Source organism: Streptomyces sp. NPDC046379 (assembly GCF_055587785.1).
Map to the genome: position 1 here is coordinate 225,689 of NZ_JBVJFP010000008.1, position 57,671 is coordinate 283,359.

Sequence of the window (57,671 nt, forward strand, 5' to 3'; positions counted from 1 at the left end):
GTCTGCCCAAGGACCTGCGGGCGCTGGCCGCCGTCGCCGACGAGAGCGGCGGCCACGGCTGCGCCGGTCTGCTGCGCCAGGTCGACGACATCAACCTGCGGTGCCGCACCCGGGTCGCCGACCGTGTGAAGCGCGCGGTCGGCGGCACGCTGGTCGGGATCCGGGTGGCCGTCCTGGGCGCCGCGTTCAAGCCCGGCTCCGACGACGTGCGCGACTCGCCGTCGCTGGCCATCGCCCAGCGCCTGTCCGACGACGGCGCCGACGTCGTCGTCTGCGACCCCGTCGCCGCCGACAACGCGCGGCGCGCCCGGCCGGACCTCACCCGTCCGTCCGGCCTCGCCGAGGCGGTCAAGGGCGCGGACGCCGTGGTCCTCGCCACGCCGTGGCCGCAGTTCCGGTCCCTGGCGCCGCAGTCGTTGGAAGGGCTTGTGGCCCGGCGCATACTGATCGACGCCCGCAACACGCTGGACCCCGCCGTCTGGCGGTCCGCGGGCTGGACGTTCCACGCGATGGGGAGGGCATGAAACCGGTCGCCCACGACTCGCCGGCCCGCGACGCGGCCCCGCACGAGCCACGCGTGCGCCGCGCGCGAGCGGGGCTCATCGCCGTCTTCTTCGTCAACGGGCTGGTCTACGCGAGCTGGATGCCGCAGATCCCCACGCTGCGCGCGGATCTGGGCCTGTCCGACGCGATGCTGGGCCTGGCCCTGCTCGGGCCGCCGGTGGGCTTCCTGGCCGGCACCAATCTCACCGGCCGCCTCGTCTCCCGGTTCGGCAGCTCGGCCGTCACCCGAGGCTGGGCTGCGCTGTACTGCCTGTGCCTGCTGCCGCCGGCCTTCGCGGCCGGCGCGGGAACGCTGTTCGCGCTGCTGATCCCGCTGGGTCTCTCCCAGGGCAGCCTCGTCGTCGCGTCCAACGCCCACGGGGCCGTGCTGCAACGCCGTTACGGGCGCCCCATCATGGCCATGTTCCACGCCTTCTACAGCATGGGCGGCATGGCGGGCGCCGGCCTGGGCGGGCTGGCGGCACACCGGGACGTGGACCCGCGGTGGCACTTCGCGGCCGTGAGCCTGGCGGGGACCCTGTGCGCGCTCGTCGCCACCCGCTTCCTGCTGCCCCGGCCGGCCGACGGCCACGGCGACCACGACGGCGCGCGGCACGGCGCGGCGGCGCCCCGCCGCCGGACCGGTGGACCCGTCCTGCTGCTGAGCGTGCTCGGCTTCTTCGTCCTCATGGCCGAGGGCGAGACCGCCAACTGGAGCGCCATCTACCTCAAGGACGTGACCGGCGCCGGGGACGGCCTGGCCGCGGCCGGGTACGTGGCCTTCGCGGCCATGATGACCGCCGGGCGACTGACCGGAGACCGCCTCGTGGCCCGCTTCGGGCCCGTGCGCGTGGTGCGGGTCTCCGCCGGTCTGGGCGCGGCCGGCATGGCCCTCGCCCTGCTCGCGGGCACCACGGCGGCGGGCATCGCGGGCTTCGCCGTGCTCGGCCTGGGGTTGTCCGGCCTGATCCCGATCCTCTTCAGCGCGGCCGCCAACGTGCCGGGCACCGACCCCGACCGGGCGCTCGCCCAGGTCGTCGCCCTCAGCTTCCTCGGCTTCCTGGCGGGACCGCCGCTGATGGGCGTCATCGCCGAAGTCTCCAGCCCCACCGTCGGCTTCGCTCTGCTGGCCGCGCTCATCGCGGCCGTCTCGCTCGCGGCCCGCGCGGCGGCGCCCGCCGCCCGGGGCGCGAAGGAGGACCGCGCATGACGGAGAACCGCGGGACGGCGCAGGAGACGCAGCGGCCCGAACCCCACCGGGTGCGGACGGTGTACGAGAGCCGATGGCTGCGCGTGCGCGAGGAGCACTACACCGTCGACGGCGAGCCGAAGACCTACGGCGTGGTGGACCGGGACCACAGCGTGGTGATCGTCCCGGTGTCCCCGGCCCGGCGCACCCTGCTGCTGCAGCAGTACCGGTTCCCGACCCGCGAGCTGTCCTGGGAACTGCCGATGGGCGGCATCGACGCCGGCGAGACCCCCGACCGGGCCGCCGGGCGGGAACTGCTGGAGGAGACCGGCATGACCGCCTCGCGCCTCGAACCGTGCGGCGCGTACCGGGCGGTGCCGGGCCTCAGCCCGCAGCGGGTGCACGTGTTCCTCGCGCACGTGAGCGACGAACAGCTCACGGCGGCCGAGGACCATCGTCCCGCCGACGACATCCGCGCCCGCCGCGTGGCCGACCTGGACCGCCTTCTCCTGCTGCGCGGCCCGTTCCCCGTCACCGACGGCTTCACGCTCGCGTCCCTGTCCCTGCTCCGCGCGCATCTGAGCCGGTGACCGGGGCACCCACGCCTGCGTGCCGGTCGTCGCTCCGTCGGCAGCAGACCGCGTCCTCATCAGGGGGGACATCCCGGAGCCACCGCAATATTCCGGTCATAGTGCCGAAGTCGCTTCCGGCCCTCGTTCGTACCGTGCTCAACTGGACGCGAGCCCAAGGCCGTCCGACCGTGCCGACCCCGGGCTCGCGCGACGCATCGCGCCTCTTCCGGCATCCGGAGGGAGTTCCCCTGTGCGTGTGACGAGGATCGCAGTCGCTGTGATCTTCATCGTCAACGGATTCGTCTACGGCTCCTGGGTGGGCCGCCTGCCCGCCCTCGCGGACCAGGTCGGCGCCGGAACCGGCCTCCTCGGGCTCGCACTGGTCGGCGTCACGATCGGCCTGACCACGGGAGCGCAGCTCTCCGGCCGCTTCTGCGCCCGATGGGGAGCACGCCGCGTCACGCTGCTCTCCGCCGCGCTGGTCTGCTGTCTGCTGCCCCTGCTGTCCCTGACACGAAACGCGGCCGAACTGGCGGCGAGCCTGTTCCTCATCGGATTCGTGGTCGGGCACCTCGACGTCTCCCAGAACGTCCTGGCCGTGCACGTCGTGGAGATGCTGCGGCGCCCGGTCATGCCGTCCTTCCACGCGGCGTTCAGCATCGGCGGCCTGCTGGGCTCGGGCAGCGCCGCCGTGGCGGCCGGACTGGACCGGGGGCCGGGCCCGCACTTCGTCCTGGTGTCCCTCCTCGGGCTCGGGGCGATCGCCGCGGTGGCCCGCCCCCTGCCCGACTCCCCGAAGGCGGCCGACCCGCAGGCGCCCGACGCGCCCGCCCCCAAGCGGTCCCCGGCCCGCGACCGCGCCCTGTGGCTGCTGGCGGCGATCGCCTTCTGCTCGGCGGTCGGAGAGGGCGCCGCGGCGAACTGGACGGCGATCTTCCTGGTCACCGAGCACCGGCTGGCCGAGTCCACGGCCGCGATCGGCTACTCCGCGTTCTCCATCGCCATGGCGGTGGCCCGCCTGGCCGGCGACCGGATCGAACGCCGGGCCGGCGCGCACACCCTGCTGGCCGCGAGCGGCCTGCTGGCGGGCTCCGGGTACCTGATCGCCGCCGCGGCCCCCCGGGCCGGTCTCAGTTTCGCGGGCTTCGTCCTCGCCGGTCTCGGCCTCGCCCTGGTCTTCCCGATCGCCCTCGGACAGGCCGGGGCGCTGGGCCGCGCCGCGCACGGCTCCGGCGGTGAGCGGGAGATCGCCTTCGTCTCGGGAATCGCGTACGTCGGCTTCGTCGTGGGACCGCCGGCCGTGGGCGCACTGGCCGAACGGACCTCGCTCGCCGTCGCGCTGGCGGTGGTGGCCGCGGCGGTCATGCAGATGGCGCCGACCGCGCGGCTGTTCCACAGACTCACGCGGCAGCGGTCCGCCCACGCCGAAACGCCGACCGACACCGCCGCCCGCTGACGCTTCACGGCTCCGGCCCGATCACGGGCGGCACACGCACGCCCATCGACGAAGACATGGAGACGTACCCCTATGTGCCCCTTGTCGACAAGCCCGCGCCCGTCCGGGAGGGAGCCGTCCCCCACCGGCCGCCTCTCGGTGGGCGTCGTGCACCTCGCCTTCGAGGGAATACAGGTCTTCTACGGCGGAATCGGCACGGTGATCCGCGGCCAGATCTCCACCCTCCCGGCCGTGGCATCCGCCCTCGCCGACCACGGCGTCGACCTCGTGCCGCACTTCGTGGAACTGGCGTACGGGCCCGATCATCCCCGCTTCGACCCGGTGGCGGCGGCCGAGTGGTCCGGCCGCATCACGGCGGCCGGCGGAACCTTCCACCGCGTGCCCAACTACACCACCGGCCGCGAGGCGCGCGGCTCCTGGGGCGTGCCTCCCCTCGGCGACTACCACAACTGGCAGGTGTCCTCGGCCGCCGCCGCGGGAGTGCTCCTCGACCTGGCGGCGCGCCACGACGTCACCGTGGCCTTCTGCCACGAAACCCCCTTCGTCCTCACCCCCGTCTACTCCCTCCTGCAGGCCGAGGCCGCCGGTGTGGACCTGACCGCGGTGTACGTGGCGCATTCCAGCGCGCTGCTGCACGAACTGCCGCTGCCCAACCCGGAGCGCCTGATGGCCGAGTCGCTCGCCGTCCACTGGCCGAAGGTGTGCGGCAGAGCACGCGTCGGGGTGATCAGCGACTACATGGGCGCCCATCTCAGGGCCGAGTACGGCGCCCGCGACGACACCCTGACCCCGGTCGGCAACGGCGTCGACCCGGCCGACCCCTGGTACGGACGCCGCCCCGAGGGTCGGCTGCGCGAGGTCCTCGCGCGGCACGGCGTCCCCCTCGACCGCGATCTCGTCGTCACCTTCGGCCGGGCGGTTCCGTACAAGCGGCACGATCTGCTGCTGCGGGCGGCGGCGCTGCTCGACGGGCGGGTGCACGCGGTGGCCATGAGCCACCCGGACAACTCCGCGCTGACCGCCCTCGCGGAACGCACCGGCGTGCCCTGCACCCTCCCCGTCTCCCACGACCGGGAACTGATGGCCTCCCTGCTGCAGTGGCCGCGCACGCGGGCCTGTGTGCTCTCGGCCGAGAACGAACCGTGCGGCATCATCCCGATGGAGGCCCGGCTGCTGGCCCGGGACGCCGGAGCACTGCTCGTCGTCTCGGACTCCGGAGGCTTCGTCGAACAGGTCTGCGACGGCGTCGACGCGTTCGTGCACCGCTCCGGCGACGCGGAGCATCTCGCGGACGTTCTGCGGGCGGTCCTCGCCCTGCCCGCGAAGGACGCGGCCGGGATCCGCCGCCGGGGCACGGAGCGCGTGCTGGAGAACCACCTGTGGCCCGCGCAGATCGTTCGCTCGCTGGCAGCGGTCGTGCCCCGGATCGCGACGGTGGCCGACACCCTGGTGGACGGGCTCACCGCACGGGCGCGGACCCGGCTGTCGGCGCGGTCCACGACCGTCTAGCCCCGTCACCGCGAGCCGACCTCGGCTGCGCCGCCTCGCGGACCTACCGTGCGACGGCGAGGACGAGCGACGCGACGGCCAGCCCCAGGTAGGCGCCGGGGAACGCGATGTTGTGGTGGACGCGAGCCCGGGCGTGCACGGCGACCGCGCCGACGAAGAACAGGACGAGACCGGCCGCGGCGGCGACGCCGACGACCGTGGCGCCCATCAGCCCCAGCGCGAGCCCGACGGCTCCCGCGGCCTTGAGGGCGGCGAGCCACGGCAGCCAGGACTGCGGCAGCCCCACCTCCGCGGAGTTGGCGAGGACGAACTCGGCCCGCGCGAGATCCGCGAGGGCGATCCCGGCATTGGCCAGCATCGTGACGGCGGTGACGGCGACGTAGACGGCGTACACGGAAGGGGACTCGCTTTCGGTGGAGTGCTCGGTGCCGGGCGATCGGCGAGGAGGGTGAGCGAGGGCGGGGCCCGCCTCCCGCTCACCGTGGCAAGCCTTCCGGGCCCCTCTGGCGGCGTCCAATACCTGCGGCCATAACCTGACGGCATGGACGTGGACACGCGCCTCCTGCGCTACTTCGTCGCCGTGGCCGAGGAAGGAACCCTCACCCGTGCCGCGGAGCGGCTGTACGTGTCCCAGCCGGCGCTGACCAAACAGATCAAGCAGTTGGAAACCCGGTTGGGACTACGCCTGTTCACGCGCTCGCGCACCGGCATGGCGCTCACCGAGGCGGGCCGGGCCCTGCGGGAGCGGACCCCCGCCCTGCTGGCCGACTGGGACCTGGCACTGCGCGAGACCCGGCGCGCGGACGGGCGCGCGGCCCGTGTGCTGCGGGTCGGCTTCCTGGCCAGCGCCGCCAACGAGGCGACGGTGCGCATCGTCGAGGACTTCACCCGGCGCCGGCCCGACTGGCGGGTGGAGATGCGGCAAGGACCCTGGTCGGATCCGAGTGCCGGGCTCGCCGAGGGGGTCGTCGACGTGGCCCTGCTACGGCTGCCCTTCCCCGGCCAGGACACGCTGCGCACGGTGACGCTGTTCACCGAGCCCCGCTGGGTCGCCCTCCCCGCCGGACACCGCCTGGCCGTGGCAGAGGTGATCCCCTTCCGGGACCTGTGGGACGAGCCGTTCGTGGCCGCCCCGCCGGAGTCGGGCCGGTGGCGCGACCACTGGCTGGCCGCCGACGAACGCGAGGGCCGCCCGGTGCGCGTCGGCGCCGTCGCCGACCGGCCGGACGACTGGCTCAGCGCCGTCGCCAACGGCTACGGCGTGGCCCTGGCCCCCGCGTCCGCCGCCCGCTTCTACGCCCGCCCCGGCATCGTCTACCGCCCCGTCAGCGGCGTCAGCCCCAGCCGGGCCGGCGTCGCATGGGCCCCCTCCGACGACGCCAGTCCCGTGGTCCAGGACTTCGTCCGCTGCTGCGTGGACAACGCACCGCAGGTGGAGCAAGAGGCCACGTGATCCGCCGGGCGGATGCCGCTGTCCCTCCGTGCGTGGCTCTGCGTCGAGCTTCACGGCATCGCACATCGGGCGTCGCACATCGGGGCCTCGCACCCACACCATTTCGAGCAGGACCGAAAAGGTTGTCCGGTCGGGACCACGACAGCGAGCATCAGGGGTGAACGGCGGGCCCGGGACGGACCACACCGCGCAGACCACGCGGACCGCGGGCCGCGCACATCCAGCACACCGACACCGGGGAGAGACCCATGCCCGTGCCCGTGCGCAGCAGGCTCGCCCACGTCATGGGGTGGCTGATCCTGCTGGCCACCCTCCTCGGCGCAGCCGCGGCCGACGTGCACGCCGACGACTCGCGGTCCGCGACCGTGCAGGCGCCGCCCGGAGTGACGGCGGGAGTCGCCGTCTACGACCGCCGGACGAACACCTTCACCGAACAGCACGACACGCACCTGCAGTTCAGGTCCGCCTCCGTGGTCAAACTGCTCATCGCGCTCGACCACCTGTGGAACAGGGGCCCGCAGTACACCCTCACGGCAACCGACCGGGCACGGTTCGACGCGATGCTGCGCAGCAGTGACGACGCCGCGGCCGGCCACTACTGGTCGGCGAACGGCGGCTCGGCGATCGTCCACCGGATGATCGCGCGTCTGGGACTCGTGGACACCGCGGGACCGCCCGCCGGTTACCCCGACGTCTGGGGCTACACCGCGCTGTCGGCGGCCGACACCGTGCGGATCTACCGCTGGATCCTCGACAGCGCTCCGGCCCCCGTCCGTGACCTCGTCATGGGGAACCTGCGGCGGTCCACACGGTGCGGCACGGACGGCTTCGACCAACGTTTCGGGATTCCGGCGACGTTCGAGGCGCCGTGGGCCGTGAAGCAGGGCTGGGCCGGTTTCGGGACCGCCGGAGACTGCACCGACACGTCCGCGACCGTGGCGGGGACGACGAAGAACGCGGCCCGGTCGGCCGACGTGGACCTCACGCAGAGGGCGCTGCACACCACCGGCACCGTCGGCGCCGACGACCGCTCGATCGTCGCCGTCTACACCCTGCAACCGCAGACCACGACGTTCGGCGCCGCGTACACGAACGTGAACCGGCTGGTGCGTTCCCTCGATGTCACCGCAGGCGTCGAGCGGACGGGGACCTGGTTCGGCACCTGGGGTTCGGAGGTCCGTGTCCGCGCCGACGCGACGACCGGCTCCACCACGCTCACCCGGCTCCCCGCGGGGGTGGAGGTGCTGGTCGGCTGCCAGAAGCAGGGCCAGCGGGTCGAGGTGCCGCCCTACTCCAACGACTGGTGGGCCTATGTGCCCCTGTACGGCGGCTACGTCACCAACATCTACATGAGCTCACCGGACAACGAGCTCCCCGGCGTTCCCGTCTGCTGACGCCAGGGCCGGGGGCGTCGAGGTCAGGAGTCGGCAACGGTCATGTGACTCGTCGAACCGCCCTCCTCGGTGGGACCGCCCGTGGCGATCGATGTGCCGAACTCCACGGATCGGGTCAGCCACGATGAGTTCACCGTCCTCGAACGGTCTACCCGCTGACACGACCGTTCTCGACAGGAGTGCCATGTCCACCATCCAGCCCGTGATCCTGACCGCCGACCAGGACGTCCTGGTCGGCTTCTACACGGAACTGTTCGGCGCCGAGGAGATCTTCCGGGTACCGGCGCAGGGCCCGGCCTTCTACCTCGGCCTGCGCATCGGCGACACCGACCTCGGGCTGGTGGCCAAGGAGGACGCGGCGGCCGGGGCGGCGCCGCGGATCCTGCTCAGCATCGGCGTCGACGACGTCGACGCGACGCTCGGCCGGGTGGAGGCCCTGGGCGGCTCGGTCAGCGGCGGCCCCAACGACATGCCGTGGGGACAGCGAGTCGCCCACATCAAGGACCCCGACGGCAACCCGGTCAACCTCACCCAGCCCATTCCGGCCCGGTGAGGCTGCTGCGGGGGCGTGTGCCGATCGCGGGCTGCCTGCGGTAGGGAAGGGGATGCCGTCGAGCGGGACGGCGTCCCCGCCACGCGAGGAAGAGGCGTGCCGGGACGTCGGCCCGACCGGACGGAGTGGCTTCCTGCCCGTCGAACACCCGGATCAGGCGAACGCCGGCATGATCCGCTCGCTGATCAGCCGCAACTGGGTGTCGACGTCGGCGGCTTCCGCGAGGTCGCGGCCGGTGAACGCCTTGACCAGGGCGCGATCGGTGACCGCGCAGATCATGTGGTTCACGCCGCTGGGCGCGATGTCCTGCTGGATCTTCTCCAGGCACTCCTCGGGCGTGCCCGAGACCGACAGCCGCTCGGCGACCTCCGGGGAGGTCAGTTCGATGCCCCGGGCCAGATCTCCCGCGCCGATCGCGTCGATGACCGGCTTCAGCTCGGCCGGGTCCACGCCGTTGCGGCGCAGCTGCTCCTCCGGCATGGACGACGCGTAGATGCCGACCATGCTGCGCGCCGCCTCCTTGGCCACCGCGGAGTCCGGGCCGGTCGCGAAGACCACCCACGCGCCGATGTCCAGCGTCCGCCAGTCCTTGCCCGCGCGTTCCGCGCCCACCCGGATGTGCCGTACGGCGTAGTCGTAAGCCTCACGGGTGTAGCTCAGGGCATGGTGGCAGCCGTCCGACAACTCACCCGCCGCCTCGAAGGACTTGGGGCCGCGCATCGCGCCCAGCTTGAGCGGCAGACGCTCCTGCACCGGGCGGGCGAACGTGAACAGGCCGTCGTAGGAGAAGAACTCACCGTCGTGCGTGATGGCCCCCTCGTCGAGGAAGGTGCGCATCACGTGCAGCGCCTCCTTGACGCGGGACAAGGGCTTGGTACGAGCCCAGTCGATGCGGTACTGGGCGAGCAGACCGAAGTTGCCGCTGGACAGGACGCCTTCCGCGCGTCCGCCGGTCAGCTCGTCCAGCGTGGCGAGGGCCTGCGCGATCAGCGTCGGTTCGCGCAGCGTCACGGGGGAGACGCTCGGACCGAGCCGGATCCGGCTGGTCTGTCCGGCCGCCGCGGCGAACAGCAGCCACAGGTCCTTGTGCCAGGTCTCGTCCGCGGCGTAGCAGGCGTGGAAGCCGAGTTCGTCGGCGAGCCGGATGGACTCCAGGGACTCGGCGAGCGGGTAGTCGGGGAGCATGGCATAACTGAACTTCACGGGCACCGCCTTCTGTGGAGGAACAGGATGTCGAGCGCCGTGATCGGGCAACCTCGATCATGTGAGGCCCGGACCTCACTGTCCAGCCGTTTCGCGCCGTATCGGGGGCGCACGCGGAAGCACCCCGTCGCCTTCGCGCGCGACGTGCACGCCCCCTGCTCCAGACGTCGCACGGAGGGCCGCCAGGGCGGTCGCCCACCCGCCCGGCACCCCCCTGGCGGAAGAGGCGACCGTGCCGCGGCGGCTCGAAGGGCGGCTCGAAGGGCGGCTCGAAGGGCGGCACGGGGGCGGACTCGCCCTCGCCCCGTGGCAGCGGTGACCGGGCAGGTGAGGGGGCCCGCGAGAGCCCGGCCCACGGGTGAGCGGCCGGCCGAGGGGTACTCCGCAGAGGACCGGGGCCATCGGGTCCGAACGAGGTCATGACCGCTTCGGAGGGGATCACGTCCATGGATCCGTCCCTCGACGACTCCCTGCACATCCACTTCATCGGCAACGCCACCCTGCTGCTGCGGTACCGTGAACTGACTCTGCTCACCGACCCGAACTTCCTCCACCGCGGGCAGTACGCCCACCTCGGCTACGGACTGGTCAGCCGGCGTCTCACCGAGCCCGCCCTCGACCCGCGCGACCTGCCTTCACTCGACGCCGTGCTCCTGTCCCACCTGCACGGCGACCACTGGGACCGGCGTGCCAGGCGCCATCTGCCCCGCTCGTTGCCCGTTCTCACCACCCCGCACGCCTCCCGGCGGCTGCAGGGCGTGCACGGGTTCCACCGGGCCGTGGGGTTGCGCACCTGGCAGGAGGAGACCGTCCGGCGCACGGGCACACAGGTCCGGGTCACCGCACTGCCGGGTCGCCACGCCGGCCACCCGGCCCTCCGGCGGCTCCTGCCACCGGTGATGGGCAGCCTGCTGGAGTTCGGCCCGGTCGACGGACCCCCGCGGCACCGCCTCTACATCTCCGGAGACACCCTGCTCTTCGACGGCCTGGAGGAGATCGCCCGCCGCTGCCCCGTGCCGGACCTGGCCGTGCTGCACCTGGGCGGCACGAGGCTGCCCGGCGGCTTCGTCGTGACCATGGACGGGCGGCAGGGGGCGGACCTCGCCCGCCGTCTGGACCCGCGGCTGATCCTGCCGGTGCACTACGGCGACTACACCGTCTTCCGCTCGCCGCTCGACGACTTCCTCGCCGAGGCCGACCGGGCCGGACTCGCCGACCGGATCGTGCACTGCCGCCACGGTCAGCGGGCGGTGGTCCCGCCAGGGGGCGGCCCGCCCGTCGTGACGGGAGGCGCAGACCGTCCCGTCGGACAGGGCGAGGGATGACCCGGAACACCATGGTGCGGGTGGGACGAGCGGCTCGTCGACGTCCGTGGCGCGGCCTCCGCCGTGGGCATCACCGTCGAAGCCCTTCCGGTCGTGATGGTGACCATCAGTACGGGGACCCCCGAGACCGCGCCCGTGAAGCGGCCCGGCGCGGTCTCGGCCGACCGGACGGCACGGCATGCGTCGCGTCGGCCGTCGAGTGACGGCGCTCCGGCGAGCGGTCAGGACACGGCGGCGATGACGGCGTGGGCCGTCGCCCGCTCGTCTGCCGCATGGGGGTGGAAGGGTGCGGCGGCGCTCGTGAGGAGCGGCCCCGTCCACCGGGTGCCCCGCGATGTGCGGACGTGGTGGCCGGCCGCAGGCTCCCCGTCGTCCAGGGGAGACGTCCCCAGGCTGCGCACCGCGACGGGGCCGACGCGGTCGTGCACGACGTGAAGGGGGGACGTGCGGAGCCGGCGCGCCGGTCCAGTACCCAGCCGGCCGTCAGTCCCTCCCGCGCAATCCACACGGCGTTACCGGGACCCGCCGCGCACGGCGGGACTGCGGATTGCCGGGCGTCGCCTCAACCCGACGCCGCGGGTTCGCCGCCGGGGCCGTCCGGCGCGTCCTCGGCGGTCCGGACGGCCAGAGCGTCGGCCACCGTGGCATGGACGGGCAGCAACTCGGAGACGCCGGTCATGGTCACCATGCGCGCCAGCCGGTCCGGGACACCGGCGAGACGGATCGAACCGCCCGCCGCCTGCGTCGCGTGCAGCAGGGCGATGAGCGTGCTCAGACCGGACGAGTCGACGAAGTCCACTCCCGCCAGATCCAGGACGAGGTGCGGAACGTCCCGTCCCACGGCGTTCGTGGCGTACGCGCGCAGGGAGCGCGCCGTGTGCAGGTCCACGTCACCGATGACGCCGACGACCGCGGTGCGGTCCTCGTGGTACCGGACGGACAGCCCGAGCAGACCGGTCACGCGCTCACCCTTCCCCGTGCGGTTGTCCGGGCCTCGCGCGTGGTCGTCTCCACGGCGGCGGTCACGGTCCCGGCACCTCGTCGACGCCGTGGACGGCGACCAGTCCGGCGAGACCGGAAATGGCGAGAACGGGCTCCAGCAGCGGCGGGACGACGAGTTCCAGCCGGTCGGCGTGGGAGAACAGCACGCTCAGTCCGGCGCTGTCCAGGTACTCCACGGCGGTCAGGTCCAGGAGGAGGGGACCGGGAACGCCGTCGAGGGCCTCGGCGAGCAGGGCGGCGTTGCTCATGTCGATCTCGCCGCTGACCGCGAGCCGGGCGGTGCCGTCGGGCCGCCGTCCTGGCGCGAGGGTGAGCGAAGTGGTCATCCAGCGATCCTCATCTGCATGTCGACGGTGGTTCCGCACGGGCCGGGAGTGATGGCGACCTGCTGCATCAGCGCCCGCATGATGGCCACGCCCCGGCCGCGATGGGGGGCGAGGCCGGGCTGCGGGTCCTTCCATCGTCCGCTGTCGGCGACCGTCAGGCGCAAAGTGTCCACGGTCGCCTCGGCACGCAGGTGCACGGCATCCCCAGGAGTGTGCCGGTGGCCGTGCTCGATCGCGTTGGCGCACGCCTCCCCGGCCGCGACGAGGACGTTCTGCACGGTTTCCGTGGGCAGGTCGCACTGGGCGAGCCAGCCGCGCAGCGCCTTGCGGACCGGTGCGAGCTGGGCGGACTCGGCGGGGAAGGACACCTCCAACGGCGCCGGATGACGGTAGAGCAGCAGCGCCACGTCGTCGTCGTAGCCGCCCGCGGGCGCGAGCCGCGACATCACCTTGGTGGCGAGGTCGTCGACGGACGCGTCGCGGCCCTCCTGCACGGCCTCGCCGGCCCGGTCGATCCCGACGTGCAACGGGAGCCGACGCCGCTCGACGAGCCCGTCGGTGTACAGCAGGAGTGTGGCCCGCGCGGGCAGGACGCACGCGGCCTCCGGGCGCTGGACGCCCGGCCGCACCGCCAGGGGCAGCGAACGCCCCCCGTCCAGCAGCCTGTTGGCGCCGTCGGGGAGCGCGAGGACGCCCGGCGGATGACCTGCGCTGGAATAGGTCAGCTCGCCCGTCGAGGGATCGAGGACACCGCAGAACACGGTCGTGCACAGCGCGCCCGGCACGCTCGCGGCGAACTGGTCGAGCGCCATCAGCGTCCGCGCCGGGCTGCGGTCCTGCAGCATCAGCGCTCGGCAGGCGCTGCGCAGCTGTCCCATGACACTGGCCGCTTCCAGGCCCCGTCCGACGCAGTCGCCCACCACGATGCCGATCCGCCCGTCCGGAAGCGCGACGGTGTCGTACCAGTCGCCCCCCACCTCCAGCGGGCGGGTGGCCGGCTCGTACCGCACCGCGAACCCCTCGGGGAGCCGGGCCGGACCCAGGATGGCCCGCTGCAGCGCGATCGCGGTCTCGCGCTGCTGGTCGATCTGGTGCGCCCGCACCAGCCCCTGCGCGAGGTGGCCGGCCAGCAGCGAGAGCAGGACTCGGTCCTCGGAGGTGAAGGGCCGGCGCTCGCCCAGATCGATCCACAGGGCCAACGGGCCGTCGGGGTGTTCCAGCAGGACCCCGGCGCCGGTTCCCTCGGCCACCGGGGTCAGCAGCGTCCGGCCGCGCAGATCCGCCAGTGCCTCCCGGCGCTCCGCCGGCAGCTCCTCCCACCGCAGGTCCGCGTCCGTGGACGTGAGGACCGGTACGCCGCCGTGGGCGAAGACGGCGGCCACCACGCGCCGCGCGTGCCACAGGGTCTTCAGCTCGGCGAGGGCGCCGGACAGCGCCTCGGACACACTGGCCGACCTCGACAGGGCTGTGCTCAGTGCGCCCAGCGCCGTCTCCCGCTGGACGGCGTAGTGCTCGGCGGTCACGTCGCGGAAGGTGCCGACGGCGACCCGGCGCCCGGTGTCGGGGTCCTGCGCCCAGGTGTGGGTGACGGCCACCCAGAGACGATGCCCGTCGCGGTGGGTGACGGGCACGGTGGCCGAGCCCCGCGGACGCTCCATCAGCCCGGCGAAGGCGTCGTCGGCAAGGCGGCGCGCCTCGGGGTCGTCGGCCGCGTCCGGCCACCACGGGTGGACCGGCGCGTACGGAAGGTCCTCGGGGCCGTAGCCGAGGATGTCGGTGAAGGCGGAGTTGACCTCCACGACGGACCCCGACTCGTCGCAGACGAAGAACGCCTCCTGGAGGGAGTCGATCAGCGCCGTCCGCCAGCGGAGGTGATGGGTGCGCAGCCTTGCCAGTTCGACGTTCACCCGCACCCGTGCCAGGAACTCGGCGGCGGCGAAGGGTTTGACCAGGTAGTCGTCGGCGCCCGCGTGCAAGCCCTCGATCGACGCCTCCTGCCCGGCCCGGGCCGACAGCAGCAGCACCGGCACCGACGCGGTACGCGCATCGCCGCGCAGCCGTGCCACCAGTTCCAGTCCGTCCAGCCCCGGCATCATCACGTCGCTGACGACCAGGTCGGGAGTCTCACGGCGGATCGAGCGGAGGGCCGCGACTCCGTCGGTGACGGCGGTGACCTCGTATCCCGAGGACGTCAGGAGGCGGGCGAGGTACTCGCGCATGTCGGCGTTGTCGTCGGCCACCAGCACCCGGGTGCCGGCGGCGGGTCCCGGACCGGACACGGCGGCGTGCACGTCGGTGCGTGCCGGGGCGCCCGCCTCGGCGTCACCCGCCGGCAGCCAGCGCAGGGCCTCCTCCACGTAGGGCTCTACGGTGACGGAGGCCGCGGTGCCGCCCGTCCGGGACACCACGTACTCCGGAGGCAGATGAGAGGTTCCGAACGGCAGCCGGACGGTGAAGACGCTGCCTTCCCCTTCCTTGCTCGCGGCGGTGATCACCCCGCCGTGCAGACCCACCAGCTCCCGCACCAGAGCCAGCCCGATGCCGCTGCCCTCGTTGGAGCGGGAGCGGGCGTCGGCGATGCGGTGGAACCGCTCGAACAGCCGCGGCATCTCCGCCTCCGGCACACCGACCCCGCTGTCGGCGACGACGACCTCGGCGTAGGAACCCTCCCGGCGCACACCGACGCGGATCGAACCGTCGAAGGTGAACTTCAGCGCGTTGCTCAGCAGATTGAGGACCACCTTCTCCCACATGCCGCGGTCGACGTACACCGGCTCGTCCAGAGGCTCGCAGTCCACGTCGAAGGCCAGCCCGGCACGTTCCACGGCGGACCGGAAGACGCTGGCCAGCTCCGCGGTGACCACCGCGAGATCCACCGGCTCGTAGCGGGCCTGCATGCGCCCCGCCTCGATGCGGGAGAAGTCCAGCAGCGTGTTGACCAGCTTGCCCAGGCGCAACCCGTTGCGGTGGATGACGTCGAGTTCCCGCCGCACGGGCTCCGGTCCGTCGGCGAACCGGCCGCGCAGCTCCTCCACGGGCCCCATGATCAACGTCAGCGGGGTGCGGAACTCGTGACTGATGTTGGAGAAGAAGGCGGTCTTGGCCCGGTCCAGTTCCGTCAGCTCCTCGGCCCGCCGCTGCTGCGCCTGGTAGCTCCGGGCGCTGCCGAGGCCGGAGGCGATGTGTCCCGCCGTGAGCTCGACGAACCCCCGGTAACTGTCGTCCAGGACCCGGTACCGGTTGAGCGCCGCGACGAGGAAGCCGTAAGGGGCGCTGCCCTGCTGCAGCAGGGGGACCACCAGGGCCTGCTCGGGCGGCCGGGGCCAGTCCCCACAGGGCAGACCGGTGAAGCGGTCAGCAGTCAGGGGCACGAGGGCCGTCTCGCCCCCGGCCAGGGCCGCGGCCGGCCACAGGGAGCCGGGGTCGCCGAGTTCCAGCTCGGCCGGTGCGGCCGGATGGCCCGGCGTGATACCGGCCGCACCGGACAGCCGGGCGACGTCGCCGTCGAACAGATAGGTGAGGGTGAACGGCAGGTCCTGCCGGTTCCCGGCCAGCTGCCGGTCGGCGAAGGCCAGCACCTCCTCCTCCGTGCGGATCACGCTCGGGTCCGACCCCAGGTCCCGCAGCGTGGCCATCCGCCGCTCGCCGATCACCCGTTCGGTGTCCTCGCTGACCACGCACAGCATGCCCACGACGTCACCGGTGTCGTCCCGCAGCGGGCTGTAGGAGAAGGTGTGGTACGTCTCCTCGCTGTAGCCGGACCGCTCCAGGAACAGCAGCAGGCCCTCGTCCCAGGTGGCCTCGCCCGTGCCGAGGACCGCTTCGATGCGCGGGCCGATGTCGTCCCAGATCTCCGCCCACACCTCGTTCGCCGGGCGTCCCAGCGCCCACGGGTACTTGCGGCCGAGGGTGTCGCGCCGGTAGGCGGCGTTGCAGAAGAACGTCAGCTGCTCGCCCCAGGCCATCCACATGGGAAACCGGGAGGACAGCAGGATGCTGACGGCCGTCTGCAGGCTCTGCGGCCACTCCCGCGGTCGGCCGAGGGGAGTGGCGTCCCAGTCCACGCGCGCGAGATCACGGCCCACCTCCCGGTCGGCGGCGAACACGTCACCGTCGGCCGAAGCGGGCAGCGGCCCTCGCTCATCCCCGCCCGAACACTCCACGCGACACCTGTCCCCTCGTTCCGGCCCACCCCGGTGGCCGTCCCCGTGCCCAGCGAGCCGCACGGCCGTCCCGCGGCCATGCGCCTTTGCCTGTCTCTGCCCCGGATCCGCCGTCCGACGCCGGAAACCGCCCCGGCATTTCACCGTCCCCGGCGACGCCGCCGACGACCCTGGGCATCGGGCGTCCCGCTTCCCCGGACGCCGCCCGGCACGCCCGGGTCCATGCCTGCTCCAGCGTACTGACCAGGCACTACGGCCGTCGGGGTGATGCTGCCGAGACTCGGGGAAGAAGGTGCGCCAGTCGATGGGAGGTCGCTGTGCAGGGTGGAGATCTGGAACTGGGTCAGCTGCTGGCCGCCGCGGAGGCGGCGCCGCCGGGTGAGTCCGTCGACGTGGTGGCACGGGACCTGCAGAAGCGGTTCGGTGCGGCGCGCGTGTCCTTCCTGTTCGCCGACCTCATCGGCCGGCGGCTGGTGCGCCTCGCCGCGGTCAGCGGCGACGCCGCGGACGACTCCGGGCCGATCGAGCTGCGGGACAGCGTCTACGACAGCGTTCTGCGCAGTCAGCGCCAGCACGTGGAACCTGAAGAGCAGGGCGGATGGCGCGTCATCACGCCGGTCACCAACCGGGGCGACTGCATCGGCGTTCTGGAGGTGTCCCTGCAGTCCCTCGACGACACCGTGCTCCGTCAGGTGCGCGAGGCCGCACACGCTCTGGCGTACATCATCGTCACGGACCGCCGCTTCACCGACCTGTACCACCTGGGCCGGCGCACCACCGAGACCAGCCTGGCCGCCGAGATCCAGCACCAGCTGCTTCCCTCGTCCCCCTGCTGCGAGGCGGCCCAGTTCACCCTCGCGGCCGGCCTGATCCCGGCCGACGACATCGGCGGCGACACCTACGACTACACCCTCGACCGGGACACGCTGCACCTGTCCATCACCGACGCCATGGGCCATGACACGAACTCGGCTCTGCTGGCCACCCTGCTCGTCGGCGCGTTGCGCAGGGCGCGCCGCAGCGGGTGCGACGCGCTCAAGCAGGCTCACCACGCCCACCAGGCCCTGTTGGCGCACAGCCGGGGCCTGGCCACCGGGCAACTGCTGTGCGTCAAGCTCGGAACAGGGCTCTGCGAACTGGTCAACGCCGGACATCCGCGGCCCCTTCGGCTGCGCGACGGCTCGGTCGAGGAGATAAGACTCGCGGTCAATCTGCCCTTCGGCGTGGCGGCGCCCACCTCCTACCGCGTACAGCAACTGCACCTGCTTCCCGGAGACCGCCTGATCCTGCTCACCGACGGGATGCAGGAGCGCGGCGCCGCGGCCGTCGACCTGGCCTCGATCGCCCTGGACACCCGCTCGCTGCACCCGAGAGAGGCCGTCCGCAGTCTGACCACCGCTGTGCTCGACGCGTGCCATGGCAACCTCAGCGACGACGCCACGGTGCTGATACTCGACTGGCACGGCAATGGCCGGGACGCGGACGAGCCGGATGCACCCCACTGAGCCGGCGGCCGTTCGCCGCTGGAGGCATGCCTCGCGCCTCACGTGTGGTTGACGGGGGTTTGCTCCAGGTAGCGCTGGGGGTGGTCGTAGGCATGAGTGAGCGTGGCCAGGTGAGGCGCCAGATGGTGGGTGAGGGTGTCGGTGGTGTGGGGGAGCCGGTGGACGTGGTGGGGGGCGAGGTGCTGGTCGGCGAGGAGATCGCCGGTGTGCGGTGTGAGTTGCGTGAGGAGATAGAGGGCGGTCAGGCGGCTGAGGAGCGTGCGGGTGGGGGCGTGCGCCGTGCGGTGGAGGCCGGCGAGGAGGGCGTCCGCGGCGCGGAGGGAGGCCGTGAGGTGGGTGAGGGTGAGGGCGGCCGTGGTGGTGGCGTTCCAGCGGGCGGTGGGGTTGCGGTGGTGGGGGGTGGTCCGGAGGGCGGTGTGGGCGCGCCGGTGCCAGATGGCGGTGAGGTGGTGGAGGAGGTCGCGGAGGTGATGGGGGTTGGTGAGGTCGAGGGCGGCGGGGTCGGTGGGGGGCGGGGGCGTGGGGGCGTGGTGGGTGAGGAGTTGGGCGGCGGCTTTCGTGTAGATGAGCTGGTTGTCGCCTTCGGCGGTGATGGTGCCCTCGATGTAGGGGGTGAAGTGGGCGAGGGGGTGGTCGGGGAGAAGGGCGTGGGCGCCGCAGCGTTCGCGGCATTCGAGGGCGATGGTGCGGGCGTTCCAGGTGGTGAAGCCCTTGGTGAGGGCGACGAGGTGTTCGGCGTGGTCGCGGGTGTCAGGGGTGTGGGCTTGCCATTGGGCGAGGGCGTGGCGGTGGAGGAGGGTCATCGCGTACGCCGTGGCGGTGGCGGTGATGAGGGGCGCGTGGTGGGCGCGGTGGGCGTTGAGGGGTACGGGCCGGCCTTTGACGCCGGTGGTGTGGCGGGTTTGGCCGTGGCGGACGGCGACGGCGAGGGCGGCGCGGGTGGCGCCGGTGGCGGCGGCGCTCATGCAGAGCTTGCCGGTGGTGACGCGCTGGATGGAGGTGAGGAAGCGCTTACGGCGGTTGCCGAGGGTGCTGGTCAGCAAGTGCTGCTCGGTGAGGCGGCCGTGGTCCGCCTGGAGGAGGGCGTCGTGGGGGAGACGCACATGGTCGAAGCGGGTGAGGCAGTGGTCGACGGGGGCGTCGGGGCGTAGGGGGAGAGGGGTGACATGGATGCCGGGGAGGTAGCCGTTCTCGTCGCTGAGGGGGGTGAGGAAGAGGTAGATGCCGTGGTCGTGGTCGTCGATGTGGAGACGGGCCGCGACGACGGCGGTTTTGGGACCCCCTGCGAGGCTGGTGTTGGGCATGAACTTCTGTGCGCCGGGGTGGGGGGTGTGGAGGACGAAGTCGCCGGTGCGGCGGTCGAGGCGGGCGGTGGTTTCCAGGTGGGCGGCATCGTTGCCGTGGTCGGCCTCGGTGCACAGGAACGTGCCGATGCGGCGCAGGGTGGTGTAGTCGGTGAGGTCGCGGTGGGCGTGGTCGTGATCGAGGAGGCTGCCGAGGAAGAGGTTGTAGTGGATGGAGGCGACGGTGCACAGGGCGCCGCCGCCGTTGAGGATGGCGGTCCATTCGTGGAGTGAGGCGAGCAGGGCGGGGTCGCGGGCGAGGTCTTCGGGGTCGTCGAGGGTGTCGTTGATCAGGCGGAGCCGCTGGTAGGCGTGGGCGGTGTGCTCGGCGGGGGTGAGGCGGGGGTCGTGCCGGAACGCTTCCTCGGCGATGAGGTTCTGCCAGGGGGTGTGCAGGCGTTCGCGTTCGGCGTCGTCGCCGAAGAGGACGCGGGTGAGTTCACGGGCGATGCTCAGGTCGGGGCCCGGCAGTGGGTCGCCTTCCCGCCAGTCCTCCGCGCGGGCGGGGGCCGACGAGGGGCGGGCGGGGCCGGCCGGGCGGGTGGCACCCGTGCTGTCGGCCGTGCCCGCGGTGTGCGTGTCGGTCCGGCCGGGCGTCCGTGTCCGGCCTGCTGCCGTGGCTCTGTCCGCAGTGCTCGCCTGCACGGCCGAGTCCGCTGCGCCTGCGGGCCCGGCGCTGCTCGTCTTGTACGCGGTGGCGGCTGTGTCCGCCGGGGCGGTCGTGGCGGCGCCGGGCTGTGGCCCCGGGGGCGGCCCGTCGGATGAGGGATGCGTGCCGTGCTGGGTCGTCAGAAGGGTCATGAACCCTCTCCCCGTTGTCGCAGATCCAGTGGATGTGCAAAGACCGGCCAGAAGATACGGACGTACCGGTTTTCTTATCAAGCCCATTAAAAGCAGGTCCGTATTGGCGGTCGGCCTGATTCTCGAGGAGTTTCCGAGCGGTTCGCGAGCGGAATCCTGCCTTCCCTCCGGTGTCCGCCCGTCGGACCGCGAGGTGGCGGTCGGCCGGGGCGGGCCGGCGGACACGGGCTCGACGCCGAGCGCGTCACCGCCGTGCCGGGTGGCCACCCGAACCACCGCCTCGGCCGCCCGTGCGCACAACGACCATCTGCTCGACGGGATTCGGGGCGGTCGTGGGCCTGTGCGTGGGGGCGGCTCGGTGGGGTGGGGTGGGGGTGGTTGATCGTTGGAGGGTGGGATGACAGGATTCGGACCTGTCGGTTTATTTTTCAGGGCGTTCCGGGGCAAGCGTGGAGGTGTGGGCCGTGGCACTGCAGGAACGGGCCATCAGAACGAGGAGGGCGATCCTTGTAGCTGCTGCCGCGGTGTTTGCTGAGGTGGGGTATGAGGCGGCGACGATTTCGGAGATTTTGCACCGGGCCGATGTGACGAAGGGTGCGTTGTATTTCCATTTTGCGTCGAAGGAGGAGTTGGCGCAGGCGGTGCTGGCGGGGCAGCTTGCGGCGATTCCGGCGCCGCCGCCGCAGGAACTGGTCTTGCAGGAAGGGCTCGACGAGGCGTTTTTGATTGCGCACCTGTTGTCGGTGGGGGACCCGGTGGTGCGGGGGAGTATCCGTCTGACGGTGGATCAGGGCGCGCCGAACGACGGGTTGGACCGCCGGGTGCCGATGAGTGGGTGGATCGAGCACAACGTGGATGTGCTGCGGCGGGCGAAGGCGCGGGGTGAGTTGCTGCCGCATGTCGATGTGGAAGCGGCCGCGCGGTTGTTCGTGGGGGCGTTCACGGGGGTTCAGGTTCTGTCGCAGATCATGGCGGGTCATGCGGACCTGCCGGAGCGGGTGTCGGATCTGCAGCGGCATTTGATGGCGAGCATCGCGGTGCCGGCGGTGCTGATGCAGTTGGACACGGCGGCGGACCGGGGGGCGCGGGTGTACGAGGCGGCGCTGAAGCTGCGCCAGGCCCGCGCGGAGGTGCAGGGGGAGGAGCGGGGCGCGCCGCAGGGGTCGGGCATGTTCCCGGCCGGGGGGAAGGTCCGCGCTGCGGACTGAACCGGCTCGCCGGTGGCCAGGCGCAGGAGAGTGGCGCCGGTGATGACCGGGGGCCGAGGGCTGTGCCGGCCCCGCGATGGCCGGTGAGCTGACCCTCGCCTACGAGGGTCTGGATATGGCGGCCGAGCCCGGTCTCGACCTCGGCATCTGCACCGCCGGTCCCGGCTCGCCTTCCGACGAAGGGCTGTGCCTGCTTGCCTCCTGGGCGGCCACCCGAGAGGCCGGCACCTCCGCCACGGAGGAGACGGCGCTCTGAAGGGGGCGCGGCAGGCGGTGCGATGTGCATCCGTCCGGCCAGAACGGCCGGACGGATGCACATCGCCGGGACGGGCCTTGCGGCAGCCGTTCGGCTTCGGTCGTGGGGGTCGACGGCCATCCGGCTCCGCCCAAGTCGGGCGCCCGGCTGTCGCCGGCCCTCGAAACGGTCGAGCGGATGCGCGCCGGCATCGGCCGACGGGCTGGCGAGGTCGCCCCTCCGGGCGGTGTTGACATGTCCGGGCGCCTCTTTAGGATCCGTGGAGCGCGCTCTGAGATTCCGAATGGTGCACGAAATTTCGAACCACCCTCTTCTCCTGATTCCGTGCCGAAGGAGCCCCTGGTGCCCATACGATCCGGCGGACGACTGCTCCGCCTCCTCGCGGCCGCCGCGCTGACCGTGACCGCGTCCGTGGCGGCCTCGGCCCAGTCCGGCGCCGCGGCCGCGCCGGGCAGTCCGGCGCTCACCCCGCCCCTGGGGTGGAACAGCTGGAACAGCTTCGGGTGCGGGATCACCGAGGCCCAGGTCCGCCAGGCTGCCGACGCGATGGTGTCCTCGGGCATGCGGGACGCCGGCTACCAGTACGTCGTGGTCGACGACTGCTGGTTCCACCCGCAGCGTGACGCCCAGGGCAACCTCCGGGCCGACCCGGCCAAGTTCCCGAGCGGGATGAAGGCGCTCGGGGACTACATCCACGGCAAGGGCCTCAAGTTCGGCATCTACCAGGCGCCCGGCGAGCGCACCTGCGCGCAGGCCGTGGGAACCTACCCGGGAGCCACGGGCAGCAGGGGCCACGAAGCCCAGGACGCCGCGACCTTCGCGTCGTGGGGCGTCGACTACCTCAAGTACGACTGGTGCTCTCCGAGCGGCACCCGCGACGAGCAGGTCGCGCGGTTCACCCTCATGCGCGACGCCCTGCGCGCCACCGGCCGACCCATCGTCTACAGCATCAACCCCAACAGCCTGCACGCCCCCACCGGCGCCACGTACAACTGGGGCGAGGTCGCCGACCTGTGGCGCACGACCGAGGACCTGCTCGACATCTGGCAGAACGGCAACACCAACAGCTACCCGATGGGCGTCGGCAACGTCCTGGACGTCACCGCGCCGCTGGCCGCGCAGTCGGGCCCGGGACACTGGAACGACCCCGACATGCTGGTCGTCGGCCGTCCCGGGCTGTCGATGACCGAGTCCCGCTCCCACTTCTCCCTCTGGGCGCTGCTGGGCGCCCCGCTCATGGCCGGCAACGACATCCGCACCATGTCCGCCGACGTCAGCGCGATCCTGCGCAACCCGCGTCTGCTGGCGGTGAACCAGGATCCGCTGGGCGCGGGCGGGCGCAGGGTGCGCGACGACGGCGCCACCGAGGTGTTCGCCAAGCCGCTGTCGGACGGTTCCGTCGCGGTGGGCCTGCTCAACCGCGGCGCCGCGACGGCGACGGTCACCACGACGGCCGCCCAGGTCGGCCTGTCGGGCGGGCCCTTCACCCTCACCGATCTGTGGACCGGCGCCACGTCGGGCACGTCAGGGCAGATCTCCGCGAGCGTCCCCGCGCACGGCGTCACCGTGTTCCGGGTGAGTGGCGGCAGCCCGCTGACCGCCACCACGTCACGCCTGCGGGGCAGCGCGTCCGGCCGCTGCGTGGACGTGGACGACGCCTCCACCGCCGCGGGCGCCACCGTGCTGATCTGGGACTGCCACACGGCCGCCAACCAGCTGTGGACCACATGGGTCGGCGGCGAGATCCGCGTCTACGGCGACAAGTGCCTGGACGCCGACAACCAGGGCACCGCGAACGGCACCCGTGTCATCACCTGGCCATGCAACGGCCAGAACAACCAGAAGTGGACCATCGGCGCCGACGGATCGGTCCGCAACGTCCACGCCGGGCTCTGCCTCGATGCCAACGGCGCCAGCACCGCCAACGGAACCCCACTGATCCTGTGGACCTGCAACGGCCAGGCCAACCAGAAGTGGACCCGCGCGTGACGCACCGCACCCCGGGCTCCGTCCGGCACCACCGGACGGAGCCCGGCTCCCTCGCGTCCTGGTGCGTCCCCGGCCGACGGCGGTCACCGACTGCGGTCTGAACCCACGCCGGCGTTCCCGCCGTCCTCGACCGCGGGCCCGGGTGTTCGCGCGGTGGCGCGACATGAAGGAGAAGACGTTGCCCACGACGGCGCTTCGGTGGTGGTGAGGTCGCCGCGCAAGGCAGTGCGGGGCCAGGTGTGGTCGGTACGGCGGTCGCGGAGTCGGCCCGCTTCCCGTGTTGCGACGCGCGGTGTCCTCAGTCCTTCGCTGTCGGTCCGGTGCGGACGACGGCCTGGTCGCCGTGAGGGCCGAACAGGTGCAGGATCTCCACTGCTTCGGCGCCGGCGGGGCCGAACCAGTGCGGTTCGCCGGTGTCGAACTCGGCGACCTCGCCGGGGCGGAGGACGACTTCGCGTTCCCCGAGGATGAGGCGCAGTTCGCCGGCGAGCACGTAGAGCCATTCGTAGCCGGAGTGGGTCACCAGTCTGGGTTCCCGGTACTTGAGCACCTGCTTGAAGACCTGGATCCGGCCCGGGTACTGGGTCAGGGGCACCAGGACGCTCCCGCGTCCCCGGCTCTGCGGCTTCAGATGGACCCGTGGATCACCGGTGGCCGGAGCCGCCACCAGCTGGTCCAGGGCGACACGGTGGGCGCGGGCGAGCGGGATGAGCAGGTCGAGCGTCGGGCGCCGTCGCCCCGACTCCAGGCGCGACAAGGTGCTGATGGAGATGCCGGTGTCCTCCGCGAGGCTGTCCAGGGTGAGCCCGCGGTCGCGGCGCAGGGTCCGCAGCCGGGGCCCGATGCCGTTGAGGAGTTCTTCGAGTTCGCCGTCCATGGAAGCATTTTGCGGTCTCCGCAAAGTTCCTGGTCACGGTGTCTGCCTCGGCCCGAGTCTGGGCGGCAGCAGATCCCGTACCGAAGGGGAACCTCCCGTGACCACGACATCCTTGACTGCCCCGTCCTCTCCGCCGGGCAGGCGCCGGCGCTGGACGGTGCTGGCCGTCTGCGCGCTGAGCATGTTCCTGGTGGGGGTGGACACCACCATCGTCAACGTGGCCCTGCCCGAAATGGGGCGGAGCCTCGACGTGGACACCCGCGGTCTGGAGTGGGTCGTCGACGCCTACACCGTGGTCCTGGCCGCCCTCCTCATCGTCTCCGGAGCCCTCGCCGACCGCTTCGGACGCCGCCGTGTCTTCCGGTGCGGACTGCTCGTCTTCGGCCTGGCCTCGCTCGCGTGCGCCCTCGCCCCGTCGCTCGGCCTGCTGGTCGCGGCCCGGGCCGTCCAGGGGGTCGGGGCCTCGATGCTGAGCCCCGTCGCCCTGGCGATCGTGGTGAACGCGATGCCCGATCCACGGGAACGCGCCCGGGCGATCGGCGTGTGGGCGTCGGTCTTCGGTCTCAGCATGGCGGTGGGCCCGGTCACCGGCGGGGCGCTGATCGCCGCGTTCGGCTGGCGTGCGGTGTTCTGGATCAACGTGCCGCTCGTCCTCGCCGTCCTCGTGCTGGTCGCGGTGTTCGTGCCGGAGTCGCGGGCAGAGCGTGCTCGGCGACTCGATCTGCCCGGGCAGGTGCTCCTCACCGTGGTCCTCGGCCTGGTCGTCGGCCTTCTCATCGAGGGCCCCCGCATCGGCTGGGCCTCGCCCGCGGCCGTCACGGGCTACGCCCTGACCACGGCGGCGGCGGCCGCATTCGTCCGAATCGAACTGCGCAGGAGCGAACCCTTGATGGACCTCGCGCTCTTTCGCCGGCCGCCGTTCGCGACGGCGGTGCTCGGCGCCATGGCGGTGTTCGTCGCGCTGAACGTGAGCCTGCTGCTCAACACCCTCTACCTCCAGCACTCCCGCGGCTGGACGCCGCTCGAAAGCGGCGCTGCGACCCTCCCCATGGCGCTCGGGGCCATCCTGTGCGCGCCCTGGTCCGGCGCCCTGACAGGACGCCACGGTCCGCGGCGTCCGCTGATCCTCGCGGGCGGGTTCACCACGGCCGGCGGTCTGTGCCTGGCCGGCCCGGGCCAGGACGCGAGCGTGTCGCTGATCCTCCTTGCCCACCTGCTGATCGGCGTCGGGTTCGGCTTCGCCAACGCCCCCCTCACCAACACCGCGGTCGGCGGCCTGCCGCCGTCACGGGCCGGTGTGGCAGGTGCGATCACCTCCACCGCGCGCCAGGTCGGCGCGGCGGTCGGCATCGCCGTCGCCGGAGGACTGGTCGCGGGCGCCGGTCCCGCCACCCTCGCCGCCGCGGCGCAGCCCGGATGGCTTCTCGTCGCAGGCTGCGGACTGTTCCTTCTCGTCGTGGCGCGCGCCGCACGACCGGCGGCCTGATCGACGACTTGCGCGCCGTCCCGACTCGGCTCGCGCGCAAGCAGCAGAGCCGTGGCGGACCGCTCGGCGGGCAGGACGGCGGCGGCATCGACGATGTCGCCGCCTCCGGCGTGGCGGGCGGACGGCGGCCACGACCGCCCTCGGAACGGCATGTGCACGGACGATCGACCAGGTCTGACCGGGACGGAACGGTGCCACGCCGCGGCGGGTCGCCGCCCGACAGGCAGCCTGCCCGCACCGCAGTGCGGGCAGGCTGCCCGTGCCCCCTGGCGGTGGCCGTGCCACCGCTCACCGTGGTGGTCGCCTGATCGCTCCGTTGACCGCCGCTGGGGCACAGAGCCGTCCAGTGCAAATCCGCGAAGCGCGGAGGGAGTCCCGTGAGCGTCCCTGGCCGCGGGGCGGGTCGGGCGAGCGGCGGGCCGCGATAGGCTGACAGATCGGGAAGGACTTCCCGTGCTGCGCCGAGGGCGGCCGGCAGTCGGCGGCCGCCGGATGGTGAAGGAGACCGAGCGTGGACGGGCCACATGCGGTGGGTGAGACCGGGTCGGCAATGCCCGGGAGGGCCGCGTTGGAGGTGAGGCCGTTGTCCGGTCGTTCAGGGATACGTGCCCATGGTGAGATCAGTGCGCTCACGCGCCCGTCCTGGGAGCACGCCCTCGGCGAGCTGGCCCGGCGGCATGCGGGCGTGTCCTACGTGGAGCTGTCGGACGTGGCCTTCGTCGACGTGGCCGGGGTGACCGCGCTGGCGCTCACTGCCATGAACCTGCCCGACGGACGGGTCGTGGTCGAACATCCCCCGCCCCAGTTGCCACGCCTGCTGGACATGTTCTGGCCGGGACAGAACCGGATCGAGGTGGCTCCGCGATGAGCACGCTGGACGCCTCGAACACGTTCGTGCACCCCGCCCTCTTCTACCGCACCGCGGACGAGTACACGCAGCGGACGGTCGCCTTCCTGGAGGAAGGTCTGGCGAACGGCGAGCCGATGGCCGTCGCGGTGCCCGGCCCCAATCTGGAACTGATCCGGAGCGGACTCGGCGCGGACGCCGACGGCATCGTGTTCCTGGACATGACCGAGGTCGGCCGCAACCCGGGACGGATCATCCCCAAGGTGCTGCGCGGCTTCGCCGACGCCCATCGAGGGGGGCGGGTACGGATCATCGGTGAGCCGATCTGGGCCGGGCGCAGCGCCGTGGAGTACCCGGCGTGTGCGCAGCACGAGGCGCTGATCAACGCCGCCTTCGAAGACCGCGCGGTGACGATCCTGTGTCCGTACGACGAGACGCGGCTGGATCCGCAGGTGATCGCGGACGCGCGCATCACCCACCCCACCGTCATCGACGGCGAGGGCCGTGAGGAGCCCAGCGACGTCTACGACTGGGAAGCCGTCGTCTCCCGCTACAACCAGGCACTGCCGCCCGCCGCCGCGGATGCCGCGGTCTTCCGCTACGAAGCTGCGGACTTGCCGGAGGTCCGCGGTTTCGCCGTCGGCAGCGCCACGCGGCTGGGGCTGGCGGGGGAGCGGCTCATGGACGCGGAACTGGCGGTCGCGGAGCTGACGACCAACAGCGTGGTGCACGGCGGCGGCCGGGGCACGCTGGCCGTCTGGGCGGAGCACGGTCAGGTGGTCATCGAGGTCCGAGACGCGGGCCGGCTGACCGATCCCCTGGCCGGGCGCCGCCCTCCGGAACCCGGCCAGCTCGGCGGCCGTGGCCTGATGCTGGTCCACTACGTGGCCGATCTGGTGCGCGTACACACCGGCGACGACGGCACGACCGTCCGTCTCTACCTCAGTACGTGACGGGCACCGACCGGCACCAGTCGCCGACCGCAGCGATACGCCCCCCGGCAAGGCCGACGAGCCTCCGTCCTCGTTTGGCATGATGAGGGGCTGCGGAATTCCACCGGTTCCGCGTCGCGCATGGGGGGCGAGAGGCGTTGCCGCATCACAGTTCAGCCGACGATCATCTGCGTGCCCTGTACAAGCAGGGCTGGGAGGCCGTCTGTTCACTGCACCGGCACCTGAGCAACGGAGGAGAACTGGTCCCGGTGCCCACGCCGGGCGTCCTGCTGGAAGCGGGTGAGATCGCGTACGGCGACGTGTCGGCGCACTACGCGCGCTTCTACGGCACGAACGTCACCTACACCGAGCGCTCGGGTTTCTACTTCGGATCCCCTCTGTTCGTCGCCGCCGGACTGGTCGGCGACGCGGTCGCCAACAGCAGCGCCCGCAACCGGGCCCAGGCGATGGCTCAGCCGCAGTGGCGCGACCTCTCCCCCTGCCGCGCGATCCTCACCGACCGTCGCATGCTGCTGCACGTGGCGGCCGAGAATCGCTGGGTGTCGCTGCGGCACCACGAGGTCGTCGGTTTCCTTCCCGTGCTCGAACAGTGGGCGCTGTTCACCGAATACGCGCAGTGGGAGCCGATGCGGCTGGCCGGTCCGAGCGTGCCCTGGATGACCGCCGCGGCGATCTCCGTGCTCAACCGGGGCCGGTCCGCGTACCAGCGGCTTCCTGCCCTGCCGATACCGCACTGACGACCCGGCCCGCGGGCTCCACCGGTCAGCGATCGGGGCACGGGACGGGGTGAGGGGTCCGTCATGGCGCCCGGAGACGGCCGAACCGGGCAGGGCGCTGTTGCGCACCGCACCGCCCCGCGCCTGCGCACGCAGCCCGGCCCGCACCGGAGGCCGGCAGGCACCGGAGCCCGGCCGGTCGGACTGCCGAGCGCGTTGGCGACCAGATCGTTCACGCCGGCCGATCTGCCGGCGTTGAACAGGGGGGCGACGGCATCCGCACTCTCGATCGCCACCCCGTTCACGCCCTGACGACTTCCGCCTCGACCGGGGTGTTCGGTCCCTTCCCGGGTACCTGGCTTCCGGCGGGCGCTTCGATCACGCTCGCGATGAGCACACGCACCTCGATACAACAGTGGGAGAGGGAATGAGGCTTCGTGAGGCGGCTCGGGCCATGGCCTCCCGGTGTTCCGCCGAGGTGCTGAGCGGTCGGTACCGTCTGGACGCTCTCCTCGGCTCGGGCGGCGCCGCGGATGTCTACCGGGGTTTCGACCTGAGACTGAGGCGACCCGTGGCGGTCAAGGTCTTCCGGCCCGACACCGGCATCGGCAATGAGGGGGACGTGCACAACGAAGCGGTGATCCTCGCCCGGTTGCACCACCCCGGCCTGGTCGCCGCCTACGACGCCGGACAGCACGACGGACATGTCTTCCTGGTCATGCAACTGGTCGAAGGCATCACACTGAGGAAACGCATCGCCGAGGGCCCGCTGTCTCCCGCGGAAACCGCCGCGCTCGGCGCCGACCTGGCCCACGCCCTGGCTCACGCACACGATGCGGACATCGTCCACCGGGACGTCAAACCGTCCAACATCCTCCTGGACGCTTCCCACCGCCCCTACCTGACCGACTTCGGCATCTCTCGACTGCTGGACGCCACCACCCGCACCGCCACCGGCACGCTCATCGGCACCGCCGCCTACCTTTCCCCCGAACAGGTCCTCGGCCGGCCCGTCGGCCGGCCCGCGGACGTCTACGCCCTCGGCCTGGTACTCCTCGAATGCCTCACGGGCAGGCTCGAGTACGACGGCGGTCCTCTCGAGGCCGCGATCGCACGACTGCACCGACCACCTGCCCTGCCCCATGGCCTGCCGGAACACCTGGCCTGCCTGTTGCGGGACATGACGGCCCTGGACGGGCAGGACCGCCCAACAGCCCGGGACTGCGCCCGCACACTGGAAGCGTTGGCCGACACCGCACCCGTCGAGACCGTGCCGGCAGCGCACGCCACCAGCCTCGTCGCCGGCCACGAACCCTCGCAAGCGGCCGACCGCACGCATGTGAATCCGCTGCCCGACCGGAAGAGGACCGCTCCACGCACCGCGCCCGCGCGTGGGCGCACCCTCGTGGCGGGCGCGACCGTCGCGCTCGCCGCAGTCATGGCGACCGCCTTCGCCGTCACCGACGACTCGGCGCCATCGGACGACGACCGAAGCGCGACCAAGGCCACGAGCGCCCCCGTGGCGAAGCCCGAGCCGTCCGGCAGAGGGCAGAACGACGCGGCCACGACGCCTGCGGCGACGCCGCCTTCGGACGGCAGCGCCTCCGTCCGCACGCGCACCGACGACGTACCCGGGCAAGGCGGCGTCCCCGCTTCCCGAGGTGCGAACGACCGGTCCGCTGCCGACGGCACCGCGGACGACTCCGCAACCGCGACAACACGCTCCGGAGCAGGCGACACGGACACGTTCGTGGGGGCACCCCAGGGGGGATCGGCCACCAAGTCCCCTCGCGGACTGCCCGACCAGGCGAAGAAGACCGATCGGCACGAGGGCCCGGCGCAGCGGAAGCAGGTCAAAAAGGCGGTCGGGAAACGCTGACGGCACGAGCGGAACGCCGGCGGACTTCGCCGCCTCTCCAGCGGCAGTGACGGACAGGCACCGACACGTCGGCAGTCACCGCAGGCGCCCTCGGGCCGGACGGGCGGCTGACCGGCCGCGCGGGGGAACCGGATCGGCAGTCGGCACACCGCGTGGCCCGGGCGCACGGAGGACGACGCGACGCCGACGGGCGGGCCCCGTCCGACGGCGGGGTGGGAGGGGGAGGCCGAGGCCGTGTACGCGACGGTACTGTGCCGCAGCCCGCACCCGGACTTGTCTCCGCCCGGGCGGGACGCTCAGTCGGGGACGGATTCGACGGTGGGACAACTGTGCAGGATCTGGTCTGCGCCGGTCAGCGCCAGCATGGTGCGTACGCGTTCGCTGGGTGCGATGAGCACCAGGCGGGCGCCGGTGCTCCTGGTCGTGCGGTAGGCCGCGATCAGGCAGGTGAGCCCGGTGGAGTCCATGAACATGACACCGGACAGGTCCAGGAGCACGGTGTGGCCGCCGGTCAGCAGGAGTGGCTGTGCGGCGTCGGCGAGGTGCTGGGCGGTGTGCAGGTCGAGGGCGCCGACGGCCGTGACGAGGTGACGGCCGCCGGCGCCCAGAGGGCGGACGTCCACTCGCAGGTCGTCCTGCCGGTCGGGGCAGGCGGGCTGGTCGGGGCTCATCACGGTTCCTTCCGTGCGGGCCGGAGTTCACGGGGTCAGCTCCTGCTGATGGCCGCAGCGCCACTCGGTGAGCAGGACGGTGGCGTCGTCGTCGAGCCCGCCGCCGTGGTGCTCCAGCAGGGCGGACATCAGCCGGCGCAGGGTCTCGTGCAGAATGTGCCCGCCTGAGTGGTGACGCAGGATGAAGTCGACGAATCGCTTCCGGCCGAACTCGGTGCCCAGGGCGTCGCGGGCCTCGACGATCCCGTCGGTGTAGAGCAGCAGGCGGTCGCCGGGCTCGAGCTGCACGGCGGCCATGGTGACCGGCAGGCCCAGGTCGGTGCCCATGGGGCCGGCCGGAGGGCAGGCCAGCTCGGTGGTCCAGCGGTTGCCGCGGATCAGGATCGGCAGATGGTGGCCGCGGTTGATCCAGGTCAGCCGCCCGGTCGCCATGTCGAGGTCGGCCAGGATCGCGGTGACGTACCGGCTGGTGCTGAACTGCTCGATCAGGGTCTGCTCCACCAGCTCGCTGGTCTCGGTCAGCGAGGCGCCCTGACGGCGGGCGTTGCGGCAGGCGGAGACGGCGACGTTCGCGGTGATGCCGGCGGTGGTGTCGTGGCCCATGGCATCGAAGACGCCCAGATGGAGCGTGCTGCCGGCCACTGCGTAGTCGAAGGCGTCTCCGCCGATCTGGTAGGCGGGTTCCATCACCGCGCCCACGGTGACGTCGTGTCCGGCGTAAGCGGGCGGAGGGGTGAGATTCCACTGCATCTCGGCCGCCACGTTCATCGGCTCGGTGCGCACCAGACGCGCGTAGGAATCGCTGAAGGAACGCTTGCTGAGCAGCAGAAGGGCCGTCATCGACGCCAGGTCGCGCAGGGCCTGCCGGACGGGTTCGGTGTCGGTATCGGTGTCGGCCCGCAGCACGCCCAGGCGCTCGACGCCGTCGGTGACGGCCACCCACCAGCGACGTCCGCCCGGACGGTGGCCTCCCGTGGGCCGTTCCGGCTCGGGGAGCAGTTCGACGCGCTGGTATGCCTGGCCGGGCAGACTGCCCGATACGCTGAACTCCTGTCCGCCGCTCCAGGCGGCAGGCCCTCGGCCGGTGAGCCGGCGCAGCACCGTCTCGCGGATGTCCACGACGAAGACGGCCGCGTCGTGCATGCCCGCCGCGGCGGCGTGCTCGGCGATCAGCTCCGGGAGCTGCTCGAGCGTGGCCGTATGGCTGGCCTGCATCAGTCGCACCAGCGACCGTGCGCTGATGTCGATCACACTGCTCCCCCTCGCAAACGGACCACGCGGGCGGGGCACCGGTCTCGCGGCTGCGCCGTCTTGGCCGGCGTGCCACGTCGCAGCTTCTCGTCGGCCGCTCAGGGCCCGAGTACCCCCTCCCGGGGAGCGCAGACGGCCGACGGTGGCCGACTCGCCCGTCCTCTGCCCGCGGGTCCGCGGGCGCCCGGCGCTGAGGCGCCCGCCCGAATCAGCGGCATGATCCCGCGCCGCCTGCTTCAGCGGCTTCTCACGGGCGCCGTAGACCTGAACGGCGCCCCACGTGGCCGCGCTGCCTTGGACTGGCGACAGGTCCGCGACGCAGGCCCGCTCGGACGGCAGGACCGCCCCCTGCACGCCTGCCGCGCGTGTCGCTGCGCCCACCGCCGGTCCAGCCTCGAAAAGACGGCTGAAGAGATCATCGAGAGCCCTCGGTCTCCAGCCGGGCCAGGATGTCCGCGCGCAGCCGTGCCTTGTCCGTCTTGCCGAGCGCGGTCATGGGCAGTTCCGGCACCCGGACGAGCCGCTCGGGCAGCTTGAACCCGGCCAGTCCTCTGCCGGTCAGATACCCGCGGAGCTCACGCAGAGAAGGCGCTTGCCCGTCGAGGCCCACGACGTACAGGCAGACGGCCTCCCCCAGCACACGGTGGGGCATGGCGACGGCCGCGGCGGCTCGCACACCGGGGTGCGTCAGCACCAACGCCTCCAGCTCGTCCGCCGGGATCTTCTCTCCTCCGCGGTTGATCACGTCTTTGAGGCGTCCGGTGACCACGAGGTTCCCGGACTCTAGGCGGCGCACGAGGTCGCCGGTGCGGTAGAAACCGTCCGGGGTGAACGACGCGGCTGCCACGCCACCGTGGTACTCCGTGATGACACCCGGCCCCCTGACCAGGAGTTCGCCGACCTCACCGTCGGCGACCGGCCGGCCCTCGCCGTCCACCACCAGGCTTTCGTCTCCGGGCGAGGAAGGGCGTCCCTGCGTGGTGAACGCGATCTCGGGGGGATCGTCGAGCCGGGTGAAGTGCAGTCGCCCTTCGCTCATGCCGTACACCTGCTGAATCCGGCAGCCGAAGGCGTCGGCCAGCCGGGCGGCGGTGGACTCGTCCAGGCGCGCCCCACCGACCTGGAGGACTTGCAGACTCGACAGGTCCGGTCCGCCGGAGGCGGCGCGTGCGACGAGCCACTGCCGGGCGAGTGCGGGGGTGAGCGCGCAGTGCGTGACGCGTTCGCGTTCGATCAGTGCCATGGTGGCGGACGCATCGTCCGGGGAGGCGAGGACCGCCGTCCCGCCGCAGGAGAGCGCGCCGAGCACCCCCGGAGCGGACAGGGCGAAGGCATGCGTGACGGGCAGGACGGCGAGGAACACGGACTCGGGTGTCATCCCCGAGGCCGCCGACGCGCAGCGGATCACATGGCCCAGCGCCTCGTGGGTTCGGGCGATGGGTTTGGGGGCGCCCGTGGTGCCGCTCGACAGCAGGAAGAGGGCCGTGTCGGAGGGCCGCCGGTCCGGACGGGCGGGAGCCGGGGCGCCGGCGTCGATCGGACCGTCGATGTCCTCGTGGCCGTCGGCCCGGTCGCCGGCGCCCGGGACGAGCAGGGTGCGGACCGATGGGTGCCGCTCGCGGAGCTTCTCGGCGAACCGCAGGTGGTCGAAGCGCCGGTGCCGTGCCGGCACGGCCAGTGCGGACGGCGCCAACGCGGTGATCACCACGTCGAGTTCGTGCTCGCGCAGGGCGGGAAGGGCGAGTGCCGGGCGCGCGCCGAGCCTGATCAGCGCGAGCGTGAGAACGACGGTGCGGGCCTGATTGGGGAGTTGCACGAGTACGGTGTCGCCGGGCCGGATCCCGTGGTGCGCGAGGCGGGCGGCGCAGCCGGACACCGCCGTGCCGAGTTCGGCTCTGGTGAGAGTGTGGTCGGCGTCGACCAGTGCCGCGCGGTGGCCTGCGTGGACGCGGGTGCTCAGCACGGTGTCGTCCAGGAACTCGGGGCGCCACCAGCCGCGGTCCCGGTACTCCACGCAGGCGCCCACGCCCGGCCGGCGGTCGCCGACGATCTCGCCGAGCTGCCGCACGGTGAGGTCGTGCTCCGCCCACAGGTCGACGCGGGCGTCGAAGCGCTCGGCCAGGTCCACCTGAATCTGCGTGAGGTCGACGGAATCGAGGCCGATGTGCGCACGCAACAGCGCGTCCTCGCGCAGCAGCTCTTCCCCGACTCCCAGATCACGAAGGATCTTCCGCACTTCTTCGATGCCCGTCACCCGGGACTCCTTGCCTGAGGACGCGTTGCGTGAACTGGCCGACGTGACCGGTATGCCCCGTACGTCTGGCCGTGAGACCGGCGCGTGGGAGCAGTGGGAGGCACATGCGACCGCGACGGACGCGTGCAGTCGGCAGTCCCACTCCCGTGCGCCCTGCACGGTTCGAGCCGATTGTGCGACGCTCTGTCATCACACCGGTTTCGTCCCTGGAGGCGCAATGGATCCGGCGAACAGCGGGACGCTCGCGGTACCGGGCGCGTCGATCTATTACGAAGCGCGGGGCGAGGGGCCTTTCCTGCTGCTCATCGGGGGAGGGAACTCCGATGCGGCGGTGTACAAGCGCCTGGCCGCCGTCCTGGCCGGGAGCCACCGCGTCGTCACCTACGATCCACGCGGGAACTCACGCAGCGTGCTCGGCGGTCCCCCGGTGGAGCAGAGCGTCGAGGAACACGCCGACGACGCCCACCGCCTGATCGACCACCTCGCCGGTTCGCGTGAGCCCGTGGACGTCTTCGGGAGTTGCTCGGGCGGGCTCATCGCGCTCGAACTCGCCGTCCGTCACCCGGGCAGAGTCCGACTGGTCGTCGTCCACGAGCCGCCCGTCCTGAGCATCCTTCCCGATGCCGAGCGGCACTTGGCGCTCGTGGACGACGTCCGCGCGACGTACCTCCGTGAGGGAATGGCGCCGGCCCTCGCCAAACTGCAAGCCCTCCACGGCGGGAGGCCCGCCCCGGCGCTCCCCGAAGTGCACAACAACACCGACTTCTTCCTGACCCACTTCATCCGGCCGTTCACGCGCTTCGTACCCGACCTCACTGGGCTGGAGGCAGTGGCCGACAAAGTGGTGTGGGCGGGCGGCCATGCCTCACGCGAGGACCTCGTGCACCGCCCGACGCTCGTCCTCGCCGGCCGGCTCGGCCGTACCGTGGAACTGTTCCCGGGCGGGCATGTCGGCTACGCCAGGTACCCCGCCGATTTCGCCGAACGGCTCGTCGAGGTGCTCACCCACGTGAACGAGCCTGTGGGAACGCAGCCGGGAACCGTCGGCGGAAGGCAGTGACGTGCGCATCGTGATGGGGGCGCAGAACTGCGGCTTCGGTCCGGTGTCCGAACTCGTCGCGGTGTCCCGTCCGCTCCACGAGCACGAGCGGGTGTTCGTCGGGGACGGAGTCGCCGCCGTCTTCGCCAGGCGCAACCCCGACGCGTTCGACACCGTCCACGACGTCGGCGCGCTGTCGGGGGACGCCAGGTCCGCAGCGATCGACGACCTGCTGCGGGGCTGCGACCACGTGATCTCGGTCATGGACGCCGAGTTGGTGTTCCGGTCCGTCGTGGCATCGCGGCCCGTCACGATGGTGGACAGCCTGTTCAGTTTCTGGAAGCCCGCCCGGCCACCGGCCATCCTTCGCGACGCGTGCAGGGCGCTGCCCCGCTCCGGCTACGAGGCCGCCGACCGGCACCTGTCAGGTCTGTCACCTCACGAACGAGTCATCGCCGCGCACCTGCTCGCCACGCACAGCGTCGTGCAGAACTTCCCCGGCGTCACCGAACGCGCCGCCTGGTTCGCCGCCTGCGGAGAGGGGCCCGAGGTCCACGTGACCGGCCCCATCATCGACGTCGAGGGCCTGCGGAACGTCGCGCGCACCGCCGATCCGCCGTACGACCTGCTCATCAACATCGGCGGATTCAAGAATTTCCACCTCGACTTCGACGTCCACAACGACTACGTCCGCCTGCTGCACCGGTGGATCCCCGATCTGCTGCGGGACTGGCCCCGGTTCCGACGCGTCCTCGTCTGCGGCGGCCCCTTCGGCGACGGCCGGGAGCGGACTGTCCGGACCGCGGGCGGCCGGGCCGACTGCCGCCTGCTGCGCCAGCGAGAACTGCTGCAGGCAGCGGCGAACACGGAGCACTACCTGCTGGCCCCCGGGCTCACGGCGCTCCACGAAGCGATCGCCCTGGGACGGCTGCCCCTGGCCATCCACGAGCAGCACTACGCCCACGTCTTCACCATGCGCGCGCTCGGCGGCACGTTGTTCGGTCGTGCCGGGAGCCGGTTCGCCGACGTGGTGCCGTGTCACCCGCTGCCGGAGGACGACTTCGCCGGGACGGCCGCCCTGGCCGAGCTGGCCGGTCGTGTCCGGGAGGATCGCGAGCTGTACGCGACGTACCGCCGGACGTTCAACGAACGCATCGAGCAGTACCTCTTCCTCACCCCGCCACAACGACGACACGGCGTCGAGGAACTCGACAACCTGCTGAACGGCGCCCCGGTCCACTCGGTGATGAACGAAATCCTCGACGTGTCTCATGCCTCATGCCGCGCAGCGCGAGCACGGTCCTGATCGCGGCGGAGACGGTCGAGACGTCCCGGGCGATCCCACAACAGGCTGCACGGGCTGCGATTGCCGACCCATCACACCCGCGTTCCGCCGGTTGCCCCCTGGCGGTGACGGTCCACTGCCCGCAGCGACCGCCCCCCGATCGCTTCATCGGCATCCGGTGGGGTAACTGACGAGAGCAGGGCGCGCGTTGCCTCTGCGAGCTGTAAAGTCCAGCGCGCGCCATGTATTGTCCGCGGATCGCGCCTGCGCCGATTCGACCTCTGCCCGAAAACGGAATGTCCCCACATTTGCGACTCGTTACTGTGGCCGCGTGTCGGATCCGTCCGGCGGCTCCCTCCTCCTTCGCGATCCCTCGGTGCTCCCGCACGCCCTCCGCGCGCACCTGGTCGTTCAGCCGGCCGCCGTCGCGCGGGGGTGCGCGATGATGCCCGAGCCGCTGTCGGCCCGGGAGATCTCGCTGGTGCGTACGAGTTCGGCCACGGTCGGGGCCGTGGGCGTCGGATCCGACGGTCTCCGTCTGCGCCCTTCTCTTCTCGCGTTACCCGCGGGTGCGGGAACCGGGGCCCCTGGGACCGGCACGCAGCTCTCTTGTGCGGCCCGCTCGCCATGGTCACCACAGCCGTGACCAGGCCCCGACGCCACGGCATGCCGTCGGCCCGCACCCACCACGACCCGATCGACACCCCCGTCCTCACCGCCCCCCTCGTCGCGGCCCGATACGAAGAGGAAGACACCCTTCTGTGACACACCACGGCACGACCCCCTCGCACGGCGAGCGTCGACTCCAGGCCCAGCTGGGCACCAGCGAACGCGCCGACGACTTCTACGACCTGCAAGTGCGCCCTCATCTCACCGAGGCCATGCGCGACTTCATCCGGCGCCAATCCATGGTCTTCCTCTCCACCGCCGACGCGCGGGGCCACTGCGACGCCACCTTCCGCGCCGGTCCCCCCGGCTTCGTCGCCGTCCTCGACGACCTCACCCTCGCCTACCCCGAGTACCGGGGCAACGGCGTCATGGCCAGCGCCGGCAACATCACCGAGAACCCGCACGTGGGCCTGCTCTTCGTGGACTTCACCCACGACCACATCGGACTGCACGTCAACGGCGCCGCCCGGCTCGTCACCGACGCCGGCCTGCGTAGCGCCCATGCCGGGATACCCGAGGACACCGCCCCCGGGCGCAAACCCGTACTGTGGACGCTGATCACCGTCCATGAGGCCTACGTGCACTGCTCCAAGCACATCCCGCATCTCGAACCCGCGCCCCGCACACTGAGGCTCGCGCGCAGGCGCCCCAAGGACGCCGACTACTTCACCGGAGCACTCAGGCACACCGCGGAGGAAGAGAAGGCACGAGCCTGGTCAGGATCGCAGACGCCCTAGGCAGCGGGCACCGGGGACCGTCGCTTCCGCGCACGGCGCGGAAGCGCAGACCTGGGCCGGTCCTGACGGCACACGGGGACGGACTCGCAGACCGGCCTCGACGGCGCCCAGGGCGGCGACCAGCAGGGAGACGCCGCCTGAGCCGTCGGCGGCCCCGCCCGTCCGTCCTCGTCGTCACCCGCCCGGACGACGCCACGGCCGACCGTCACCCCTTCTCGCGGCCACGGTCCCGTGCCCCACAGCGACCCACGGCCCGGCTCGTCGGCACCGCCGACATGTGCTCGCACCGGTCGGCGGGTGGCGCGAGCTCGCGCGCCGGGGCGTGAGCGGCGTTCCACCAGATCCTCGGGCCGAGTGAGGACGGCCGATCGCGAGCCGCGACCCGCTCACGATCTCGGTCGCCGGCGAGCCTGCACACAGCGGGGCCGGCAGACGGCAGATCCGGTACACGCCGTCGAGGGGGATGCCCTCGCGGTGTTTCGTCCGGAACCGCATCCGTGACCACGGTGAGGGCTCACGGCGCTTTCCGCTGCTGTCCCCTGACAGCTGTCCAAGCGGACGACGTGCCGACGGACGCCTGAGCAGGTGGTCCGAACCGCGCGGCTACGGCGTACCCGGCGGGTCGCGCAGGATGTCCGTGGTGATGTCCGGCAATGATTTGCCGGTGCGGAAGGACTCGGCGCGCATGAGGGCGAGGGCGTCCTCCGGGCTGATTCTCCGAAGGGCCGCCAAGGCCCCGACGGCGCGCCAGGTGTCGAACCAGTGGGCGCGGATCACCGGCTTCGGTTCCCACTCCGGGACGTCGTTCCCCGTGAGAAGCATCTCGCGGGTCGGCAGGAGCGCTGCCGTCACCGCGTCGGCCACGTGGGACGCCTGCTCCAGGGCATCCTCCCCGAGGGCGCGCGGACGCGTCGCCAGCAGGTCGACCGACCCGAGGACGTAGTCGCCGAAGAACAGGGGGAGCGCGTACACCGAGGCCACCTCTGGCAGCCTCTCGCGAGTCATCGCCCCGAACAGAGGCCAGGGCGTCAGCTCGTGCCGCAGGTCGTCCACGGCCACCGGGTCGCCGGTCTGCGCGGCAGTGATGCAGGGCCCCTCCAGCACAGTGAACTGGATCTCCTCCAGCACAAGGGCGGCCTCGCCCGACGCGGCGAGCAACTGGCGGGAGGGGGTGTCGGTGAGCAACGACAAGGTGGCTCCGTCCACGCCGAACCCTTCGCACACCGCCGCGCACACCCGCAGCGGAACGTCTTCGTCAGGCGCGTCCGCTGAGGCTTCGGCGATCAGCCGTACCGCCTTCATCACCTCGGCCGTCATCGGGGCCACCGCCGCTCCGATGCGTACCGGACGGTCGGTGCGGGGCGCCCGCTCTCCCCGTGCGGCTTGCGAGAGGCGTTCCCCGCCCTGATGCGCACAGTCACCATGCTCCCTTGCCGTCCCGAGCGACCGGCCCCGCCGACTCGGGAACCGGCCCCCGGAGCGGAGTCCGATCAATGCGTCTCGAGTGCCCCGCTTCCGTCGTGCGCACGCCCGTCGGGGTTCCCGAGGGGGTCGGGAGGAAGCCTCCGGCTCTTGTCGAGGGCCGGGGCCATACGCGGCGGTGCGAGGGGCAGCCGCCTCTCGGTCAGCGGATTCGACGGGTGCAGGCGAACGAGAGCCCTCGACCGCGGGGGACGCCGGGATCCGGGCCTCGACGTACGCGGGAGTGCCCAGGGCGGTCGGGCCGCGGTCGCCCTGGGCACCGGTCCCCGCGCCAGGATGCCGTCCTCGCCTCCAAGGCGGGTGACAACCGTCGGGGGACCGAAGCCGTCACGTCGAGTCCTCTTCCGTGGGTGTTTCCTCGGCGCCCGAGTCGGGGCTGGTGCGCTGAGCTGCTCACCAGTCCTTGTTCGGGCGTGTGTACTACTGCCGTGGACTCCGTCCGACAGCCGCCCGGCCCTCTGCAGTGGCGCCTCGTCGGTCGACGGCGGTCCCTGTGTCCGGGCCGGCTCACCATGAGCGGCGCCGAGCGGCACCGGTGCCGACGGCCCCGCCTGCACGACGGCCGACCCCTGTGGACCGGGCGTGCACACGGGTCGGTCGGCGGCCGGCGGGGCCGGCGGTCAGAAGCGTTTCTGCGCGGTCACGGAGTCCGTGCCGTGCTGCGACCGCGGGTGAGCAGGACGCCCAGTGCGATCATGCCGAGGCCGAGCAGCAGGTGGAGCCAGTTGTCGGCGGTGTTGACGGGGACGAAGTTCGCGGCGCTGTCGTGGTCGATGACCAGCCCGTACAGCCACAGCACCAGGTAGACGGCGCCGCCGGCGAGGAGGTAGAGCCGCGCGTGCGCTGCGGTGCGTGACAGTGCCAGTCCGGCGAGGCCGAAGGCCAGGTGGACGAGGTTGTGAAGGATGGAGACCTGGAAGATCCCCAGGAGCTTGGCCTCGGAGTGGTGGGCGGCGAACTCCATGGTGTCGTAGTGGGTGGTGATTCCCGGGATGAAGCCGAGAACGCCGACCAGGAGGAAGACGACCCCCACGATCAGTGCGGCCTGCTGGACCGGAGTCCGTGCGGGGCGGGGGGCGCGTGCGTGCGTGGACATGGGAACTCCCTGTTCTGGCCTGGAGGGCGGCCGGCTGCCCGGTCCGTCATGCGGTTCCCGAGTGCCCCCGGCCATCGTGGAGATGCGGGGGAGCGCGACCGTGCGTCCCGCAACGGCCGCTGGCGCCGACCGGTTCGTTGCCGCGGACTTCTTACGACGTGAGGTGGGTCGCGGAGCGGACCCGCTCCCACATGCCGGGAACCTGCTCGACGGGGCGCTGCTGTTCGCCGTGCAGGGCGTTGAGGACGACCAGGCATCCGGTCAGCGCCGGCACCGCCCACTGCGCGCAGGCCAGCTGACGGCGTGCCTTGTCCAGGTCGACAGGGTGCTTCTGTGCCTTCTCGGCGTCGACCGGGTCGGAGGAGGAAGCCAGCTCGACCTTCTTGCCCAGGACCCGGGCGTAGGCGGTGGCGGCCAGAGCCGCGGCGGTGACGACGGTCTTGGCCACGGTGGACGCCGCCACGCCCTGCTGGGTGGCGACGCGGTGCGCGTTCACCGCGAGCAGCCCGCCGCCACCGAAGAGGTGCGCGCCGATTGCGGCCGCGTTGACGGGCGTCCACTTGGCCCAACCCGCGGAAGAGATGCGGTCCCTGGTGGCCTCGGTTCCGCCCTCCTCCCTGGCGGCGCCGTTGAGGCCCACCGCGCCCATCAGCGAACCGCCGAACCAGGCTGCCAGACCCACGTCGTGCAGGCTGCGGATGAGCGTGTTGCGTTCGGACATGACGGTGCTCCTTCGGAAGGGGGCGGGCAGGGCGGCAGGAATGGTGGACACATCCCACCGTTGCCGAGCACGGGCGGCTCTGCCATCAGGGTTGGGCCGGACGAGCGTCCCGGGTTGCCGCGCGCGGGCGGGCCGGCGAACGCATCACCGCACCGCCCTGCCCTGCCGGACGACCTCGGCGGCGGCCCGGCCGTCCGCCCCGACGACGCCCTGCCGTGCCACGTGACGGTCGTCCTGCCTCCGCAGCCCCGGTGTCCGGACTGCCGACGCGGAGGGACCGCGGTTGTGCCCCGGCCGTCGAAAGCCGCGGTGACATGGGCCTTCGCGACGGCTCGATGCCGACCGTCGGCCAGGGATGCCTCTCGCGGCGCTGAACCGCGGAAGGGCCCTCCCGCTCGGAAGGGCCCTTTCCAGAAAAAAGCAGAGAAGCGACGTCAGCGCTTGAAAGCGTCCTTGGTCTTTTCCTTCGCTGCTCGGGCATCACCCGTGCTCTTCTCTACCTGCCCTTCCGCAAGCATGCGGTCATCGCCGGTCGTCCTGCCCAACGTCTTCTTGGCCTTGCCCTTCGCCTGCTCGGCCATGGCCTTGGCCTTCTCACCGGCAGTCATGGAACACGCCTCCTGTAGGGTTCTGTCCCGCTTTCGCGGTGACTGTGACCGACGACTGCCCTCAGTTTTCCTCGACAAACAACGCGCTGTCGAAGAATGCGCGGTCGAATGTGGGACACAAGAGCGCGCAGGAGGTTGACACCTATGATTCCCCTGCTTCTTGTTCTGCTCCTCGCTGTGATCCTTTTCGGCGCCGGTTTCGCCGTCAAAATCCTGTGGTGGATCGCACTCGCCGTCCTGGTGCTGTGGCTGCTCGGCTTCGTCGCCCGCTCCACCTCCGCCGGAGGGGGACGAAGCCGCTGGTACCGATGGTGACGTGACCCGCACGCACGCTTCGTCGTGGGGCCCGGCCTGCAGAGGCCGGGCCCCACGGGCGGACGGGCTGTCCGCAGCAGGGCGGAGCGGAGTGGGGCGCTGCTGCCGGGGACTCGGCAGGCTGGGGCGGCGCGCCCCGGGGCGGCTCAATGGGTACGGTCGGCGGGGCTTCGCGGGTTGTGCGCAGTCCGCGGTGGCAGTGTTGCCTTCATGGCCTCATGCTCTGCCGGGGCGGGCCGGGTGCGCCCATGGCGGTGGCCTCCGGAACGGGGGCGGGGACAGCTCCGGAGTCCAGACCGGGCCGGCTGGTAAGGGTGCCCGTCGCCTTGTCAGGGCATGCGGCTCCAGAACCCGAGATTGTGTTCACGGAAGTAGTCGACGGGCCGGATCCGCTGCGGCGCGAGCGACTGCGTGTACGGCGGGCCGGCCCGTTCCGGGCGGTAGGCGCGCCAGGCGGGAAGTCCGGCGCCCCGCGGCGCGCCGGTGCGGGCGAACGCGGCCCAGTAGCCGGTCATCGTGGCCGACAGGCGGCGCTGCGCCGGGGTGAACAGCGGCTCGGCCACCGGGTCCTCGAAGAGGTACGGGATGTCGCCGGAGTGGAAGGCGCCGAAGTCGAAGGCGCCCGGCAACGGCAGGAACATCGGCGCGTCGCGGTCGGCGAACTCGTACGCGTACACCGGTACGTGACGTGCGAGTGCCTGGTGCTGCGCGTGGGTGCCGCGCGCCCACATGCGGTCGGTGATCACCGCGGACCAGGCCAGGGCGGGGGAGCCGAAGGCGGAAACGGGGTATTCGGCCCGTACCCGCGGGGCGGCCTCCTCGCCGAACGCGGTGCGAAGGGCGCGGTCGTAGTCGGCCTCGGTGAAGGGTTTGCCCACGGCGTCGTAGAGCATCCCGACGATCACGCGGTGCTCGTCCCGGGTCGCGCCCGACAGGACGGGCACGGTATGGAACCGTCCGGCGCGCAGGGCGTCGGGCGGCAGTTCGGGCAGGGTGGCGTTGCCGTATCCGAAGAACTGGAAGGCGTTCATGATGTGGGGCACTTCGAGGATCTTCTTCACCGGCAGCGCACGCAGACAGGCGAGCGTGCGCCGGGGGTCGCGGTGACGGCAGCCGAGCGGCGAGATCATTTCCGTCGTGATGGCCTCCGCCTCCCGCCCGCTGCGCCAGACGTACCACGGGTATCCCGGCACGTCCGGTCCCATGGCACCGGCGGGCATGTCCATCACGGCCTCGCCGCTGGCCATGACGGCCCGGTGGAACAGGCCCTTGGACGCGGGTGACGTCAGATGCGCGGCGATCGCGGACGCACCGAACGAGACTCCGGCGACAGTGACGTTGCCCGGGTCGCCGCCGAAGGCCCTCACGTTCTTCCGCACCCATGTCAGGGCCGCCCGCTGGTCCTGCAGACCGAAGGTGCCGGCCCCGTCGAGGCCCGGCAGGGCGAGACCGCCGAAGACGCCGAGACGGTAGTTGAGGGTGACGACCACCAGGCCCTGCCCGGCCAGGCGGCGCCCGTCGAACAGGGAGCCGCCGCCCACGGAGCCGTCGCCGTGGATCCACACGAGCACGGGCAGGCGCCGGCGGCGGTCCGTGGCGGGCGGCGTCGTGACGCTCAGGACCAGGCAGTCCTCCTCGGTGCTGGAGATCGGCGCGTACTGCGAGGGCACCTGCGGGCACAGCGGACCCGGCTTGGTCGCGTCCCTGATCCCCTTCCACGGCGTGACCGGGCGGGGCGGGGCCCACCGGTGGCGTCCCTTGGGGGCTCCCGCGTAGGGGATGCCCCGGAAGATGCGGTAAGGGCCCGAGCGGGCGCCGCGGACCAGGCCCGCGTCCGTGCGTACCGTCTCACCGGCGGCGGCCACGGCTGCGGCGGCGCCCGCGGACCCGGCCGCTGCGCGTCCGGTTCCCGCGGTGGACGGGCGGGCGGTGCACGCCGCGGCGAGGGCCACGACCGAGATCGCCGTCACGGCCGCCCGGCGGAGCATTGCGCGATGGGTCATGCCGGAACCATTCCTCGCGTGCCCCGTCCCGGCGCACGAGTGCGCCGAAGGCGACCTGTTCGGACGCGGGTCCCGGGCCGATCCGACGTCCGCGCCGCACCGTTCCCCGCGCGAGCACCGCGGGCAGGCGGGGCCTCGCTCCCCGGGCCGTCCTGCCGCCGCCGCGCGTCCGACCTGCTCGGGGTCACCGGACGGGCGCCTCGCAGCGGCGCGCGGGCGTCCGGGCCCGCGACTGCGGCGTCGTCGGGCGGTCGGCGGGAGGGCACGGGCAGGCCCCGCGGCGCGTACCCACCGCATGCGTGCCCAAGGGCCCGCGAGAGCGGCGCGGCGCACGCCGGGCAGGCGGCGGCGCGTGCACGCTCCCGGGAGGCGTGCCCCGGTGCGCCGACGCACAGTGAAAGCATGACGGAGCGCCACGACAGGCCGGGCGCCGCGTCGGCGATGCGCGGCCTCGATCCCCTGGTGTCACTCGCCATGGGCGTGCACAGCGGGCCCGGAGTGTACGCGCTGCTGCTCGGTGCGGGCATGTCGCGGGATGTCGGTGTGCCCACGGGATGGGGGATCGTCACGGATCTGGTGCGCCGGGCCGCCGTCGCGCGAGGCGCGGACGAGGAACTGGCCGCCGCCGACCCGGAGTCCTGGTGGGCCCGCCACGGCGACGGCGGGCCACTCGGCTACTCCGCCATGCTGGAGGCGCTGGGTGACACTCCCGCCGCCCGGCACAAGCTGCTGCGCGGCTACTTCGAGCCCGGCGACGAGGACCGGCAGCACGGGCTGAAGCAGCCGGGAGCGGCGCATCGGGCGGTGGCCCGGCTGGTGGCGCGCGGGTGGGTACGCGTGGTGCTCACCACGAACTTCGACCGTCTCGTCGAGCAGGCGCTGGAAGCGGAGGGAGTCCAGCCGCAGGTCGTCCACGGGCCCGCCGGTCTCCTCGGGATGACGCCGCTGGCGCACGCCCGTGCCACGGTCGTCAAACTGCACGGCGACCTGAACGACCTGGAGGCCCGCAACACCGAACGTGAGCTGGAGAGGTACCCGGCCGCCTGGGCCGGGCTGGTGGATCAGGTGCTGGACGAGTACGGACTGATCGTGTGCGGCTGGTCCGCCGAGTGGGACCACGCGCTGGTCTCCTGTTTCCAGCGCCGCGCCACGCGCCGCTACCCCGTCTTCTGGTGCGCGCGGCGAGGGCCGACGGGCCGTGCCGCGGAACTCGTCGCCCGGCACGGCGCCGTGGTGATCCGGGGGCTGACGGCCAAGCAGCTCTTTCCCGGTCTGCTGGCACGGGTCGAGGCCCTGGAACGCCTGGCGGAGCCCGCGCCGGCCCGCGAGCTGTCGGTGGCCCGCCTCAAACGGGCGCTGCCGGACCCGGTGCGCCGCATCGAACTGCACGAACTCGTGGACGCCGAGGCGATGCGGGTGGTGGAACGGCTCTCCGACGGCGGCCGGTACCGGCCCGGCGAGCAGGCCGGGGAGGCGGGGACGACGTACCGGGAGCGGCTCGACCGCTGCCGGCGGGACTGCGACACGCTGCTGCATCTGCTGAGCGTGGGAGCCTTCCACGACGAGGAGGGGGCCCACACCCGGGTATGGGTGCGTGCGCTGCAACGGCTGCTGAACGTACGGCGCGGCGGTGGAGACGAGCAGGCCGGCGATGCGCCGCACCTCTACCCCGCCCTGCTCGCCCTGGCCGCCGCCGGCACCGCCGCCGTACTGGCCGGCCGGGACGAACTGCTCGGCCGACTGCTGCTGGAGCCGGTCCTGGCGCACCCCGCTGCCCCCCGGCCCGGTTCCCGCCGGACCGCCGCCGAGCCAGAGCCCGCCGTACTGGCCCTGCGGACCGGCGACGTGCTCGGCGGGGGCGAACGCGTCAACGCGTACCTGAACGCCCCGTACCCGCCCTCACTCGTTCAGGCCGCGCACAGCACCTGGCTGCGTGCACAGGTGCGGGACGTGCTCGCCGAACCGGCCGCCGACAGCGACCACGCGATCTCCGACGCGTTCGACGCCTTCGAATACCTGACCGCGCTCCTGCAGGCCGACCTGTCGCAGCCCCCGGCGACGGAGGGCGAGTTCACGCTCGCGGACCGCTGGGACGCCGAAGGACGGCTCCGCGTCGCCACGCGGGTGCAGGCCCGTTTCGCCGAGAACTGGCCCATGCTGCGCAGCGGCGCGTTCGGCGCCGACGTCCAGCGGGCCCACACGGCCGCGGCGGTGGTGGACGTGCAGTGCGCGCAGCGTCGGACGGAGGCGGCCGGACGGGAGCCGTCCCCGTGACGCGGCGGTCGTGCGCGGGAACGGGGTGCCCCACGGCGGCATCCGTGGCACGGTGCGGGGCGCTCGGGTACCGCGCCAGGGGTCACACCCGTGCGGTGCGGGACCGCTCCGGCTCGTCCCGCGCGACCACGCCGCTGACGAGGTGGTCCCTGAACTCGGAGTGGCAGAACTGGTACACGGGACCGACCCGCCGGAGCACATGGAGCAGCCGCGCCTCCTCCATGAACGCCACCGGGTGACGCGGCAGCCGTCGTGTCGCGGCGAGCCGCAGGCTGCTCTCCCAGTAGGCGAAGTAGGCGGTGCTCGACACGGCCAGGAGCCCGGCCGCGAGTCCCAGGGACAGGTTCGCCTCCGGAGTGCGCAGCGAGTAGGCGAGGATCTGTACGGTCTGGTCGTCGCTCTCCGCCAGGTCCGTCAGGACCGTGATGATCCACTTGGCGAGGAAGGGCACGATCGTGAACGCCATGAGCGCGGCGGCGACGGTGCGGGCGCCCCGAAGAGTGGACTGCGGAGTCTCCTGCTCCAGGTCGGCGGGAACATGAGCCCAGCGCAGGACCGCCAGCCCGGCCCCGAACAGGACGCCGAAGAAGACCCCGAGGGTGGCGGTCATGACGAACCTCTCCCACAGGGACAGATCGACGCTCCAGGTCTCCACGAAGGACAGGAACCCTCCCAGGACGACGCCCAGGAGCATCCCCCTTCCCAGGCAGGCGGGAAGCATGGTCCACAGCAGACGCTTCGGGGCCCGGAAGTCCAGACGGGTCGGGCGGGAGGAGCCGGTGGTCGGATCGAGGCCCGCCATGATGGCCACGATCAGGAGGAAGATGCAGGAGTGGTACGCCGCGTCCTGGCAGACGACGGTCAGGTCCGTGGACAGGTCGATGAACGAGACGTTCATGACGGAGCGTCCGGCCTTCTGCCGGATGGCCAGCAACGACAGGGCGCCGGCGAGTGCGGCGCCCAGCCAGTGGAGCAGGACGAACGCGAGGATCCTGCGCAGGCGGGCGCCGCGGCGCCCGGCGCCCGGATACCGGGGGGCCCACCGGCGCAGCAGTGAGACGCCGAGCGCGCCGAGGGCCAGGAGCACCATGAACAGGGCCCAAGCGGCTCCCGCCCGCAGCCCGGTGTACGGCGCGACCTCCCACCTGCGCAGGGCCTTCGCCGCCGGTGCGATCGCCGCCGACCAGTGCTCGATCACCGCCCCCACCCCGGCGGACAGCGGCAGGACGACGAGGCACCCGGCCCCCAGGCGACGCGCGGCATCCGTGAGGCCGTGCCATCGTCCCCGGCCGCCCGTCGGGGATCCGGGCGGCGGCCGTGCGGGTTCCGTCCGGTCGGTGACCCAGGCGAGCCGGATCACCACCGTGGCGGCAACGGCCGTGGCGAGCGTGACGGTCAGGAAGCAGACCAGCCGCGCAAGCGGTGAGAGCGCCCAGTGCAGGTACTCTCCCGTCACACCTCCCGCACCCAGCCCGACCATCGCTCCGGCCAGTGGTGCGGACAGCGGGCCCGCCGGGTTCGGGCGAAGCGCCCGGTGCAGGTTCCACCAGGCGATGTCGTCGGTGCCCTCGCGTTTGATGTGACGGGCGAGGAAGGCCAGTGCCGTCCGGGCGTCCTCGGGGCTCCGGCGGGAGGCGGCGGTGCGGCGCGCCTCGGGGACCGAGGCGTCCGACCCGGTCGGTTCCACGGAGAACAGCGCGGGGACCAGCGCGTCGAGGAGCTGGCGCCTCAGGCGGTCCGCGTCGGTGCACCCGATGAGGTCGGCGGGGTCGCCGGCCGGCGAGGAGTACACGGTGACGGCGAGCCAGACGTTCAGCGGCACCGACAGCGTCCGGGCGACGGCACTGTGCGGGTGGTTCGTGAGTTCCTCGATCACGGGCTGCCACGAGGGAATGCGCCGGGGCGGGACGGCGCTGCGCAGGTAGTCCGCCACGTCTGCCGGTGCCACCGGCTCGGCGACGACGACGGCGGCGGCGGTGATCACGTCGGTCTCCGCGACCACTCGGTGGTACTCGGCCCTGCGTGAGGTGAGGACCAGCGGGCCGTGGACGGCGACGGCGTGGTTGACGGCCACCAGCGCTCTGGCCCGCAGGTCGGCGGGGAGTTCGTCGAGGCCGTCCAGAACGGGCAGGACGCGCCCCTCGGCGACCAGTTTGCGTGGCGCGTCGCGGCCGTACGTCTCGTGGTTGCGAAGCGCCGGGTAGTCCTCGTGGATGCGGCGTGCCATCCAGTCCAGCAGCGGCTCCTTGCGCGGGTTCCACGGCACGAGGTCCAGCAGGACGGGGACGGCCTCTGCGGGTTCCGGCGCGCGCAGGAGTTCCCGCACCAGGAGCATGGCAAGGGTCGTCTTGCCGGCACCGGGGTCGCCGAGGACGACCAGCCGACGGTGCGGCAGTGCGCGGAACGCCGCGGCGAAGGCTCGGATGTCGTCGCTGCGGCCGGCCACGGTGCGGCCGACGACCCGCGCGTGGTCGCCGGCCTCGGTCTGGCCGCTGCGCCAGCGCACGGCCAGCGGGTGCGGGTCCAGCAGTCCCTGCGCGGCGGCCTCCTCGGTCCACTGACGGCGCACCATGGCGGCGAGCGCCTCGGAGGCCTGGTCCAGTTCGGACCGGGTGGCCGGCGCGGCGGGACGCGAGCGGTGCCACGACCAGCTCAGCAGGCCGACGGTGGCCGAGAGCAGGACGCTCAGGGACGTCGCGGCCGCCTCGGCGTCCTCGCCGACCACCAGGACCACCACCGTGAGCAGGGCGGCCAGGGCGGCCGCTCCGACCGCCCAGGGCCACCACGCTCCGCCGCGTCTCATGGCCGGCCGGCGGCTTCCGCGATGTCGTTGCGGAACAGGCAGAGCTTGGCGTCCTCGGCGAGGAAGTACTTGTCGACCTTGTACGCGATGGTGGCGAAGTCGAGGCGGCCGTCGCCGTTGAAGTCGGCGATCGCGATGCGCGCCGTGCTGTCGGAGGAGATCCGCCACTTGGTGAACGTGCCGGAGGCGACGTCCAGGCACTTGTAGTAGAAGACCCCCTGCCAGGGGTGGGGGCCGCGCAGGGCGACCAGGAACTCGTCGTCGCCGTCGTTGTCGAAGTCGGCGCAGACGATCTGGTGGCCGGGGCCCTCGCCGAGTTCGTTGGGGTCGCCGAAGACGTCGAGCACGATCCGGCGCCAGACCGCCTCGGCCACGGGGGTGCCGGGGCGTTCCTTGACGTAGGCGGCCACGGTGTTGCCGTGGAAGGGCTCGGTGGCCACCACGTAGGCGTGCGGGTCGTCGCCGATCCGTCCGGCACCCACGTCGCCGCTGCCCTTGAACCCGGTCTGCTCGAACCGCTCGAGCTCGCCGGAGCCGATGTGGGTGGTGGTGAACCGCCGCTCGCGCTCGTCGTGGTGGAGCCAGGTCACGCCCTCCTCGGAGGCGAGCAGGACCGAGTCGAGGTGCTCGCTGCCGGGCAGCGGGTTCTTCTGCGTCTCCACGCCGTGGATCATGCGGAAGTGGCTGTCGTCGACGACGTGTTCGTCCCAGGGCCGGCGCACGTCGCTGCCGGGGCTGAACAGCACGACGGGGACCAGGGCGTGCACGTGCCGGGCCCCCACGGTCGGCAGGGCCATCAGTTCCGGCGTGCAGGTCTGGGTGAAGTGGCCGAGCCGCAGCCGGTGCATGGCTGTCTCGCGGCCGATGTAGTGGCGCTCCCAGCGCTTTTCGGAGTCGAACTTGCCGGTGTTCTCGATCCAGTCGATCTTCCCGCCCTCGGGGTCGGGGTCGTCGATGCGCCCGCCGGCGCCGTACAGCTCGTAGCTGACGACGATGTCGGGGTGGCCGTTTCCGGTGATGTCCCCGAAGTGGGCGCCGTTCGGCATGTGGAAGCCGTCGGCGACCAGCCGCCGTCGCCAGTCGGGGTTCTTGTACCAGTAGATCTCGCCGAGGCTCATCCCGTGCCCGAACAGGTCGGGCAGGGAGTCGCCGTCGATGTCGGGGGCCTCCAGCCAGTAGCCCTCGTTCAGGTTGTCGTGCAGGACCTCCCGGGTGAACCTGGGGAGGCGGATGCCGAGGGGAGTGCTCGCGCCCATGTGAATGCCTTCCGGTGAGGAGGGGGCGGGGTGGGTCAGCCGAGGACCCGGGCCAGGTAGGAACGGGCCAACTGGGCGTAGTACAGCGGCGGATGGCCGGCGTGCGGATCCTGTTCGGCCTCCACCACCAGCCAGCCCCGGTAGGACTCGCCCGGACGGAGGGCCTTGAGGACGGCGTCGAAGTCGACGTCGCCGTCGCCGTCGCCGGGCACGGTGAAGATGCCCGCCTCGACGTACTCGCGGAAGCTGCCGTCGGCCAGGGCGCCGTCCGCGCGGACGCTGCCGCGGACATTCTTCAGGTGCAGGTGCGCGATCCGGTCCCGGTGACGTTCGATGACGTCGACCGGATCGACACCCGCCCAGGCGAGGTGGCCGGTGTCCAGCAGGAGGCCGACGTGGCGCGGGTCGGTGTGCCGCATGAGCCGGTCGATGTCGGCTCCGCTCTGGACACCGGTGCCCATGTGCGGGTGGTAGGCGAGTCGGAAGCCCTGGTTCGCGGTGATCTCGCCGATCTTGTTCAGCCCTTCGCACAGTTCGGTCCACTGCGCGTCGGTGAACTCCGGTTTGTTGGCGCGCAGGCTGACCGCCTGCAGATGAACGGCTCCGCCGAACTCGGCGACCCCGATGACGCCGGTCTTCACCGGAGGACCGGCCGCGTTGAGCCGCTTCAGGAACCCCAGCACCTTCAGCAGTTCGCGGGCGGTGCGCTCGCAGCCTTCGGGAACGGTGAAGTACGTGCTCATCCATGGTTCGCTCACGCTGAGACCGCGCAGGTGCATCGCGGCGGCCAACACGTCGGCGTCGGTGGTGAAGGTGTGGCCGATGCTGCAGCCCTCGAAGCCGGCGAGCGCGATCTCGCTGAGGCACTGCTCCATGGGGATGTCGTTGCCGATGAGCGGGAAGTCGTCGTTGCTCCAGCAGGTGGGTGTGATGCCCAGGTGGATGCCCTCCGGGCGCGGGGTGGTCGGTGCCTGCATGGTGAGGTCCAGGGATCGTGGAGTCAGTGTCCGGGGTGGCCCTTGACGATGGTGTCGGCCGCGTGCAGGGCCATGGCCACGCTGGTGAGCGTGGGGTTGGACGCGTTGCCGAAGGGGTGCAGACCGTTGCCGCCGAGGTACAGGTTGTCGATGTTCCACACCTTGGAGTACTCGTCGACGACGCTGTCCAGCGACCTGGTGCCCATGCGGGTGGTGCCCGCGATGTGCAGCGGCAGGCCCGGGGTGAGGAAGACGGGCTCGGAACCGGGCAGGAAACCGCCCAGCGCGGCGGCGGTGCGCAGCATGTGCTCGTTCATGCGGTCGGTCTCCTTGCGTTCGGCCCCGTCGAGGCGGAACTCGAAGGTGGGCTGCGGCATGTCGAAGGTGTCGCGGAGCCTGCGCGAGAAGGTGACCCTGTTCTCCGGGCGGGGCCGGGACATGCCGAACCAGCGCAGGTCGACGATGAGCCGGGGGTCGATGTTGGGCGGCACGGCGCCGTAGGTGAAGGCGTCCCGGTGGATCTGGCAGTGCCAGGGCCGCTTGTCGGTCACCAGCAGCGCCAGGTTCGGGTCCCGCTCCGTGCGCGGGAAGGGCACCGGGTCGGCGCACTTGTCGCCGGAGCGCAGACGGGCCAGCTCGGTGGCGCGGTAACGGGCGACCCGGTCGGCGGCGGCCCGGGCCGGTGCGTCGCCCCCCGGGGCGCCGCGCAGGATCTCCTCGACGTGGTCCACGTGCTCCTGTTGCAGCACCACCTGACAGAACGACATGGGCTGTTCGGTCATGTAGCGGCCGAGCGCGGGCAGGGTGACGCCGGAGTTGAACAGCAACTGCGGTGTGGGCACGGCACCGCACGCCACCACGTACGTCTCGGCGCGCAGCCGGATCTCCTCGCGTACGTCGCGCAGGTCGCGCACCACGGCGTACTGGACCTTCTGGTTCCTGCCCGAACCCGCGATCTCCAGCCGGACGCACTGGTGCTCCGGCAGGAGGGTGAACGAGCCGTGCGGGGGCGTGTGGGCGGGGTCCGCCAGCTCGCCGAGGACGGTGTCGGCGGCCGACCAGGTGACCGCCGAGGTCTGGGGCGAGTCGGCCCGCTCGCTGACCGCGAGGGGCAGTTCGGTGACGTCGGCGAACTCCTCCCCGGCCCGTTGCAGTACCCGCTTGACCAGCAGGTGCCGGGCGGACGAGGCGAAGACGCGGGTGTTGCGGGCCAGCAAGGGCTCCGCCGTGTCGTAGAGCTCGTCCATCTTCTTGTCGTCGATGGGGTAGCCCCGCCCGCCGTACCGCCGTTCCACCTCGGGGTGGAACCGGGGCACCGCGCAGGTCCAGTGGGTGGCCATGCCGCCGACCGCGTAGGTGGCCGCCGCCGCCGGCAGGTTGAGGTGCTTGCCCTGCTCCGGGTTCTGGTTGCGCATCGAGAAGCCGGCGTACGTGTCGGGGTCGTAGGAGAACGCCGACGGGTCGAGCGTGAGTTCCGGTTCCCGGTTGGTCGCCGTCGACAGCGGGAGCAGGTTGCCCTTGATGACGGAGACGAACAGGTCGATGTTCTTCTGGAAGAGGTAGCTGTTCTTGAGGTGTTCGCCGTAACGGCGGGAGAGCTGGGCCCCCGCGTCGATCATCAGGACGCTTCTGCCCGCGTCCACCAGTTTGCGGGCGAAGGCGCAGCCGACGGGGCCGCTGCCGATGATCAGCACGTCCGCCTCGCGGGGGCCGGGCGCGGAGATGTCCCTCGTGTCGTTCATGGATGTCCTTTCGGCCCGGCCGCGTCAGCGGCGCAGGTGACCGCGGTGCCCGGCCGGTTCGAGGACCCCGGTCCCGGAGCGGGCGCCGGAGTGCCGGCCGTCGACGGCGGTGATGTCCGTCGTACCGCTCAGCCACAGGGCGCTGTTGACGAGGCCGACCATGCTGAACGCCTGTGGTGTGTTGCCGAGGTGACGGCCCGTGGCCGGGTCGTACTCCTCCGCGAGCAGCCCCACGTCGTTGCGCAGGCCGAGCAGCCGCTCGTACAGCTCCTGGGCCTCCTGCCGGCGGCCGGTCCCGTGCAGCGCGTCGACGAGCCAGAAGGTGCACACCAGGAAGGTGGCCTCGGAACCCTGCAGGCCGTCCACGCCGCCGTCCGCCTCCGGAAGGTAGCGCCGCAGGAAGCCGTCCTGACCCAGTTCCCGGCACACGGTGTCGACGGTGCCCCGGACCCGTGGGTCGCGCCAGGGCAGGAAGCCGACGCGCGGCAGCAGCAGGAGTGCGGCGTCCACCCCCTTCGACCCGTAGAACTGGGTGAAGGTGTTCCGCTCGGCGTCATAGCCCTGTTCGCACACCTCCGCGTGGATGCGGTCGCGCAGTTGTGCCCAGTGTTGCGCCGGGCCCCGGCAGCCGTGGTGCAGCACCGAGCGCACCGCCCGGTCCACACCGGCCCACGCCATCACCTTCGAGTGCACGAAGTGGCGTGGCGCGCCCCTGAATTCCCACAGACTGAGGTCGGGTTCCCGCCAGTTGCCCTCCAGGAAGTCCAGCAGGGCCCGCTGCATGCTCCATGCCGTCTCGCTGGCGTCCATCCCGGCCTCGCGGCCCACGTAGAAGGACTCGAGGACCTCGCCCCACACGTCCAGCTGGAACTGGCGGGTGGCGGCGTTGCCGACCCGGACGGGCGAGGAGCCCTCGTACCCCGAGAGCCAGTCCAGTTCGTACTCGGGCAGCCGCCATGTGCCGTCGAGACCGTACATGATCTGCAGGTCGGCGGGGTTGCCGGCGACGGCGCGCAGCAGCCAGTCCCGCCACCGGGTCGCCTCCTCCAAGTAGCCGGTGCCGGTGAGCGCCTGGAGCGTGAACGTGGCGTCGCGCAGCCAGCAGTAGCGGTAGTCCCAGTTGCGCGAGCCGCCGAGTTCCTCGGGCAGCGACGTGGTGGCCGCGGCGAGGATGCCCCCGGTGGGCCGGTACGTCAGGGCCTTGAGGGTGATCAGGGAGCGCCGCACCGCGTCGTCCCACTGCCCGCGGTAGCTGCACCGGCCGGTCCAGGTCCGCCAGAACCGTTCGGTGGCCTCGACGGCGGACAGCGCGTCGACCGGCTTCACCGGGGTGACGAGGTGGGACGGCTTGTACGTCAGGACGAAGGGCACCTGTTGACCGGCCGTGACGGTGAACTCCGCCCGGGTGGTCATGTTCTCGCCGTGCACCTCCACCGGGGTGTGCAGCCAGAACGCGTCCGGGCCCGCCACGGCCCGCAGTCCGCCCCCGGCGCGGTGCACCCACGGGACGATACGGCCGTAGTCGGGGCGCAGCCGCAGGTCCATCCGCATCGGCACCCGCCCGGCGAGGCCCTCGACGAGACGTACGACGTCGGCGGATTCGCGGCGCAGTGGCAGGCAGTCCACGATGCGTACGCTGCCCTCCGCGGTGTGCCACTCCGTCTCCAGGACCAGGGTGTCGTCCCGGTACCTGCGTCGCGTGGCGGGGCCGCCCGCTGCCGGTGCCAGCAGCCACCGTCCGGCGCTCTCGTCGTGCAGCAGCGCGGCGAAGCACGCCGGTGAGTCGAATCTGGGCAGGCACAGCCAGTCGATGGACCCGTCGCGTCCCACCAGCGCACCGGATTGCAGATCGCCGAGGAACGCGTAGTCCTCGATGGCACTGACCATGGTGGCACTCCCTCACGCCGGCCGACGGCCCGTGCGTGACCGCCGGCATGTGCTGCCGAGCGGTTCGTGTGACGACGGGCATCGCCGGACATCCCGTGCCGCCCCCTCACGTGACGGTCCGCCGCAGGGCCGGGCCCGGACATACGAAGGGGCAGGTGAAGAGACGATTGCTTGATGTCTGGCCCGGGGCTGCGGTGCCGGGCGGGCGCCGAGCACTGATGGCCGGGGAAACAGCCCGAGCGAGTGCGTGGGCGCCTCATCCAGGGTGGCACAGCCCGGGTGCGAGCGCGATTCGCCGACGACCGTGCGAGTGCCGGGACCCGCCCGTGCTGCTCCAACGCGGGAGCGAGTGCCCGCGCCTGTCCGCCCGGACTGCCGCGGAGTGCTGCGTTGCGGCGACGTGCCGGTGCCGCAGTACCGGGCGACCGTCACGCGGTGGCTTCCGGAGCCCTCTCGCTCATCACCTCGTCCCACGCTCGCCTCACGGTCCGGGCCGGGTCGGCGTCCTGCTGGAGGGAGGGCAGGGTCAGGTGCCACCAGTCGGTGAGCCGGTGGGTGATGCTCTGCGGGCCCTCCAGGGCTTCCGTGAGGGTGCAGACACCGAAGAAGGCGCGGACCAGGGTGCGGGCGGTGGGCGCGGGACGCACGCGATGCGTCAGCTGGCCGGCGGTGCGGGCCTGGGCCAGTAAACGCGTGGTGGCGGTGGTCCACACGGCGAAGGGATCGGGGAGCGGGGCGTCGATGGTGTCCCGTTCGGCCCACAGGCGTGCGCCGGCGCGCGTGAGCGTGTCCTCGGCGAGGGCGCGGCCGATCTCGTAGCTGAGGACGACGAGGCGTTCCAGGGGCGGCACGGCGGGGTTCGCGTACCGTGCGGCGAGGCCGGACCAGGTGGCGAAGCGGTCCCGGACGACCGCGAGGGCGAGCCCTTCCTTGCTGGCGTAGTGGAAGTAGACGGAGCCGCTGGTCCGACCGGACCTCGCGCTCACGTCGTTGACACTGGTCGCGGCGTAGCCCTGCTCGGCGAAGAGGCAGGCGGCTGCCTCCAGAAGGGATCTGCGAGTCGCCTTCGCCCGTTCCTGCAACGTGCCGTCCACCTTCGTTCAGCATTCCTCGGACGACCGAGAATGTATTGCGCCCGCGTACGCCGGAGGCAATTGGCGAGTTCTGCGCGCTGTAACTGCGCACTTTTTCGAAAGTGAACACCTACGGGTGTTTTCGGGGCCGATTCCGGTGTGGCTTCTGGTGTCGAACCGGCTGCCGGCCGGCCGCGGCGACGTCAACGCCCCGCTTTCCGGAGGCCGCTCAACTCGCCAGGCCCCGCGCGCGATTGGCCGACCGCGGAACGGCGGCGGATTCGCCGGAGTTCGCTGCGACTTACACCCCGCGCTCGCCTGCGTCGATCACTCGAAGTAGTGATTGAGTTATAAGGCGCGGCGAAAATAACGTAGCCGTCGTGATGTTTCCCGTTTGAGGTGGATTGCCCGGAGCGTGGGCCGTCCCTTCGTGCGGACCCCGGAGGAGACAGCTGCCCTCCGCACGTCCGACGCGGGAGCCGCAGCCCTCAGCCGTGAGCAGTCCCGCCTCGAGCGTGACCGCCCCTCCCTCCACGAGGCCGCCATGACCATGCAGGCGCATTCCCTTCTCGACTGGTCTCCCGAAGCCGCCGTGTTCGACTGCGACGGCACACTGATGGACACCGAACGCCACTGGCAGGACGCCCGCAACCGGGCTTTCGCCGCCTTCGGGCTGACACCCCCGCGCGGGTTCGCGGAGCGCGCGAAGGGAGTGCACTACACCGATTGCGGTCGGCTGATGGCCGAGGAGACGCACAAACCGGAGCTGGCCGAGGAACTCGGCAGTGCGCTGCTCGAGCACTTCCTCGCGCTCGTCGCCGACGACCCGACGACGATGCCCGGGGCGGTCGAGCTGGTGCGGCTGCTCTCCGGCCGGCTGCCGCTCGCCGTGGCCAGCAACTGCCCCCTGGAGGTGGTGACGGGGTGCCTCGGCCGGGCGGGGCTGCTCCAGCACTTCGACCACATCGTCGTCCCCTCCG

45 protein-coding genes and 1 pseudogene (2 of these 46 running past the window's edge) are annotated in these 57,671 nt (G+C 72.2%); 25 read left to right on the top strand and 21 right to left on the bottom strand.

Annotation, left to right across the window (positions count from 1 at the left end; all coding sequences use genetic code 11):
- The 5 genes from ACZ6KF_RS16710 to ACZ6KF_RS16730 form a co-directional block, all read left to right on the top strand.
- Nucleotides 1–524 carry the 3' portion of a UDP binding domain-containing protein gene (locus tag ACZ6KF_RS16710; protein WP_469239014.1) on the top strand. Its footprint begins 127 nt before the window's first position, so the window shows 524 of its 651 coding nt (coding positions 128–651); its start codon lies beyond the left edge, outside the window; its stop codon occupies nucleotides 522–524.
- Nucleotides 521–1,753: an MFS transporter gene (locus tag ACZ6KF_RS16715; protein WP_469159215.1), complete on the top strand. Its 1,233-nt coding sequence runs from the start codon at nucleotides 521–523 to the stop codon at nucleotides 1,751–1,753. Before ACZ6KF_RS16710 ends, ACZ6KF_RS16715 begins: the two co-directional genes overlap by 4 nt.
- Nucleotides 1,750–2,322, top strand: coding sequence for an NUDIX hydrolase (locus ACZ6KF_RS16720; RefSeq protein WP_356628702.1), 573 nt, complete (start codon nucleotides 1,750–1,752; stop codon nucleotides 2,320–2,322). The genes ACZ6KF_RS16715 and ACZ6KF_RS16720 overlap by 4 nt, the downstream gene beginning before the upstream one ends.
- A 238-nt stretch (nucleotides 2,323–2,560) precedes the next feature.
- Nucleotides 2,561–3,760 (top strand): MFS transporter, encoded by a 1,200-nt coding sequence (locus tag ACZ6KF_RS16725; protein ID WP_469239016.1) that lies wholly within the window; start codon nucleotides 2,561–2,563, stop codon nucleotides 3,758–3,760.
- An 81-nt stretch (nucleotides 3,761–3,841) separates the two neighbouring features.
- The gene (locus ACZ6KF_RS16730) at nucleotides 3,842–5,269 is read left to right on the top strand and encodes a glycosyltransferase family 4 protein (protein WP_469239018.1); all 1,428 of its coding nucleotides are present in this window, start codon (nucleotides 3,842–3,844) and stop codon (nucleotides 5,267–5,269) included.
- A 43-nt stretch (nucleotides 5,270–5,312) separates the two neighbouring features.
- Here the strand turns inward: ACZ6KF_RS16730 and ACZ6KF_RS16735 are convergent, their stop codons facing one another.
- Nucleotides 5,313–5,663, bottom strand: coding sequence for a DoxX family protein (locus ACZ6KF_RS16735; protein ID WP_356628708.1), 351 nt, complete (start codon nucleotides 5,661–5,663; stop codon nucleotides 5,313–5,315).
- Nucleotides 5,664–5,810: 147 nt separating this feature from the next.
- Here ACZ6KF_RS16735 and ACZ6KF_RS16740 point away from each other — a divergent pair, with 147 nt between their 5' ends.
- The 3 genes from ACZ6KF_RS16740 to ACZ6KF_RS16750 all read left to right on the top strand — a co-directional run bounded on the left by ACZ6KF_RS16740 (nucleotide 5,811) and on the right by ACZ6KF_RS16750 (nucleotide 8,669).
- Nucleotides 5,811–6,722 carry a LysR family transcriptional regulator gene (locus tag ACZ6KF_RS16740; RefSeq protein ID WP_469239020.1) on the top strand — a complete coding sequence of 304 codons (912 nt, stop codon included), beginning with the start codon at nucleotides 5,811–5,813 and terminating at the stop codon, nucleotides 6,720–6,722.
- A 248-nt stretch (nucleotides 6,723–6,970) separates the two neighbouring features.
- Nucleotides 6,971–8,116 carry a hypothetical protein gene (locus tag ACZ6KF_RS16745; RefSeq protein WP_469239022.1) on the top strand — a complete coding sequence of 382 codons (1,146 nt, stop codon included), beginning with the start codon at nucleotides 6,971–6,973 and terminating at the stop codon, nucleotides 8,114–8,116.
- 184 nt (nucleotides 8,117–8,300) lie between these two features.
- Entirely contained in the window at nucleotides 8,301–8,669 is a 369-nt protein-coding gene (locus ACZ6KF_RS16750; protein ID WP_356628714.1) for a VOC family protein, read from the top strand.
- A gap of 153 nt (nucleotides 8,670–8,822) precedes the next feature.
- Here the strand turns inward: ACZ6KF_RS16750 and ACZ6KF_RS16755 are convergent, their stop codons facing one another.
- A complete protein-coding gene (locus ACZ6KF_RS16755; RefSeq protein WP_356628716.1) occupies nucleotides 8,823–9,872 on the bottom strand; it encodes an LLM class flavin-dependent oxidoreductase in 1,050 nt (349 codons plus the stop codon).
- A gap of 419 nt (nucleotides 9,873–10,291) precedes the next feature.
- Between ACZ6KF_RS16755 and ACZ6KF_RS16760 the strand changes: the two genes are divergently transcribed.
- Nucleotides 10,292–11,197, top strand: a complete 906-nt coding sequence (locus ACZ6KF_RS16760; RefSeq protein ID WP_469159208.1) for an MBL fold metallo-hydrolase — start codon at nucleotides 10,292–10,294, stop codon at nucleotides 11,195–11,197.
- Between the two features lie 562 nt (nucleotides 11,198–11,759).
- On the opposite strand, the gene ACZ6KF_RS16765 is transcribed toward ACZ6KF_RS16760, so the two are convergent.
- The 3 genes from ACZ6KF_RS16765 to ACZ6KF_RS16775 form a co-directional block, all read right to left on the bottom strand.
- Nucleotides 11,760–12,158 (bottom strand): STAS domain-containing protein, encoded by a 399-nt coding sequence (locus ACZ6KF_RS16765; protein ID WP_469159207.1) that lies wholly within the window; start codon nucleotides 12,156–12,158, stop codon nucleotides 11,760–11,762.
- 61 nt (nucleotides 12,159–12,219) lie between these two features.
- Nucleotides 12,220–12,525 (bottom strand): STAS domain-containing protein, encoded by a 306-nt coding sequence (locus ACZ6KF_RS16770; protein WP_356628720.1) that lies wholly within the window; start codon nucleotides 12,523–12,525, stop codon nucleotides 12,220–12,222.
- Nucleotides 12,522–16,631, bottom strand: a complete 4,110-nt coding sequence (locus ACZ6KF_RS16775; RefSeq protein WP_469239024.1) for a SpoIIE family protein phosphatase — start codon at nucleotides 16,629–16,631, stop codon at nucleotides 12,522–12,524. The genes ACZ6KF_RS16770 and ACZ6KF_RS16775 overlap by 4 nt, the downstream gene beginning before the upstream one ends.
- Nucleotides 16,632–17,005: 374 nt before the next feature.
- On the opposite strand from ACZ6KF_RS16775, the gene ACZ6KF_RS16780 reads away from it, so the two are divergent.
- A complete protein-coding gene (locus ACZ6KF_RS16780; RefSeq protein ID WP_356628724.1) occupies nucleotides 17,006–18,193 on the top strand; it encodes a PP2C family protein-serine/threonine phosphatase in 1,188 nt (395 codons plus the stop codon).
- A gap of 38 nt (nucleotides 18,194–18,231) precedes the next feature.
- Here the strand turns inward: ACZ6KF_RS16780 and ACZ6KF_RS16785 are convergent, their stop codons facing one another.
- Entirely contained in the window at nucleotides 18,232–20,337 is a 2,106-nt protein-coding gene (locus ACZ6KF_RS16785; protein WP_469239026.1) for an acyl-CoA dehydrogenase family protein, read from the bottom strand.
- A 464-nt stretch (nucleotides 20,338–20,801) separates the two neighbouring features.
- Here ACZ6KF_RS16785 and ACZ6KF_RS16790 point away from each other — a divergent pair, with 464 nt between their 5' ends.
- The 3 genes and pseudogenes from ACZ6KF_RS16790 (at nucleotide 20,802) to ACZ6KF_RS16800 (ending at nucleotide 23,790) form a co-directional block, all read left to right on the top strand.
- A complete protein-coding gene (locus tag ACZ6KF_RS16790; RefSeq protein ID WP_356628728.1) occupies nucleotides 20,802–21,545 on the top strand; it encodes a ScbR family autoregulator-binding transcription factor in 744 nt (247 codons plus the stop codon).
- A gap of 82 nt (nucleotides 21,546–21,627) precedes the next feature.
- Nucleotides 21,628–21,801, top strand: a pseudogene (locus tag ACZ6KF_RS16795) (transcriptional regulator); the annotation flags it as partial.
- 342 nt (nucleotides 21,802–22,143) lie between these two features.
- Complete coding sequence (locus tag ACZ6KF_RS16800; protein ID WP_469239028.1) at nucleotides 22,144–23,790, top strand: glycoside hydrolase family 27 protein; 1,647 nt, start codon at nucleotides 22,144–22,146, stop codon at nucleotides 23,788–23,790.
- A gap of 298 nt (nucleotides 23,791–24,088) precedes the next feature.
- On the opposite strand, the gene ACZ6KF_RS16805 is transcribed toward ACZ6KF_RS16800, so the two are convergent.
- A complete protein-coding gene (locus ACZ6KF_RS16805) occupies nucleotides 24,089–24,667 on the bottom strand; it encodes a helix-turn-helix domain-containing protein (protein ID WP_469159203.1) in 579 nt (192 codons plus the stop codon).
- A 97-nt stretch (nucleotides 24,668–24,764) separates the two neighbouring features.
- Between ACZ6KF_RS16805 and ACZ6KF_RS16810 the strand changes: the two genes are divergently transcribed.
- The 5 genes from ACZ6KF_RS16810 to ACZ6KF_RS16830 all read left to right on the top strand — a co-directional run bounded on the left by ACZ6KF_RS16810 (nucleotide 24,765) and on the right by ACZ6KF_RS16830 (nucleotide 30,548).
- Nucleotides 24,765–26,153, top strand: a complete 1,389-nt coding sequence (locus ACZ6KF_RS16810) for an MFS transporter (RefSeq protein ID WP_356628736.1) — start codon at nucleotides 24,765–24,767, stop codon at nucleotides 26,151–26,153.
- 550 nt (nucleotides 26,154–26,703) lie between these two features.
- Nucleotides 26,704–27,021, top strand: coding sequence for an STAS domain-containing protein (locus tag ACZ6KF_RS16815; protein WP_356628838.1), 318 nt, complete (start codon nucleotides 26,704–26,706; stop codon nucleotides 27,019–27,021).
- The gene (locus ACZ6KF_RS16820; protein ID WP_356628738.1) at nucleotides 27,018–27,953 is read left to right on the top strand and encodes an anti-sigma factor RsbA family regulatory protein; all 936 of its coding nucleotides are present in this window, start codon (nucleotides 27,018–27,020) and stop codon (nucleotides 27,951–27,953) included. Before ACZ6KF_RS16815 ends, ACZ6KF_RS16820 begins: the two co-directional genes overlap by 4 nt.
- A 137-nt stretch (nucleotides 27,954–28,090) precedes the next feature.
- Complete coding sequence (locus ACZ6KF_RS16825; protein WP_469239030.1) at nucleotides 28,091–28,690, top strand: hypothetical protein; 600 nt, start codon at nucleotides 28,091–28,093, stop codon at nucleotides 28,688–28,690.
- A 406-nt stretch (nucleotides 28,691–29,096) separates the two neighbouring features.
- The gene (locus ACZ6KF_RS16830) at nucleotides 29,097–30,548 is read left to right on the top strand and encodes a serine/threonine-protein kinase (protein WP_469239032.1); all 1,452 of its coding nucleotides are present in this window, start codon (nucleotides 29,097–29,099) and stop codon (nucleotides 30,546–30,548) included.
- Nucleotides 30,549–30,844: 296 nt separating this feature from the next.
- Here the strand turns inward: ACZ6KF_RS16830 and ACZ6KF_RS16835 are convergent, their stop codons facing one another.
- The 3 genes from ACZ6KF_RS16835 to ACZ6KF_RS16845 all read right to left on the bottom strand — a co-directional run bounded on the left by ACZ6KF_RS16835 (nucleotide 30,845) and on the right by ACZ6KF_RS16845 (nucleotide 34,724).
- Nucleotides 30,845–31,219 carry an STAS domain-containing protein gene (locus ACZ6KF_RS16835; RefSeq protein ID WP_469239034.1) on the bottom strand — a complete coding sequence of 125 codons (375 nt, stop codon included), beginning with the start codon at nucleotides 31,217–31,219 and terminating at the stop codon, nucleotides 30,845–30,847.
- Nucleotides 31,220–31,246: 27 nt separating this feature from the next.
- Nucleotides 31,247–32,470: a PP2C family protein-serine/threonine phosphatase gene (locus tag ACZ6KF_RS16840; RefSeq protein ID WP_469239036.1), complete on the bottom strand. Its 1,224-nt coding sequence runs from the start codon at nucleotides 32,468–32,470 to the stop codon at nucleotides 31,247–31,249.
- Nucleotides 32,471–32,885: 415 nt separating this feature from the next.
- On the bottom strand, nucleotides 32,886–34,724 hold the full coding sequence (locus ACZ6KF_RS16845; protein ID WP_469239038.1) for an AMP-binding protein: 1,839 nt from the start codon (nucleotides 34,722–34,724) through the stop codon (nucleotides 32,886–32,888).
- A 217-nt stretch (nucleotides 34,725–34,941) separates the two neighbouring features.
- Between ACZ6KF_RS16845 and ACZ6KF_RS16850 the strand changes: the two genes are divergently transcribed.
- From ACZ6KF_RS16850 to ACZ6KF_RS16865, 4 genes are all read left to right on the top strand, one after another.
- On the top strand, nucleotides 34,942–35,784 hold the full coding sequence (locus tag ACZ6KF_RS16850) for an alpha/beta fold hydrolase (protein WP_469239040.1): 843 nt from the start codon (nucleotides 34,942–34,944) through the stop codon (nucleotides 35,782–35,784).
- Between the two features lies 1 nt (nucleotide 35,785).
- Complete coding sequence (locus ACZ6KF_RS16855; protein ID WP_469239042.1) at nucleotides 35,786–37,069, top strand: hypothetical protein; 1,284 nt, start codon at nucleotides 35,786–35,788, stop codon at nucleotides 37,067–37,069.
- Between the two features lie 621 nt (nucleotides 37,070–37,690).
- Nucleotides 37,691–37,813, top strand: coding sequence for a hypothetical protein (locus ACZ6KF_RS16860; RefSeq protein WP_469159196.1), 123 nt, complete (start codon nucleotides 37,691–37,693; stop codon nucleotides 37,811–37,813).
- Nucleotides 37,810–38,454, top strand: a complete 645-nt coding sequence (locus ACZ6KF_RS16865) for a pyridoxamine 5'-phosphate oxidase family protein (RefSeq protein ID WP_469239044.1) — start codon at nucleotides 37,810–37,812, stop codon at nucleotides 38,452–38,454. The genes ACZ6KF_RS16860 and ACZ6KF_RS16865 overlap by 4 nt, the downstream gene beginning before the upstream one ends.
- Before the next feature lie 603 nt (nucleotides 38,455–39,057).
- On the opposite strand, the gene ACZ6KF_RS16870 is transcribed toward ACZ6KF_RS16865, so the two are convergent.
- The 4 genes from ACZ6KF_RS16870 to ACZ6KF_RS16885 all read right to left on the bottom strand — a co-directional run bounded on the left by ACZ6KF_RS16870 (nucleotide 39,058) and on the right by ACZ6KF_RS16885 (nucleotide 42,361).
- A complete protein-coding gene (locus ACZ6KF_RS16870) occupies nucleotides 39,058–39,771 on the bottom strand; it encodes a GAF and ANTAR domain-containing protein (RefSeq protein WP_469159336.1) in 714 nt (237 codons plus the stop codon).
- Nucleotides 39,772–40,576: 805 nt separating this feature from the next.
- On the bottom strand, nucleotides 40,577–41,032 hold the full coding sequence (locus ACZ6KF_RS16875; protein WP_356628758.1) for a DUF4383 domain-containing protein: 456 nt from the start codon (nucleotides 41,030–41,032) through the stop codon (nucleotides 40,577–40,579).
- 151 nt (nucleotides 41,033–41,183) lie between these two features.
- Nucleotides 41,184–41,753, bottom strand: a complete 570-nt coding sequence (locus tag ACZ6KF_RS16880) for a hypothetical protein (RefSeq protein ID WP_356628760.1) — start codon at nucleotides 41,751–41,753, stop codon at nucleotides 41,184–41,186.
- Nucleotides 41,754–42,187: 434 nt separating this feature from the next.
- Nucleotides 42,188–42,361, bottom strand: coding sequence for a CsbD family protein (locus tag ACZ6KF_RS16885; RefSeq protein WP_356628762.1), 174 nt, complete (start codon nucleotides 42,359–42,361; stop codon nucleotides 42,188–42,190).
- Between the two features lie 144 nt (nucleotides 42,362–42,505).
- On the opposite strand from ACZ6KF_RS16885, the gene ACZ6KF_RS16890 reads away from it, so the two are divergent.
- Nucleotides 42,506–42,676: a hydrophobic protein gene (locus ACZ6KF_RS16890; RefSeq protein WP_356628764.1), complete on the top strand. Its 171-nt coding sequence runs from the start codon at nucleotides 42,506–42,508 to the stop codon at nucleotides 42,674–42,676.
- 329 nt (nucleotides 42,677–43,005) lie between these two features.
- Here the strand turns inward: ACZ6KF_RS16890 and ACZ6KF_RS16895 are convergent, their stop codons facing one another.
- Nucleotides 43,006–44,679: a carboxylesterase/lipase family protein gene (locus tag ACZ6KF_RS16895; protein ID WP_469239046.1), complete on the bottom strand. Its 1,674-nt coding sequence runs from the start codon at nucleotides 44,677–44,679 to the stop codon at nucleotides 43,006–43,008.
- Nucleotides 44,680–45,081: 402 nt separating this feature from the next.
- Here ACZ6KF_RS16895 and ACZ6KF_RS16900 point away from each other — a divergent pair, with 402 nt between their 5' ends.
- On the top strand, nucleotides 45,082–46,953 hold the full coding sequence (locus tag ACZ6KF_RS16900; RefSeq protein WP_469239047.1) for an SIR2 family protein: 1,872 nt from the start codon (nucleotides 45,082–45,084) through the stop codon (nucleotides 46,951–46,953).
- An 82-nt stretch (nucleotides 46,954–47,035) separates the two neighbouring features.
- Here the strand turns inward: ACZ6KF_RS16900 and ACZ6KF_RS16905 are convergent, their stop codons facing one another.
- The 6 genes from ACZ6KF_RS16905 to ACZ6KF_RS16930 form a co-directional block, all read right to left on the bottom strand.
- On the bottom strand, nucleotides 47,036–49,756 hold the full coding sequence (locus tag ACZ6KF_RS16905; RefSeq protein ID WP_469239049.1) for an NACHT domain-containing protein: 2,721 nt from the start codon (nucleotides 49,754–49,756) through the stop codon (nucleotides 47,036–47,038).
- Nucleotides 49,753–51,012, bottom strand: a complete 1,260-nt coding sequence (locus tag ACZ6KF_RS16910) for an FG-GAP repeat domain-containing protein (protein WP_469239051.1) — start codon at nucleotides 51,010–51,012, stop codon at nucleotides 49,753–49,755. The genes ACZ6KF_RS16905 and ACZ6KF_RS16910 overlap by 4 nt, the downstream gene beginning before the upstream one ends.
- A 35-nt stretch (nucleotides 51,013–51,047) precedes the next feature.
- A complete protein-coding gene (gene iolE, locus ACZ6KF_RS16915; protein ID WP_469239053.1) occupies nucleotides 51,048–51,989 on the bottom strand; it encodes a myo-inosose-2 dehydratase in 942 nt (313 codons plus the stop codon).
- Between the two features lie 23 nt (nucleotides 51,990–52,012).
- A complete protein-coding gene (locus ACZ6KF_RS16920) occupies nucleotides 52,013–53,731 on the bottom strand; it encodes a pyranose oxidase (RefSeq protein ID WP_356628776.1) in 1,719 nt (572 codons plus the stop codon).
- Between the two features lie 24 nt (nucleotides 53,732–53,755).
- On the bottom strand, nucleotides 53,756–55,618 hold the full coding sequence (locus ACZ6KF_RS16925) for a glycoside hydrolase family 15 protein (RefSeq protein WP_469159190.1): 1,863 nt from the start codon (nucleotides 55,616–55,618) through the stop codon (nucleotides 53,756–53,758).
- A 428-nt stretch (nucleotides 55,619–56,046) separates the two neighbouring features.
- Nucleotides 56,047–56,712 carry a ScbR family autoregulator-binding transcription factor gene (locus tag ACZ6KF_RS16930; protein WP_356628780.1) on the bottom strand — a complete coding sequence of 222 codons (666 nt, stop codon included), beginning with the start codon at nucleotides 56,710–56,712 and terminating at the stop codon, nucleotides 56,047–56,049.
- A gap of 523 nt (nucleotides 56,713–57,235) precedes the next feature.
- On the opposite strand from ACZ6KF_RS16930, the gene ACZ6KF_RS16935 reads away from it, so the two are divergent.
- Nucleotides 57,236–57,671: the 5' portion of an HAD family hydrolase gene (locus ACZ6KF_RS16935; RefSeq protein WP_469159335.1), read on the top strand. It continues 323 nt past the right edge of the window; the window shows 436 of its 759 coding nt (coding positions 1–436); it begins with the start codon at nucleotides 57,236–57,238; the stop codon falls past the right edge of the window.

Bases quoted from the DNA above. Each gene is read 5' to 3' on its own strand.
- ACZ6KF_RS16740 (WP_469239020.1), top strand. From the start codon at position 5,811: ATGGACGTGGACACGCGCCTCCTGCGCTACTTCGTCGCCGTGGCCGAG.
- ACZ6KF_RS16850 (WP_469239040.1), top strand. From the start codon at position 34,942: ATGGATCCGGCGAACAGCGGGACGCTCGCGGTACCGGGCGCGTCGATC.
- ACZ6KF_RS16715 (WP_469159215.1), top strand. From the start codon at position 521: ATGAAACCGGTCGCCCACGACTCGCCGGCCCGCGACGCGGCCCCGCAC.
- ACZ6KF_RS16925 (WP_469159190.1), bottom strand. From the start codon at position 55,618: ATGGTCAGTGCCATCGAGGACTACGCGTTCCTCGGCGATCTGCAATCC.
- ACZ6KF_RS16880 (WP_356628760.1), bottom strand. From the start codon at position 41,753: ATGTCCGAACGCAACACGCTCATCCGCAGCCTGCACGACGTGGGTCTG.
- ACZ6KF_RS16785 (WP_469239026.1), bottom strand. From the start codon at position 20,337: ATGACCCTTCTGACGACCCAGCACGGCACGCATCCCTCATCCGACGGG.
- ACZ6KF_RS16750 (WP_356628714.1), top strand. From the start codon at position 8,301: ATGTCCACCATCCAGCCCGTGATCCTGACCGCCGACCAGGACGTCCTG.
- ACZ6KF_RS16890 (WP_356628764.1), top strand. From the start codon at position 42,506: ATGATTCCCCTGCTTCTTGTTCTGCTCCTCGCTGTGATCCTTTTCGGC.
- ACZ6KF_RS16905 (WP_469239049.1), bottom strand. From the start codon at position 49,756: ATGAGACGCGGCGGAGCGTGGTGGCCCTGGGCGGTCGGAGCGGCCGCC.
- ACZ6KF_RS16900 (WP_469239047.1), top strand. From the start codon at position 45,082: ATGACGGAGCGCCACGACAGGCCGGGCGCCGCGTCGGCGATGCGCGGC.
- iolE (WP_469239053.1), bottom strand. From the start codon at position 51,989: ATGCAGGCACCGACCACCCCGCGCCCGGAGGGCATCCACCTGGGCATC.
- ACZ6KF_RS16830 (WP_469239032.1), top strand. From the start codon at position 29,097: ATGAGGCTTCGTGAGGCGGCTCGGGCCATGGCCTCCCGGTGTTCCGCC.
- ACZ6KF_RS16770 (WP_356628720.1), bottom strand. From the start codon at position 12,525: ATGACCACTTCGCTCACCCTCGCGCCAGGACGGCGGCCCGACGGCACC.
- ACZ6KF_RS16760 (WP_469159208.1), top strand. From the start codon at position 10,292: ATGACCGCTTCGGAGGGGATCACGTCCATGGATCCGTCCCTCGACGAC.
- ACZ6KF_RS16920 (WP_356628776.1), bottom strand. From the start codon at position 53,731: ATGAACGACACGAGGGACATCTCCGCGCCCGGCCCCCGCGAGGCGGAC.
- ACZ6KF_RS16870 (WP_469159336.1), bottom strand. From the start codon at position 39,771: ATGACGGCCGAGGTGATGAAGGCGGTACGGCTGATCGCCGAAGCCTCA.
- ACZ6KF_RS16805 (WP_469159203.1), bottom strand. From the start codon at position 24,667: ATGGACGGCGAACTCGAAGAACTCCTCAACGGCATCGGGCCCCGGCTG.
- ACZ6KF_RS16885 (WP_356628762.1), bottom strand. From the start codon at position 42,361: ATGACTGCCGGTGAGAAGGCCAAGGCCATGGCCGAGCAGGCGAAGGGC.
- ACZ6KF_RS16745 (WP_469239022.1), top strand. From the start codon at position 6,971: ATGCCCGTGCCCGTGCGCAGCAGGCTCGCCCACGTCATGGGGTGGCTG.
- ACZ6KF_RS16835 (WP_469239034.1), bottom strand. From the start codon at position 31,219: ATGAGCCCCGACCAGCCCGCCTGCCCCGACCGGCAGGACGACCTGCGA.
- ACZ6KF_RS16820 (WP_356628738.1), top strand. From the start codon at position 27,018: ATGAGCACGCTGGACGCCTCGAACACGTTCGTGCACCCCGCCCTCTTC.
- ACZ6KF_RS16895 (WP_469239046.1), bottom strand. From the start codon at position 44,679: ATGACCCATCGCGCAATGCTCCGCCGGGCGGCCGTGACGGCGATCTCG.
- ACZ6KF_RS16720 (WP_356628702.1), top strand. From the start codon at position 1,750: ATGACGGAGAACCGCGGGACGGCGCAGGAGACGCAGCGGCCCGAACCC.
- ACZ6KF_RS16875 (WP_356628758.1), bottom strand. From the start codon at position 41,032: ATGTCCACGCACGCACGCGCCCCCCGCCCCGCACGGACTCCGGTCCAG.
- ACZ6KF_RS16815 (WP_356628838.1), top strand. From the start codon at position 26,704: ATGCCCGGGAGGGCCGCGTTGGAGGTGAGGCCGTTGTCCGGTCGTTCA.
- ACZ6KF_RS16910 (WP_469239051.1), bottom strand. From the start codon at position 51,012: ATGGGCGCGAGCACTCCCCTCGGCATCCGCCTCCCCAGGTTCACCCGG.